We start from the raw sequence: 45,091 nt of genomic DNA on the forward strand, positions 1-45,091 counted from the left end.
GGCGGCATCTTCTCAAGCGTCGCGACCAAGGATTCTCATCCTGATTGACGCGCTCTTCTCATCAAGTTTGTCGCGCTACAGCTTCAGGTGTGCGATCTGCCATGAGCAGCTTAGCGGGAAGGCTGTGGTCCAAAAAGCAGTGAATCGATCTGCAATTGGCTACATCAGACCTGCTTCCCAGCATCACCCCTTCGCCAGCGGGTGGTGCTCCAGCACCAGTTCGCGCAGGCGGGCGTCGAGGACGTGGGTGTAGATCTCGGTCGTCGCGACATCCGCATGGCCCAGCAGGGTCTGGATGGCGCGCAGGTCGGCGCCGTTGGCCAGCAGATGCGTGGCGAAGGCGTGGCGCAGGGTGTGGGGCGTCACCTTGTCGGGGCTGACGTCGGCCGCCACGGCCAGTTCCTTGATCAGCATGTAGAACCTGTGCCGGGTCAGGTGGCCCGACGCCCCGCGGGACGGGAAGAGGTGACGCGAGGAGGCGGCCCCGCGCGTGCGGGCGTCCTCTTGCGCGGCATCGCGCACCGTCAGCCACTCGGCCAGTGCGGTGCGGGCGGGGGGCGAAAGCGGCACCATGCGCTCCTTGCCGCCCTTGCCCGCGACCAGCAGCATGCGCGGATCGCCGCGTGCGGCCGATACCGGCAGCGAGACCAGTTCGGTCACGCGCATCCCGGTGGCATAGAGCAGTTCCATCAGGCAGGTGTTGCGCAGCCGGTCATTGCCATCGCGCCCGGTGGTGCGGGCGGCGGTGAGCAGGCGGTCGACCTCGACTTCGGTCAGGGTCTTGGGCAGGCGCTTGTCGCGGCCCGGGCCGCTGATCTGGATGGCGGGGTTGTCCGTGCGCCAGCCTTCCTCAAACGCAAAGCGGTAGAGTTGCCGGATGGCCGAAAGCCGCCGTGCGCGGGTGGATTTGGCCAGCCCCTGCGCGTCGCAATGCAGCAGGTAGGATTCGACATCGGCGCGGGTGGCGCTGTCGAAGCCATGGGCGTTGGCGGTCAGCCAGTCGTGGAAATCGCGCAGGTCGCGGCCATAGGCCAGCCGGGTGTTGGTGGCGGCGCCCTGTTCGGCTGCGGCGGCTTCGAGAAAGGCCGAGATCCAGTTGTGGCCATGCATGGCGGTGCTCATCTTGCGCGGTTGCCCAGGATCAGGGTCTGCAGGGCGGCGCGGCGGGCGGTATCCTCGAGCCCGACGGCGCGGAAGGCGGCCAGCGCCTCGGCCAGCGCGCCGGTGTCGCCGGTCTGGCCGAGTTCATAGAGCGCGATGGCGGTCAGGATCGCCTCGCCCAGGCGGGCCTCTTGCAGCAGGGCGGTGATGTCGTCGGGCGGCGGCGTGGTGCCGAAGCCGCGGGCGATGGCGGTCTGGGTGGTGTCGCGGCCGGGGGTGTCGGGGCTGCCGCGCGCGATGCTGCTGGCAAAGCTGCGGGCGGGGATGTCGGGGCCCTTGGTCTTGGCGGCTTCCTCGTAGGCGGGGCCGAGCAGGGCCACGTCATAGGCCAGCGTTGCGGCCTCGTCGGTCAGGGGCAGGCGCATCAGGTCCGCGCCGTAGAGGTCGGCAAAGGGGATTTCCAGACGCGCGGCGCGCATGGCCCGCCAGGCGCCGGGCAGCGCCTGCGTCACGGCCCCCGGATCGCCCGAGCGCATGGCGGTGTCGAAGCGTTGCAGGGCGGCGACCCGGTCCCAGATGCCACCCGAGGCGGCGGGCAGGCGTTTGGAGTAGATCCCCAGCAGGCGGTTCACCGACAGCGCGCCGGTGCGGGCCAGCCGTTCGGCGGCGGTCAGCTCGGCCTTCCAGCCGACGGTGTCGCGCAGGTCGGCCATGGCAAAGGCGCGGGGCAGGGTGTTGGTGGGCAGCGGCTCGCCCACGGCCTCGTAGATGCGAAACAGCAGCGGGCTGGGCCGGACCGGGGGCAGGGGCGGCGGCTCGCCCTCATAGAGTTCGGGGTCGAGAAAGCGCGCCAGCATCTCGTCCTCGAGATCGGTGATGAACCCCAGCGCGCGGGCGGTGTCGAGCGTCAGCGCCGCCGCCGTCCAGTCGCCGCCGCGCGCGGTGCAGAAGATCCGCGCGGCATAGGACGGGCTGAGATGCGGACGCGCGCGCAAGGTGCGGCAGGCGTGATCCTCGTCGCCGGTCAGCAGGGTGGCATCGAACCAGCGTTGAAACAGCGGCGGCGTGGTTGCGCCCGCGCGCTCCAGCAGGGCCTGCGCGGGTTCCACCGCGCCCAGCCCCATCAGCGCGTCGATCCGCGCCTGCAGGAAAATCGCCTGCGGCCCGGCATCTGTCGGCGCGTCGGCCTCGGCCAGCAGCAGGGTATAGAGCAGCGACTGCATCGCGGGCAGATTGTCGACATGGCGCGCGGCCAGCAGATCGCGCAGGTCGGCGGCGCGGCTGGCCTGCCACAGGCTGCGCGGCAGGCCGGTGACGGATGAGGGCAGCAGCCCCACCGCATCGACGCGCACCTGATCCAGCGGGGTGACGTTCACGACGGGAATGGTGGCGGTTTCGGCCACCGGCGATTCGTTCAGCGGGGCCACCGGCGGCACCGGCACGGCGCGCGTGACGGGCAGGGCGGTGGGGGTGCTCAGCCAGTCGATCGCCGACAGCGGCGCGTCCTGCGCCGGCGCGGCCAGCGGCCACAGACACAGACACAGACACAGAAGCAATGCCAGACTATTCCGCATTCAGGATCACCGGCTGGCGTATCTCGTCCTGCGGGGGCGAGAAATCGGCCCCCAGGAACGGCCCGATATAGGCATAGGCAATCAAGGCCAGCCCCCCCAGCAGGACCAGATACAGTAAAAGCTTCAGTAGTCGTCCCATCGTGCCCGCCCGCCTGTGTCTTTGTTTTTGCAAGTTATAACTGGCATTTCGCCAAAGATCACGTCATTCAGGCGACAATATGAAAAAACGGCACCGACACGCCGACAAGGGGATTGATGGGCTGGCGTCTTAAGAAAACCGTGGTGATGGTGGGCATGATGGGGGCCGGCAAGACCGCCGTGGGCCGCGCGCTGGCGCAGCGACTGGGCGTGCCGTTCCTGGATTCGGATGCCGAGATCGAGACGGCGGCCAACCGTACCATCCCCGAGATTTTCGCTCGCGACGGCGAGGCGTTCTTTCGCCTGAAAGAGGCGCAGGTGATCGAGCGTCTGCTGACGGCGCAACGGGGCATCCTGTCGACCGGCGGCGGGGCCTTCATGGCCGAGAGCAACCGGAAGGTGATCGCCGACAAGGGCGTGGCGGTCTGGCTGGATGCGGGGCTGGATCTGCTGTGGCAGCGCGTGCGCCACAAGGAAAGCCGCCCGCTGCTGCGCACCGCTGATCCGCGCGCCACGCTGGCGGGGCTCTACCGCGACCGCGTGCCGGTCTATGCGCTGGCCGATCTGCGGGTCGATGTGCAGCCGGGATATTCGATCGAGGATACGGTGGGCCGGGTGGTCGATGTGCTGCTGACCCGCCCCGACGTGTTGGAGGCGAAATGAGCATCGAGACCGTGCATGTGGCCCTGCCGGGGCGCGCCTATGATGTGCATATCGGCCCCGGACTGCTGGTCCGGGCAGGCGCGCTGATTGCGCCCCTGCTGCACCGTCCGCGCGTGGCCGTGGTGACCGATGACACCGTGGGGGCGCTGCATCTCGACGCCTTGCGTGCGGGGCTTGCCGCATCAGGCATCGAGATGGTGGCGCTGTCGCTGCCGCCGGGCGAGGCCACCAAGAGCTGGCCGCATCTGCAACGCTGCACCGAGTGGCTGCTGGAGCAGAAGGTCGAGCGCCGCGATGTGGTGGTGGCGCTGGGGGGCGGGGTGATCGGCGATCTGGTGGGGTTTGCCGCCGCGATCCTGCGGCGCGGCGTGCGTTTCGTTCAGATCCCCACCTCCCTGCTGGCGCAGGTCGACAGCTCGGTCGGCGGCAAGACCGGCATCAACGCACCGCAGGGCAAGAACCTGATCGGGGCATTTCACCAGCCCGCCCTTGTGCTGGCGGATGTGTCGGTTCTGGGCACGCTGGCGCGTCGCGATTTTCTGGCGGGCTACGGCGAGGTGGTCAAATACGGCCTGCTGGGCGATGCGACATTCTTTGCCTGGCTTGAAGCCCAAGGCCCGGCCGCAGCCGATGGCGACATGGCCGCGCGCATCCATGCGGTCCGGCGCTCGGTCGAGATGAAGGCCCGCATCGTCGAGCGCGACGAGACCGAGCAGGGCGACCGCGCGCTGCTGAACCTCGGCCATACCTTCTGTCATGCGCTGGAATCGGCCACCGGCTATTCCGACCGCCTGCTGCATGGCGAGGGCGTGGCGATCGGCTGCGCGCTGGCGTTCGACCTCTCGGCCCGGCTGGGCCTGTGCAGCCAGGAAGATCCCAGCCGCGTGCGCGCCCATCTGCGTGCCATGGGGATGAAGACCGACCTGTCGGATATCGCGGGCGATCTGCCGGATGCGGATGCGCTGGTGGCGCTGATGGGGCAGGACAAGAAGGTGGTGGACGGCAAGCTGCGCTTCATACTTGCGCGCGGCATCGGCGACGCTTTCGTGACCTCCGATGTCCCGCCCGAGGCTGTCGGAACCCTGTTGCAGGGCGCGCTGGCCCAGAGAGGCTGACAAGTCGCGGCGACACCCTCTGCGTTTCCCCCTGTTCTTCCTCTCTCTGAAAGTATCCTGGGGGGTCTGGGGGGCAACGCCCCCCAGCCGGTCGGACAGGCGCAAGCCTGTCCGAAACCTTACGCGTCCGCCAGCTTGATCAGCGCATGACGCTTCTTGCCCGCCGACAGCTTGATCGGGCGCGCCAGCCGGGCGGCGTCGATCATCAGCCCGGCATCGTCCAGCGGAGCATCGTCGATCCGCGCGCCGTTCTCGGCAATCAGCCGCTTGGCGTCCTTGCCCGATTTCGCCAGCCCTGACCGCACGATCAGTTGCACGATGGACATGCCCTCGCCCAGTTCGTCCGCGCTCAGCGCCAGCGTGGGCAGGTCATCGCCCACGCCGCCGTGTTCGAACACCTGACGCGCGGTGGCCTCGGCTGCGGCGGCAGCCTCGGCCCCGTGGCAAAGGGTGGTGACGGCATTGGCCAGCACCACCTTGGCGGCGTTGATCTCGGACCCGTCCAGCGCGCCCAGGCGCTCGCATTCGTCCAGGTCGATCTCGGTATAGAGCTTGAGGAACCGGCCCACGTCGGCATCGGTGGTGTTGCGCCAGAACTGCCAGAACTCGTAGGGGCTCAGCATGTCGGCGTTCAGCCAGATCGCGCCGCCGGCGGATTTGCCCATCTTCTTGCCGTCGCTGGTGGTCAGCAGGGGCGAGGTCAGGCCATAGATCTCGTGATCCAGCACCCGGCGGGTCAGGTCGATGCCGTTGACGATATTGCCCCACTGGTCGCTGCCACCCATCTGCAGAACACAGCCGTAGCGTCGGTTGAGCTCAAGAAAATCATAGGCTTGCAGGATCATGTAGTTGAATTCGAGGAAGGACAGCGATTGCTCGCGGTCCAGCCGCGACTTCACCGATTCAAACGACAGCATCCGGTTGACGCTGAAATGCCGCCCGATGTCGCGCAGGAAATCGAGGTAGTTCAGATCGTCCAGCCATTCGGCATTGTTCAGCATCAGCGCATCGGTCGGCCCGTCGCCATAGGTCAGGTATTTCGCGAACACCTGCTTCATGCCCGCGATGTTGTCGTCGATCTGGTCGGGCGTCAGCAGCGGGCGTTCGTCCGCGCGAAAGCTGGGATCGCCCACCTTGGTCGTGCCGCCACCCATCAGGGTGATCGGCTTGTGCCCGGTCTTTTGCAGCCAGCGCAGCATCATGATGTTCAGCAGGTGGCCGACATGCAGCGATTTCGCCGTCGCATCATAGCCGATATAGGTGGTGACCACCCCCTTGCTCAGCGCCTCGTCCAGGCCCTGATAATCGGTGCAGTCGGCCAGAAAGCCGCGTGTCATCATCACGTGCATGAAGTCCGATTTGGGGTGATAGGTCATCCGTCTTGTCCCTTGTGCGGTTGCGCGGCATGTATAGGGACCGAATGGGCAAAGGAAAAGGCCATGTTGCAGGGGCAGGTGATACGGGCACTGGGGGCGATGTCGGGCACGTCGCTGGACGGGGTGGACGCGGCTGTGGTCGAGACCGACGGCGTGACCATCGCGGGCTTTGGCCCCAGCGATTACCGGCCCTACAGCGCCGAGGAACAGGCCGTGCTGCGCGCGGGCCTTGGCCGCTGGCCCGGCGAGCCGGGTGTGGACGCGGCGGCGGCGCTGGTGCAGGAGGCGCATGCGCAGGTGCTGGAGCGGTTTCAGGACGTGGACCTTGTGGGGTTTCACGGCCAGACGCTGGCGCATGACCCCGCCGGGCGCGGCACCCATCAGGCAGGAAGCGGTGCCTGGCTGGCCGACCGGCTGGGCCTGCCGGTGGTCTGGGATTTCCGCAGTTCTGATGTGCGGCTGGGCGGGCAGGGCGCGCCGCTGGCGCCGTTCTTCCACTTTGCCTGCGCGCGCTGGATCGGGGCCGACGCGCCCTTGGCGTTCCTCAACCTTGGCGGGGTGGGCAACCTGACATGGATCGACCCCGCAGCCCCCGCGCCGGAAGCGCCGGGCGCGCTGCTGGCGTTTGACACGGGGCCCGCCAATGCGCCGATCAACGACCTGATGATGCAAAGGCGCGGGCAGGCCTATGACACCGGCGGTGCGCTGGCCGCGACGGGGCAGGTGGTGGAGGGCGCGCTGGAGCTATTCCTGGACGAGGGATATTTCCTGAAGATCCCGCCTAAATCGCTGGACCGCGACGATTTCGGCCTGATGCTGGACCTTGTGCGCGAGCTGAACGATGCCGATGCGGCCGCGACGATGACGGCGATGGCGGCCACGGCGGTGATGCAGGGGATGCAGTTCTGCCCCAGCCCACCGGCAAAGCTGCTGGTGACGGGGGGCGGACGGCACAACCCGGTGATGATTGACATGCTGGCGGCAGGGCTGGATTGCGATGTCGCCCCGGTCGAGGCGGTGGGGCTGGACGGCGACATGCTGGAGGCGCAGGCCTTTGCCTATCTGGCGGTGCGCGTGGCGCGCGGCCTGCCCACATCCTGTCCCGGCACCACCGGCGTGCGCGCCGCTGTGGGCGGCGGCGAGATCAGCGGCACGTTGCCCGGCAGTCGGCGGGCGTGATCCCGGGCCAGTCGGTCAGCCCCGGTCAGGGGGGCCGATCCGCTTGCCCCAAGCGTGCTGGAGCATGGTCTGCTCCGGGGCGGTGCGCCGGTTTTTGCCGCCGGGGGAGAAGCGCCCGAGACAGCCGGCAAAGGCCCGCGTCCCATCTTGCTGCAAGACAATCCTGTTTATTTTCAGCGGCTTGCAAAGTCCTGCCAACCTGTTCTGAAGGCTTCACGGACCTGTGGCCGCTGATACAGACCCGCACCACGGGGGCCTGTGTGGCAGAGCGCGTCAGCTTTCCTGTCGGCGCAGCGCGGGTGATCCTTCGTGCTGTGTCTTGCGGTCGCGTTGCAGCAGATCGTAGAGCACCGGCGTCAGGAACAACGTCAGGACCGAGGCCAGAAAGAAGCCGCCTATGATGACGATGCCGATTGCGGTGCGACTTGCGGCACCTGCTCCGCTTGACAGGACCAGGGGCACGGCCCCGAGGACGGTCGAAAGGACCGTCATCATGATGGGGCGCAGGCGCACGGTCGCGGCCTCGATCACGGCCTCGCGGACGGGCTGGCCGTCGTCCCGCAGCTGATTGGCAAATTCCACGATCAGAATGCCGTTCTTGGCCATCAGGCCGATCAGCATGACCATGCCGACCTGCGTGTAGATATTCACCGCTTCGCCCAGAGCGAAAAGGGTCAGCAAGGCCCCAGCAACCGCAAGCGGCACAGACAGCAGGATAACGACCGGTTGCACAAAGCTCTCGAATTGCGCGGCGAGGACCAGAAAGACCACCAGCAGCGCGAGGGCAAAGGTCAGCGCGATCCCGCCCGAGGTTTCCTGAAAGCTCTTGGCCTGACCTGAATAGGAGATCTGCATTTGCGCGGGCAGATCTGCGGCGATCCGTTCCACTGTTGCAATCGCAGAGCCCAGATCGACGCCATCGGCCAACGAGGCCGATAGGTCGACCGCGGGCTGGCGGTTGAACCTGTTGAAGGCCGCGACCGAGGCGCGCCGTTCCAGCGTGACCAGCCCGTCGAGCGGCACCAACGCGCCACTCTCGGCGCGCACATTGATGCCACGCAGATCCTGTGCGGCTGCGCGGCGTTCATCGGGCGCTTGCAGGATCACCGGATACTGGCGGTCCTGCGAGATGAATTCGGTCACTTCGGCCGAGGCGAAAAAGGTGCGGATCGCATCGGATATGTCGCGGGCAGATACGCCGATCTCGCGGGCAAGCGATCTGTTCACGTTGATATCATAGCCCGGCGTGTTCACCTCGTAGGCGCGGCGCACATCGACCACATCGGAACTGTCGCGCAGGGCATCGGCCAATTGCCTGGAATATTCGGCCACCTGATCGAAGCCGGGGGCGGTCACGATGATTTCGAGCCCCGAATCGCCGCCGGCATCAAGGCCGGACGGTGCGAAGGCGCGGATATCGGCGCGCGTGATCTGCGCGAATTGCGGGCGCAGTTCCGAAAGCACGTCGCGGGGGCCCATCTCGCGCGCATCCCAAGGGGCCATGGTGGCCACGAGAAAGGCGCGCCCGCTTTCGCCGTATTGGCCGACAATGGCGATGACGTTATCGACGATGCCATCGTCGCGATAGGGCTGGATCAGATCTTCGACCTGCTGGACGGCAGTGTCGGTGAGGTCCAGCGCCGATCCTGCGGGCGCCTGCACGGAGACGAAGAAGATGCCGCGATCCTCGTCCGGTGTGAGCTGTGCCGGAAGCTGTTGGTAAAGCGTCCATGACATGCCGGTCAGACCCGCGCTGATGGCAAGGGTGATGACCGGCACACGGATCGCGCCGGTCAGCAGGCGGCGGTAACCGTTGGCAAGCTTGTCGGTGGCGGCTTTGACCATGCGGGCGAAACGGCTGGTATTCATCCCGGGCTTGAGGACACGACCCGCGATCACCGGACATAGTGACAGTGCCACGAAGGTGGAGAGCGCGACCGCGCAGGCAAGGGTGATGCCGAATTCCTGGAAAAGCTGGCCAATCTCGCCTTCGAGAAAAGAGAGCGGCACAAAGACCGCGATCAGCACGGCCGAGGTCGAGACCACGGCGAAAAAGACCTGATTGGCACCTGCGCGGGCGGCCTCGGCGGGGTGTTCACCGTTTTCGATGCGGCGTTCGATGTTTTCGAGCACGACGATCGCATCATCGACCACCAGCCCGATGGCAAGGATCAGGGCGAACAGCGTCAGGATGTTGACCGAGAACCCGGCCACGGCAATCGCGGCACAGGCCCCCAGAAGCGCGATGGGGATCGTGACCGCTGGCACGATGGTCGCCAGGATCGAGGTCAGAAAAACAAAGATGACGGCCACGACGATAGCGACCGAAATGGCCAGTGTGGTCGCCACCTGCCGGATCGAATCCTCGATGAAATCGGCATCATCCGAGGTGATCTGCAAGGTCGTGTCATCGGGCAGATCGGACTGGATGTCGGTCACCTCGTCGTTCACGGCGTCCGAAATGGTCAGCGTGTTGGAGGCCGATTGGCGCAGAACGCCCAGACCGATTGCCGTTTCGGCATTGGCGCGAAACTGGCTGTCATCGGTTTCGGTCCCGATCTCGATCCGCGCCACATCGCCCAAGGTCACGTGTCCCGTCTGCGTGCTGCGCACGACGAGACCTTCGAATTCTGCGGCGCTGGTCAGGCGGGTATCGGTGCGCAAAAGATAGTTGCGGGCGGTGTTCTCGAACTGGCCGGCGGGCAATTCGAGGTTGTTGGCGCGCAGGGCATCGGCGATTTCGGTGGCGGTCACATCGCGCGCGGCCATCGCCTCGGGGTCAAGCCAGACGCGCATCGCATAGGGACGGTCGCCATATATCTGCACGGCAGCGACACCGGCCAGCGTTTCGAGCCGGTCGGTGATGAACCTGTCGGCATAGTCGGTCAGTTCCTGCGCCGAGAGGTTCTGCGAGGTCATGGTCATCCAGATTATGGGATCGCCCTGACTGTCGTTCTTTTCGATCCGCGGCTCTTCCGCCTCTTGCGGCAGGTCTTGGGACACGGCCTGCACGGCAGCGCGCACATCCGAGGCCGCCTGATCCACATCAGCACCCTGCTGGAAGGTGATGACGGTGCGCAGGCCGCCAAGTTCGGATTCCGTCGAAAAGCGGTCGATGCCGGCGACGGTCGAGATCGCGCCGTCGACCACGGACGCGAGTTCGTTATCGACCACCCCCGGCCCTGCACCGATATAGTCCACGCTGACGGTGACCTGCGCGGTGGTCGTGTCGGGCAGTTCGCGCACGGGCATCGACGTCAGGCCCGTGATGCCGAGGATGACGATCAGGATCGACATGACCGTCGCCAGAACCGGGCGGCGCATGCAGAGGTCGGGAAGGGTCATTGAGCATCCTCCGCCGAAATCTCCTTGGCCACCTCGACCGGCGCACCATCGCTGAGCTGGTCCCACCCTGCGATGACGATCCTATCATCGGGCGAGAGCCCGTCGGTGATCTCGGTCAGATCGCCAAGCGACTGGCCGGTTTGGATACTGTTGCGTTCGGCGGTGTCGTCGACCACCGTGTAGACATAGGTGGACAGGCCCTCGCTGATGATGGCGTCGTCGGGGATGGCGAGGGCCTGGTAGGTGTCAAGGACCAGGCGGGTGCTGGCGAACATGCCGCCGATCAGCTGCTGGTCGGGGTTGTCGATCTGTGCGCGGATTTCAAAGCTGCGCGTGCCCAGGTCGATCTCGGTGCCGCGCAGGGTGACCTCGCCGGCGAAAACCTCGTCGGGATAGGCAGGGGTGGTGAGCTCGAGGCTTTGTCCCGGGGCGACGCGGTCGTAATATTGTTCGGGCAGCGCAACGATCACCTCGACCGCGGTCAGATCCGAAAGGCGGGTGACGGGTGCGCCTGCTTCGAGAAGTCCGCCCACCTCGGCCTCGATCACGCCGAGTGTGCCTGCGAAGGGCGCTGTGATCGCGCGGTCGTCCGTGGCAGTGGCAGCCGTCATGACAGCGGCTTCGGCGCGGCGCAGGGTGGCGCGGGCCTCTTCGAGTTGGGCTTGGGCGGCGGCATTGCTCTCGGCCAGTTGCGTGACCCTTTGCAGTTCCTGCTCGGCCTCGTCGAACGTGGCTTGGGCGTCGGCGAGGTGGGCGCGTTCGGTGCGGTCGTCGAGCTGGATCAGAAGATCGCCCTCTGCGACCTCTTGCAGGGACGAGACCGGCAGTTCGGCGATCCGGCCCGCCGCATTGGGCACGATATCTACGCGGCGGACGGGGCGCAACGAGCCGATGCCGGTGACCTGTTCGTCAATGTCGCGCATCTGCGGGGTGGTGACATCGACCCTGATCGCCTGCCGGTTTCGCGCATCGCCATCGCCTTCGCCGTCCGGGTCGGACAGCAGCAGTTGCGTGCCGAATGCGCCTGCGGCGACGCAGGCCAGAACAAGGCAAAAGCCGATGAAGATTTTGCCGGTGCGGATCACGGGGTTTGTGTCAGACATACCGGTCACGTAGGTCATCAGCCAGTTTATCAACTTTGCGCAGGTATGTGCGCGGATCGGGGCCGATCAGCCAGATCCCGGCGGCAAAGACGAAAAAAACGACAGTGTGGATATCTGCCCAGACAGGCACAGGACCCAGCGTGACGGTGCGGCAGACGAAGCCGAAGACCCATGCCCTGGACGGTCGAGCCGTGATCTTGCGGGCAGTGGGCGTGGGTGATTTACTCTCGCATGAGAACCCGCCGACACGGAAAGGGCGGGCGTGGCGAGAGAGGTCGATGAATGTATCGCAAGGGTGAAGTCAGCTATGAACCACTGCCTCTGCCGGACAAGGTCCAGATGGCGGAGGCCGATGCCATCAAGGCCGCCGAAGCGTTTCGTGGCTACATGCGAAAGCGCCACTCGGTGCGCCATTACGACACACGCCCCGTTCCGGAGGCTGTGATCACCGAGTGCATTGAAGCGGCAGCCACGGCACCCTCGGGCGCGAACCATCAACCTTGGCATTTTGTCGCCATCTCGGATCCGGAGATGAAGGCCCGGATCCGCGCCGCTGCCGAGGAAGAGGAGAAGGATTTCTATGCCGGGGGCGGCGGTGACGAATGGCTGTCTGCTCTCGAGCCGATCGGCACAGGGGCCAGCAAGCCGCACCTGACCGACGCGCCTTGGCTGATCGTCGTATTCGCGCAGCGTTATGGAGTGACCCAGGACGGCATTCGCTACAAGAACTACTATGTTCCCGAAAGCGTCGGCATCGCCACCAGCTTTCTGATCGCGGCGCTGCATCATGCCGGGCTTGTCTGTCTGGAGCACACGCCGAACCCGATGAAATTCCTGCCCGAGCTGTGTCGCAGACCGGCCCACGAAAAGGCGGTCATGATTCTCCCGGTCGGCTATCCGGCTTCTGACGCAACCGTGCCGGCCGTTGCCAAGCGAAAGAAACCTCAAAGCGAGATCCTGACGGTTATGCGTTCGTCCGAAGAACCGGCATGAGGGTCTTGCGGATCTGCGTATCAAACCGCGACCGGTCCACGGCGCGGCCGCTCGAGATCAGGCCGACCGGCATGGTGGCCGAGCATGAAGCGCATCACGTAGGAGGTTGACGGCGGATGCGGCCGTTCTGCTTCGTGCGGATCCATGCCCTGAAGCACGGCGCGCCCTTCCGGTCGGGCCGTTCCATGATTGTTCCCATCGAGCTTTCCTTTCCGGTTTGTTTTCCGATGTTCAGGAGATCGATCCGGCATCCGGCATCCGGGCGGATCCGTGATCAGGGTTCGATATCTCGAGCGTGAGGTCGGGTGGCGATCGTGCGGACGCGTGAAGTCGTGGCCTTTCCCATGGGTGAGAAAAGCCTCGAAAAACGCGTCGTTTGCGGTGCAACAAATCGGGTTCGGTGCAACATTGTGTTGCACCACCCCCTGAAAACGGGGCAAACAGCCCCCTAATCAAGGAAAACGGAAACGATGTCCGATCGAGGAACGCCAACAAAACAAGGGAAATCGGACGTCCAGCGGGCGGCCCGCCTATCCGTGGCACCCATGATGGACTGGACCGACCGTCACTGCCGGTACTTCCATCGGCGCATCAGCGGGCAGGCCCTGTTGTATACCGAGATGGTGACCGCACCGGCGCTGGTGCGGGGCAACGCGCTGCATCTTGTGGCGTTCGCAAACGAGGAGCATCCCGTCGCGCTGCAACTTGGTGGCTCGGACCCGGGCGAGTTGGCGCAGGCTGCGCGGATCGGGGCGGCGGTGGGGTATGACGAGATCAACCTCAACTGCGGCTGCCCCAGCGACCGGGTGCAGTCGGGCACGTTTGGTGCGGTTTTGATGAAACATCCCGCACTCGTGGCCCGTTGTGTGCGCGCGATGCAGGACGCTGTTGACGTCCCCGTCACCGTGAAATGCCGCGTCGGGGTCGATGATCAGAACCCCGAGGAGGTGCTGCCCGAGTTTCTGGCCCAGATCGTGGCGGCGGGGTGCGAACGGGTCACCATCCACGCCCGCAAGGCCTGGCTCCAAGGCCTGTCACCCAAGGAAAACCGCGACATTCCCCCGCTGGATTACGATCTGGTCTTTCGCATGAAGCAGTTGTTTCCGCATCTGCAAATTTCCATCAACGGCGGGGTCGAGAGCATCGCGGCGGCGGCCGACCTGCTGGACGGCGGGGTGGACGGGGTGATGATCGGGCGCGCGGCCTATCACCGGCCGTGGGATATCCTTGGCGATGCCGACCGGGTCGTGTTCGGTCAGCAGCCCCCGGCAGGGCGGCGCGAGGATGTCGCCCGTGCCATGTATCCCTATATCGCGGCCCATCTGGCCGATGGCGGGCGGCTGAACCAGGTGACGCGGCACATGCTGGGCCTGTTTCACGGCCAGCCCGGCGCGCGGCAGTGGCGGCGGATCCTGTCCGAGAAATCCGTGGTCAAAGGCGCCGGGCTTGAGGTGATGGACGAGGCGCTGGCCGCGGTGACAGCCGAATCCCTGCGCGCGGCGGAATAGGGCAGTCGCGCCGCAGGTCATCAAGGCTCTGCTGCGCGCGGATCAGGAAATGGTCGGCGCAGGCATGACGTTTGCCACCAGGCCAGAGCGGTGGTGACGATTGCATTTTTGTGGGTAATCAGGAACCGCGCGGCGGCGGCAGTGCGGCGGGGCCTTTCCTGCGTGCTGCGGGCATGCAGGGCCCCGCGCTGTTCCAGCAGATCGACATCCGGGTGCTCGATGGCGGTGCCGGGCGCCATGCGCAGCACCCCGGCAAGCGCGGCGGCGCAACCGGGGTCCAGCCGCTCGCCTTCAGTGCGCGCGGCGTGATCGTGGTGCAGGTCGGGCAGCGCGGTATTCCCCAGATGGATCAACAGGATACCGGCCTGTGTGAAATCCACCGCCGTCAGGTCGAGAAAGAATGGGGCTTTAAGCGGGCAGGTGCACAGCCGCTGGCATCCGCGCGTGGCAGCGTGTAAGCGGTGCGGGCGGACAAATTGGGGGGAACCATGCCCGACACGATGCTTTTGATTCAGATGGTGATTTTGCTGATCGTGATCGGCGGGCTTGCGGGCGTGCTGGCGGGCCTGTTGGGGGTCGGCGGTGGCATCGTGCTGGTGCCGGCGTTCTTTTATGCCTTCCAGACGCTGGGCTATGACGGGCCACAACTGATGCAGGTTTGTCTTGCGACCTCGCTGGCGACGATCATCGTCACCTCGCTACGATCGGTCCTGAGCCATAACAAGAAGGGCGCGGTCGACTGGACCATCCTGCGCGGCTGGGGGCTTGGCATTGCCATCGGGTCGATCATCGGCGTTCTGGTGGCGGCCAACCTGCGTTCGGTCGTGCTGCAGGGGATCTTTGGCGGGCTGGGCCTGGTGATCGGGGCCTATCTGGGACTGGGCCGGTCGCATTGGCGGCTGGGCGAGGCGATGCCCAAGGGCATCACCCGGGCGATCGTGTCGCCCATGGTGGGCTTTTTGTCGGTGCTGATGGGGATCGGCGGCGGCAGCTTTGGCGTGCCGTTGATTAGCCTCTATGGCACCCCCATTCACAGGGCCGTGGCGACCGCCGCAGGCTTTGGCGTGATCATCGCCGTGCCTTCGGTGATCGGGTTCCTGTTCCTTGACGTGCAGGATGCGCCGCCGCTGACTCTGGGGGCTGTGAACGGACCGTCATTCCTGCTGGTGATCGCGATGACACTGATGACCGCGCCGCTAGGCGTGCGTCTGGCCCATGCTACCGATGCGGCCCGGCTGCGCCGGATCTTTGCCGTTTTCCTGACACTGGTGGCGCTGAACATGCTGCGCAAGGCCGTGGGGTGGTGAACCGCGCCGCCCTTGCAGGTCAGTCCTGACGATTCAGGCGGCCCGCACGACCGCCGCGCCGCTTTTGCAGCAGCGGCGCGCGGTCGGGCAGGGCGGCCATGATGTCGCGCCGCTCGGCCGGGGTCATCCTTCCCCAGAGCGTGATCTCGTCGATCGAGCGCAGGCAGCCGGTGCACAGGCGCGTCTCGGGGTGGATGACGCAGACCTTGATGCAAGGGCTTTCGATCTCGTCGCGTTTCCATATCTGGTCGGTCATTGCGTCGCCCTCAGATGTGCCAGACGGTCCAGCGTTCCTTGCAGGATATAGGACGCGGCGACGTGGTCGATCACCTCGGCGCGACGTTTTCGTGTCGTATCCGCCTCGAGCAGGGCGCGTTCGGCGGCGACGGTGGACAGCCGTTCGTCCCAGAACCCGATCGGCAGGTCGGTCAGCCGCGACAGGTTGCGCGCAAAGGCGCGGGTGGACTGGCAGCGTGGGCCTTCGCTGCCGTCCATGTTGCGCGGCAGGCCAAGGACCAGCCCGCCGATGTTGCGCGCGGTGCAGATCTCCAGCAGGCGGGCGGCGTCGAGCCCGAATTTCTTGCGCCGGATGGTTTCCAGCGGGGTCGCCACCGACAGCACGGTGTCGGAGACGGCCACGCCGATGGTGCGATCGCCCAGATCCAGCCCCGCCAGCCCGCGCATCGGCGGCAGGACGGTGGCGAAATCGGTGATCTCTTCGTGGATCATTCCGGCACGCCCGCGGTGCGCGCGGCATCCGTGACGGTCTGCAATGCTTCGCTATCCTCGGCAAAAGCTGCGCGGGCGGCCTCATAGGCGATCTGCGCGCCTTCGGTGTCGCCAAGCGCGGCGTAGGAGGAGATCAGCCGCGCCCATTCCTGCGCGCTGCCGCCCTCGGCATTCAGCCGCTCGGACAACCCGGTGACCATGCCGCGGATCATCTGCTGACGATCCTCGGGCGACATCTGCGCGGCGCTCTCCATCTCTGCGGCGCTGGGGCCGGGCAGGGCGGGCGCGTCGCCGGTCAGGCCCGCCGCCTCTGCCGCCTCGCGCACGGTGGCCAGCATGTCGGGTTCCGATGCAAAGACCTGCTGCGCCTCGGCCCAGATGGCGCGGGCGCGGGTGGTGTCGCCCAACTGCCCCAAGGCGTTGATCAGCTGCGCCCATTCCTGCGCCGACCCGCCCTGACTGGCCAGGCGGCTCATCAGCCGGTCGACCATGCCGCCGATCATCTGCTGACGCTCTTCGGGGGTCATGTCGGCGGCGTCGTCGATGTCCTGCGCGCTGGGGCCGGGAATCGCCGACAGGGTGGGTGCGGTATAGTTCACACCGGCGCGGGCGGCGATTTCGTCGATCTGGCTGAGGATCGGCGCGATCCAGGGCGCATCCGACGGCCCTTCGCTCAGCAGCGCATCCCATACGCGGAAGGCCTGATCGGGACGGTCCACCTGTGCGGCCAGCAGACCCATGTAATAGCGCGCCGTGCCGTTCGAGGGATCGCGCGCCAGCGCCGCGCGCAGGGCGTCTTCGGCTTCGGGGCTGACATAGCCGCCGGCGGCCAGGATCATCATGTCGGCGTAATCGGCGAAATCCTGACCCGCAGCCTCGACGCCGCGGATTGACAGAACACCTGCCTGCGCCTCATAGGCGGCGCGGAAATTGCCCAGGGCCGCTTCGTTCCGGGCGAGCAGCATCCGTCCCTGCAGGTCGGCAGGGCGCGCCGCCACGGCCTCCCGCAGGCGTTTGACCAGTTCAAGGTATTCATCGGGCGGCGTCTGCGGCAGGTCGGGCAGGGCGACACGCGCCTCGGCCTCTTCCTGCGAGGGGCGGTTTTCGCGGATCTCGCTGGACTGCGCGATGCGCATCTGAAGCCCCAGATCGCCATAGCCCGGCGCGCCCATCTGCCAATACAGCCCCAAGGCGCCTGCCACCAGCAGCACGCCCGTGCCCGCGGCCACGGCGCGCGACACGCCAGTCGGCTGATCGCCCGAGGCGGCAACATCGTTCAACTGCGCATCGGCGGCCAGAATGCGACGTGACACTTCCGAGCGGATCCGCTCGGCATCATCGGCACCGATCACGCCGCGCGCCATGTCGCGGTCGACCTCCTTCAACTGGTCGCGATAGACCTGCAGATCATAGGCGGCAGGATGCTCGGCATCGCGCCGCCCGCGCAGAACGGCCAGTGCCAGCAGGGCCGCCACGGCCAGCGCCATCGCGCAGATGATGATCCAGAATGTCATGTTGCCTCCCATAAGATTGACGCTGATTTAACCATCCGGGGCCTGACACAAAAGGGGTAATCTGACGCAGGTGCGCCCGCGCGACGGGCCATGTCGCAACCGCGCGACATTGTGACGTTTCGAAACGGCGCGGGATGGCGGTAAAGGTCCAGATAGCAAGGCAGCCGGGGCGCGACGGATTCGTCCGTCGCACCGGCCTGCCGCAACCACCTGACGCACCGATGGAGCGCCCCCGAATGACACGATACTCGGTCTTTGCCGTCGCGCGCGAGGCGATGCGCCATCACACCGGCTGGCAGCGGGCATGGGCCAACCCGGCTCCGAAAAAGCGGTATGACGTGATCATCGTGGGGGCAGGCGGGCACGGTCTGGCCACCGCCTATTATCTCGGGCGCAATTTCGGCATAACCAATGTGGCGATCCTTGAAAAGGGCTGGCTGGGCGGCGGCAACACCGGGCGCAACACCACGATCATCCGCTCGAACTACCTTCAGGATCCGTCCGCCGCGATCTACGAGAAATCCCGCAGCCTGTACGAGGATCTGAGCCAGGACCTGAACTACAACATCATGTTCAGCCCCCGTGGCGTGATGATGCTGGCCCAGACCGAGCACGAGGTGCGCGGCTACCTGCGCACCGCCCATGCCAATGCCCTGCAAGGGGTGGACACGCGGTTCATCACGCCCGCCGAGGTGAAAAAGCGCGTGCCGATCATAAACCTTGACGGCCCGCGCTATCCTGTTCTGGGCGCGCTGTGGCAGGCCCGCGGCGGCACCGCGCGTCATGATGCGGTGGCCTGGGGCTATGCCCGCGCGTGTTCCGACATGGGCATGGACGTGATCCAGCAATGCGAGGTCACCGCCGTGCGCCGCGACGGGGGCCGCGTAGTGGGCGTGGACACCACCAAGGGCGCCATCGATTGCGACAAGCTGGGCATCGTGGTGGCCGGGCACTCGGGCGTTCTGGCCGAGATGGCGGGGTTCCGCCTGCCCATCGAATCCGTAGCCCTTCAGGCGCTGGTCTCTGAGCCGATCAAGCCATGCATGGATGTCGTGGTGATGGCCAACACAGTGCATGGCTACATGTCGCAGTCCGACAAGGGCGAGATGGTGATCGGCGGCGGCGCGGACGGCTACAACAACTACACCCAGCGCGGCAGCTTCCATCATATCGAGGAAACCGTGCGCGCCCTGATCGAGACCTTTCCGATGATCAGCCGCCTGAAAATGCTGCGCCAATGGGGCGGCATCGTGGACATGACCGGCGACCGCTCGCCCATCCTCAGCAAGACCCCGGTCGAGGGCGTGTTCATCAACTGCGGCTGGGGCACCGGCGGGTTCAAGGCCATCCCCGGCAGCGGCTGGGGCATGGCCGAGCTGATCGCCAAGGGTCAGTCACCTCTGACCGACGAGTTCTCCATGTACCGCTTCCGCGAGGGGAAATTCATCGATGAAAGCGTGGCGGCGGGGGTGGCGCATTGATGGGCATGCCTATTGCAAAATTCTCGGAAGAATTTTGCCAAGAGTTTTCAAAAACTCTTGGCATTGACCTAAAGAGGTTCCGTTCATGCTAACCCTCCAATGCCCCTGTTGCGGCCTCAATGCCGATGAAACCGAACTCCACCCCGGCGGCGAGGCGCATCTGACGCGCCATGGCCCCGGCAGCACCGATGACGATTTCGAGCAATACCTGTTCCTGCGCGAAAACCCACGCGGGGTGCATTTCGAACGTTGGCGCCACGCCAATGGCTGCGGCAAGTGGTTCCATGCTGCGCGTTGCACGCAGACGCTTGAAGTGTTCGGCACCTACACCGCCCAGACCGCCGAGCCGCCGCAACCCATCCGCGACGCCATCAGCGCGAAACGCCCCGGCTGGTCCTGGCGGGGGCTGTCGTGATGCGCGCCTGCTGTCTTCCTCTCTCTGAAAATATCCCGGGGTCCGGGGCAGCGCCCCGGGGCCAGCCACGCACGAAAGGCTCAAGATCATGAGCACGAGACTAGCCAAGGGCGGCCGCCTGCTGGATCGCGCCACGCAACTGCGGTTCAGCTTCAATGGCCAGCGCCTGACCGGGCATGCGGGCGATACGCTGGCCTCGGCCCTGCTGGCCAACGACCGGATGCTCGTCGGGCGCAGCTTCAAATACCACCGCCCGCGCGGGATCGTCGCCTCGGGCGCCGAGGAACCCAACGCGCTGGTCAACCTTGGCCGGGGCAACCAGCTGGAGCCCAACCAGCGCGCCACCACGACCGAGCTTTTCGCAGGGCTCAGCGCGACCAGCCAGAACCACTGGCCCAGCCTGGAATTCGACGTGGGCGCCATCAACGCGCATCTGTCGCGCTTTCTGCCCGCCGGGTTCTACTACAAGATGTTCATGTATCCGCGCGCCTTCTGGAAGCATGTCTATGAACCCTTCATCCGCCAGTCGGCGGGCCTTGGCCGCGCGCCGGATGCCGCCGCGCGCGATCAGGACACGTATGAGCATTTTCACGCCTTCACCGACCTGCTGGTGATCGGCGGCGGTGTTGCGGGCCTTCAGTCCGCGCTGACCGCAGGTCGCGCGGGCGCGCAGGTCCTGCTGATCGAACAGACCGCCCATTGGGGCGGGCGCGCGCCGGTCGATGGTGGCACGATCGACGGCCAACCGCCCGAGGTGTTCATCGACGCCGCCGTGGCCGAACTGGCCGCCATGCCCAACGTGCGGATGCGCCTGCGCACCATGGGAGCTGGGGTTTATGACCACGGCTATGTGCTGGCCTATGAACGGGTCAGCGACCACGCCCCCGGCACCCCCGGCCCGCGTCACCGGCTGTGGCGGCTGCGCTGCCGTCAGGTGATCACCGCCACTGGCGCCATCGAACGACCGCTGTCTTTCGCGGGCAACGACATTCCCGGCGTGATGCTGGCCAGCGCCGTGCGCGACTATGCCGTGAACTATGGCGTCTCGATCGGCGACCGGACCGTGATCGTCACCAACAACGACGATGCCTATCGCACCGCCATCACCCTGCGAGAACTGGGGCTGGAGGTGCCCGCCATCATCGACGCGCGCCCGCAGCCGGGCGGCGCACTGGCCGCACAGGCCCGCGAGATGGGCATCCGCATCGAACAAGGCCGCGCCATCGCCAAGGTCACCGGCGGCAAGCGTGTCGAGGGCGTCAGCATATGCCCGCAGGCCGGACAGGGTGCTGCGGTGCAGGACATCGCCTGCGACGCGGTGGCGATGTCGGGTGGCTGGTCGCCGGTGGTGCACCTGTGGTCGCATTGCGGCGGCAAGCTGCTGTGGGATGCCGGTCACGCCATGTTCCGCCCCAACCCCGACGCAGTCCCCACCGGGGCGGCGGGCGAGGCCGTGGTGATCGCCGCAGGCAGCGCCAATGGGCATCTGGGTCTGGGCGATGCACTGGACGACGCCACGCAGGCCGGGTTGGCTGCGGCGACGGCCCTGGGCCTCAAGCCGAAACAGGCCAAGGGCGCACCGCAGGCGCAGACCACCGACGAGGCCCCGATGACGCCCGTCTGGCTGATGCCGCAGGGCGCGGGCTATGACCTGCGTTCAAAAACCTGGCTGGACTTCCAGAACGATGTAAAAGTGTCCGACGTGCAACTGGCCGCGCAAGAGGGCTTTGAATCGGTCGAGCACGCCAAGCGCTATACCACGCTGGGCATGGCCACGGATCAGGGCAAGCTGAGCAATATCAACGGTCTGGCGATCCTGTCTGATGCCTTGGGTCAACCGATCCCGCAGACCGGCACCACCACCTTTCGCCCACCCTATACGCCGATCAGCATGGGGGCCATCGCGGGCGAGGCGCGCGGCGCGGTGTTCCAGCCCATCCGCCGCACGCCCCTGCAGGACTGGCACGAGGCGCAGGGCGCGTATTTCGAACCGGTGGGCCATTGGCGCAGGCCCTATTGCTATCCGCGCCGTGGCGAAACCCATGCACAAGCCGTCGCGCGCGAGATCAGCCAGACGCGCGGCGCGCTGGGGCTGCTGGATGCCTCGACCCTTGGCAAGCTTGTGGTTAAGGGCCCCGATGCGGGGCGGTTCCTCGACATGCTATACACCAACATGATGAGCACGCTGCCGGTCGGCAAATGCCGTTACGGGCTGATGTGTTCGGAAAACGGTTTTCTGATGGATGACGGCGTCGTCGCCCGCATCGACGACGACACATGGCTGTGCCACACCACGACCGGCGGGGCCGAGCGCATCCATGCCCATATGGAGGAATGGCTACAGACCGAGTGGTGGGACTGGCAGGTCTATGTCGCCAACGTGACCGAGCAATATGGCCAGATCGCCGTGGTAGGCCCCAAGGCGCGCACGGTGCTTGAGGCGCTGGGTGGCATGGACGTGTCGCGCGAGGCGCTGCCCTTCATGGGCTGGGCGGATGGCGTATTGGCGGGTATCCCGGCCCGCGTCCATCGCATCTCGTTCTCGGGCGAGCTGTCGTATGAGATCGCCGTCGATGCGGGCCAAGCCCGCGCGCTGTGGGACAAGCTGCTGGCAGCCGGGGCCGCGCACGATGTCATGCCCTATGGCACCGAGGCGCTGCATGTGATGCGCGCCGAAAAGGGGTTCATCATGATCGGGGACGAAACCGATGGCACGGTGATCCCGCAGGACCTGGGCCTTGGCTGGGCGATCTCGAAGAAAAAGACCGACTACATCGGCAAGCGCGCGCAGGAACGTCGGCACATGACCGACCCCGCGCGCTGGCAGCTGGTGGGGCTGGAAACCGTGGACGGCAGCGTGCTGCCCGATGGGGCCTATGCCGTGGCCGAGGGCCGCAATGCCAATGGCCAGCGCAATACCCAAGGGCGCGTGACGTCCACCTATCACTCGCCCACGCTGGGGCGCGGCATCGCCATGGGGCTGGTCCTGAACGGGCCGGACCGCTTGGGCGACCTGCTGGAGTTTCCCGGCACCGATGGCAAGACCACCAGGGCCCGGATCGTGAAGCCGGTGTTCTTTGACAAGGACGGGGAGAAGCAGAATGTCTGAGGCGGTCAGCGCGCTGGCAGGTGCTACGTTCGACGGGTTGGTGCAGGTGCACGAGGCCGGGGTGGAGGGCATGATCACCCTGCGGACGCAGGCGGATAACCCGCAACTGGCCGTGGCTTTGCGCGATGTGGCGGCGGTGGATATGCCGCCACAGCGCGGGATCGTCGCGGCGGGTGAGACCGCCGTGGCGTGGATGTCGCCCGATGAATGGCTGGTGATGCTGCCCTATGGGCAGGCGCAGGACGGCGTGGCGCGGTTGCGCAGCGCGCTGGCAGGCACGCATCACCTGGTCGAGAACGTGTCAGACGCGCGAGCGCTGTTCGTGCTGTCGGGCGAGGACGCCCGGCTGCGCGAGGTGCTGGCCAAGCTGGCCCCGGTCGACCTGCACCCCGACCGCTTTGGCCCGGGCGAGATGCGCCGCACCCGTCTGGCGCAAGTGCCCGGAGCGATATGGATGCCGCAGGCGGGGCAGGCGCGGGTGGTCTGTTTCCGTTCGGTCGCGCGATACGTGTTCGACCTGTTGTCGGTGGCCGCCAGCCCCGGCAGTTCGGTGGATCATTTCGGCTGAGGCTCAGCGGGCCAGGAACCCCTGCAACGCGGCAAGGGTTTCGTCCGGGTTGGTGTCTACCATGAAATGCCCGCCCGGGATCGCCTGTGCGCGCATGTCGGCCAACCGCCCCGCCCATGTGCCGGGCACGTCATAGGCCCGCGCCATCGGCCCGTCGGCACCATACAGCACCAGCGCCGGGCATGTCACCTGCCGGTGCAGATCGGCCCGGTCCAGCGCCAGATCGTGATCGATCGCCGCGCGATAATCGCTGCACATGCCGCGAATGGTGTCGGGGTCGCGCCACGCCGCGCGATAGGCGTCAAGCTGCACATGGTCGAACCCGGCCAGCCCGGAATCGCCCCAACCACCCAGACAGGACTGGAAATACTGATCCGGATCATGCCCGATCAGGGTTTCGGGCAGCGGCGCGGGCTGGGCCAGAAAGAACCAGTGATAATAGGCGCGCGCCACCTTTGTTGTCAGTTCGTCCAGCAGCATCTGCGTCGGGATGATGTCCATCAGCGTCACAGATGATATGGCATCTGCATGATCCAACGCCATGCGATGCGCCGTGCGCGCGCCCCGGTCATGGCCCACCAGATCGAAACGGTCATGCCCCAGATGCGCCATCAGCGCCGCCATGTCGCGGCCCATCTCGCGAAAGCTGTAATGCTCGGTGCCCACCGGCTTGCCCGAGGCGCCATAGCCGCGCAGATCGGCGCAGACCACGGTGCAGGTCTGTGCCAGCGCAGGCGCCACATGGGCCCACATGGCATGGGTCTGCGGAAACCCGTGCAGCAGCAGCACCGGCGGGCCATCGCCGCCGGTGACATAGGCGATATCGGTGCCGTTCACATGGGCGGTATCGGCGGTGAATGTGTCGAACATCGGTGGCTCCTCTTCCCTGTGCGCCGCAGCTTAGCCGCGTTGGGGCAGGGTGCAAGCCATCGGATCACGGATCAGAATTCGGGTATGTCACCCTCGGGCACGTGCAGCGCGGCCCCTGTGGCCGCCTGCACCTGCGCCACGGTCACGCCCTGCGCCAGTTCGCGCAGGGCAAAGCCACCGGGAGTGACGTCGATCACCGCCATGTCGGTAAAGATGCGGGTGACGCAGGCCGATGCGGTCAAAGGCAGGGTGCAGCGCGTCAGCAGCTTGGGATTGCCCGCCCGGTCGGTATGGGTGGTCAGCACGGCCACGCGCCGCGCCTTTTGCGCCATTTCCATCCCCCCGCCGACCCCGGGCGAGAATTTGCCGGGGATCTTCCAGTTCGCCAGGTCGCCGTTTTCCGCCACCTCGAACGCGCCCAGCATGGTCAGGTCCAGCCGCCCCGACCGCACCAGCGCAAAGCTGGTGGCGCTGTCAAAGAACGCCGAACCCGGCAGGGTCGAGACATAGGCCCCGCCCGCGTCGATCAGGTTACGGTCGGCCTTCTCGGGGGGCAGGGCGGGGCCGATGCCCGTCAGCCCGTTTTCGGTATGCAGGCAGACCGGAAAATCCGCCGCCAGATGGCCCACGACCTGCGTTGGCAGGCCGATGCCAAGGTTCACCACCATGCCGGTCGCGATGTCACGCGCGGCGCGGGCGATCATGCGGGTCTTAGCGTCGGACAACGGCGTATTCCTGTGTCAGTTCGGGGATGTGCACGACGTGATCGACGAAGGGGCCGGGGGTGTGGATGTCATCGGGGGCCAGCGCGCCGGGGGCGACGATCTGCTCGGCCTCGACGATCACGGTGTCAGCGGCCATCGCCATCAGCGGGTTGAAATTGCGCGCCGTGGCAGCATAGCGCAGATTGCCGAATGTATCGGCAGCAGCGGCATGCAACAACGCCACGTCGGCACGCAACGCGGTTTCGACCATCCACGCCTGCCCATCCAGCGTGACACGGGGCTTGCCCGCGCCCAGTTCGGTGTCCATCCCGATGTCGGTCAGGATGCCGCGCAGGCCCGCACCGCCTGCGCGGATACGCTCGGCCAGAATCCCTTGCGCGCAGAACTCGACCGCAATCGTTGCGTCGTTCATCTGCTTGATCGCATTGGCATTCAGCCCCAGATGCGTGGTGATCAGGCGGCTTACGCACCCGGCCACCAACAGGTGATCAACCCCCATGCCGGTTTCATTCGCGTCGTTCTTGATGACTGTCAGATCGCGTTTGCCTTGACGCACAAGCTCTTGAATCAAAAGGAAAGGCGTGCCCGGCACACCGAACCCGCCCAGCATCACCGCCGCCCCGTCCGGAATGGCGGCAACGGCCTGTTCCATCTTGGTGGTCTTGTCGGGCAGCCTCATGCGGCGGCCCGGTCCAGACCGGCCTCGGCCGCGAAATCGTCCAGCGCGGCGGTCAGCATCTCCATGACCTCGTCCACCTGCGCCTCGGTCGTGATCATCGGCGGGCAGACAAGGAAATGATCACCCGACAGCCCCCCGCGCGTGCGGCGCGAATAGATGATCAGCCCCTTGTCATAGGCGATATCGACCAGCCGGGAATGCGCGTTCAGGCCGGGCGGCAGTGGCTCCATCGTCACGCGATCCGCCACCAGTTCAAATGCCAGAAGCAAGCCCTTGCCGCGCACATCGCCAATGAACGGATAGCGGTTCATCAACGCATTCAGGCGCGATTTCAGATAGATACCGACCGCTTCTGCATTGCCGATCAAACCGGCGCGTTCGATCTCGTCGATCACGGCGGCCCCTGCGGCGCAGGCCAACGGGTTGCCCGCATAGGTGTGGCCATGGGCAAACCCGCCTGCATCCAGCACGGCATCCACAATGTCGTCGCGCGCGATCATCGCGCCCAGCGGCACATAGCCGCCGCCAAACCCCTTGGAGATCGAGATCAGGTCAGGCGCCGTGCCCCAGTGATCTGCACCCCAGAACTTGCCCGTGCGCCCGCCGCCTGACATCACCTCGTCATGGATCAACAACACCCCGTAAGTATCGCAAATTTCTCGTATTCTTTGCATGTAGCCCGCAGGTGGCACCAGCGCGCCGGTGGACGCGCCACCGACAGGTTCGACGATAAAGGCCAGCACGGTATCGGGCTCTTCGTCCAGGATCTTGCGCTCCAGCATGTCGGCGTAATGGTGCCCCGTGGCCGGATCATCCGCGTCCAGCCCATCCAGATAGGCCCGCGGCGCGGGGATCTTGGGCATTCGCTGCAACATCGGATCGAAAGGCGCGGACAGCGGCGCATAGCCCGTCACCGCCAGCGCGCCCAGCGTGGAGCCGTGATAGGACGGCATGCGCGAGATCACCTTGAACCTTTGCGCCTGACCGATCGCCAGCGCATATTGCCGCGCCAGTTTCAGCGTGCTTTCCACCGCCTCGGACCCGCCCGACACGAAAAACACCCGGCTCAACCCCTCGGGGCACAGAACGGCTGTCTTTTCTGCAAGGATTTCCGATGCTTCCGTCTGGAAGTGCAACCGATACCCAAAGGTCGATTTCTCCATCTGCGCGCGCATGGCGCCCAGAACGGCGGGGTTGGAATGGCCGATGTTGCTGACCATCGCCCCGCTGGAGCCGTCTATGTAACGCTTGCCGCTCTTGTCCCACATGTAGATGCCTTCGGCGCGATCCAGTTCGGGGCGCGGCAGGCGGGATTGGTAGAAAAGTTTGCTGGCCATTGGCACGTTCCTTGAAAGTCTGCGGCTATCTTGCACGGCAGGGCCGACCGTTCAAACCCATAACGGTCGTCCCGCCTGCGTTCTACGCCAGCTTGCCCAGCATCCGCGCCCAGCTTCGGATGCCCTTGTGGAAACAGGCGACATCGTATTTCTCGTTCGGGGAATGGATATTGTCATCGTCGCGGGCGAACCCGGTCAGCAGGGCATCCATGCACAGGATCGTCTTGAAATGCCCCGCGATCGGGATCGAGCCGCCACAGCCCACATAGGCCGCCTCGTCGCCCCATTCCTCGGTCAGGGCGGCGCGGGTCTGTTCGAACAGCGGATGATCGGTGGCCATGCGCGACCCGCCGGCCCCGCCCGACAGCTTGAACTCGGCCCGGCAGTCGGCGGGCAGTTGCGCGGTGATCCAGTCGCGGAACGCGGCGCGGATCGCCACAGGATCCTGATCGCCCACAAGGCGGAAACTGATCTTGGCATGGGCCTGCGCGGGCAGAACGGTCTTGAACCCCGCGCCGGTGTAGCCGCCCCAGATGCCGTTGATTTCCGCCGTGGGCCGCGACCAGATCATTTCCAGCGGCGTGCGGTCCTGCTCGCCCGCGGGTATGCCCAGCCCGACATCGCCCAGAAACCGCTTGTGATCAAAACCCAGCGCGTCCCATTGCGCGGCCAGCTCCGCATCCAGATCGGGGACACCGTCATAGAACCCGGGGATCGTGACGCGCCCCTGATCGTCATGCAGGCCACCCAGAACGCGGGTCAGAACGCGGATCGGGTTCATTGCCACCCCGCCATACATGCCCGAATGCAGATCGCGCGCGGGGCCGTGGATCGTGACCTCTTCGGCCACCAGGCCGCGCAGCATGGTCATGATCGCGGGCGTCTGCGACTGGAACAGCCCGGTGTCGCAGATCAGCGCCAGATCGGCGCGCAGCTCGTCGGCATTTTCGGTCAGGAACGGCACCAGCGAGGGCGAGGATGATTCCTCTTCGCCCTCGAACAGGATCGTCAGCCGACAGGGCAGGCTGCCATGCACCGCTTTCCAGGCGCGACACGCCTCGACAAAGGTCATCAACTGACCCTTGTCATCCGATGATCCGCGCGCCCGGATCGTCTGACCATGGGGGCCGTCAACGACCGCCGGGTCGAACGGGTCGCTGTCCCACAACTCAACCGGATCAACGGGTTGCACGTCATAGTGACCGTAAAACAGGATATGCGGCGCCTCTACCGGTCCGTCCATGTGACCCACCACCATCGGGTGACCGGGCGTCGGGCGCACCGTTGCGTCAATGCCGATGGATTGCAGATCCTCCACCAGCCACTCGGCCGCGCGCTGACACTCGTCCGCAAACTCCGGATCGGTCGAGATCGACCGGATGCGCAGCAGATCCTGCAGGCGGGCAATCGCATTGGGCAGGTCGGCATCGATGTGGTCAAGAACGGGATCGGTGGTCATGGCGGCTCCTTTTCATTTTGGCGCAGCCTAGCGTCTGTTACGGAAGGTGCAATCGGGCGCCGGCGTTTGATGTAAATCAAGGCAGGCGGACCGTGGCATTTTGTAACCTGTTGCACACATGTGGGCAGGATTATATCCAGTCTAATTCCTAGAACGGCGATGCATTGCATCGCCATCCAGACCGAAAGGACAAGCCCGGTGGATTACAACGCCCAGCTGGATCAAGCGATCAACCGTCTGCACGAAGAAGGCCGCTATCGCACCTTCATCGATATCGAGCGTGAAAAGGGCAATTTTCCCCATGCCACATGGCATCGCCCGGACGGTGAGAAGCAGCCCGTAACCATCTGGTGCGGTAATGATTACCTGGGAATGGGGCAGAATTCGGTTGTCCTGACCGCGATGGCCGAGGCGCTGGAAGCGACGGGCGCCGGATCGGGCGGCACGCGCAACATCTCGGGCACCACGGTCTATCACAAGCGGCTTGAGGCGGAACTGGCCGATCTGCACGGCAAGGAGGCGGCGTTGCTGTTCACCTCGGCCTACATCGCCAATGATGCCACGCTCAGCACGCTGCCGAAACTCTTTCCCGGTCTGATCATCTATTCCGACGAACTGAACCACGCCAGCATGATCGAAGGTGTGCGTCGCAACGGCGGGGCCAAGCGGATTTTCCGTCACAACGACGTGGCCCATCTGCGCGAGTTGCTGGCCGCCGACGATCCCGCCACGCCCAAGCTGATCGCGTTCGAATCCGTCTATTCGATGGACGGCGATTTCGGCCCGATCGAGGCGATCTGCGACCTGGCTGACGAATTCGGCGCGCTGACCTATATCGACGAGGTCCATGCCGTGGGCATGTATGGCCCGCGCGGGGCCGGCGTGGCCGAGCGTGACCGGCTGATGCACCGTCTGGACATCATCAACGGCACCCTCGCCAAGGCCTATGGCGTGATGGGCGGCTATATCGCCGCATCGGAAAAAATGTGCGATGCCATAAGGTCTTATGCGCCCGGCTTCATCTTCACCACATCGCTGCCGCCCAGCATCGCGGCTGGGGCTGCAGCCTCGGTCGCGTGGCTCAAGACCTCGCAAGGGCAGCGGCTGCGCGACGCGCATCAGCAGCAGGCCAAGGTGCTGAAGCTGCGGCTCAAGGGCATGGGCCTGCCCATCATCGACCACGGCAGCCATATCGTGCCGGTCATCGTCGGCGATCCGGTGCATACCAAGAAACTGTCGGACATGTTGCTGGACCAGTTCGGGATCTATGTGCAGCCGATCAACTATCCCACCGTGCCACGCGGGACCGAGCGGCTGCGGTTTACCCCGTCGCCGGTGCACGGCGCGAGCGAGACGGACAAGCTGGTGCGCGCGATGGATAATCTGTGGTCGCACTGTGCGCTAAATCGTGCCGAATTGAGTGCCTGACCCCACCGCAGGTGTTATCCGCCTTGTTTCGTGGTAGCCTGCCGTTAAGAAATGGCGCGACTCGAATCGGGGATGACTTCGGGTGGCGACTGCAAAACGGGGCAGGGTGGCATGATCGGGCGCAGATCTCAGCGCGAAGGCGGGGTGAAAGCCGACGAACCCAAAGGGTTCGATGATTTTGATCTGCGTCTTGGCGACATGATGCGCGGCGAACGCGCCACCTTGGGCAAGTCCCTGCTGGATGTGCAGCGCGAGCTGCGCATCAAGGCCAACTACATTGCCGCCATCGAAAACTGCGATCCTTCGGCCTTTGACACGCCCGGCTTCATTGCCGGCTACGTTCGGTCCTACGCGCGCTATCTGAACATGGATCCCGACCATGCCTTTGCGCAGTTCTGCGCCGAAAGCGGCTTTTCGACCGCGCATGGCATGTCGGCCGAGGCCAGTTCGATCAAGAAGCCCGATCTGCCCCGGCAGGCCCCCGTGGCGCGTGATCCGTTCTCGCAGCCCACAACCCCCTTTGCCCCTGCCCGCGACGCGCTGTTCAGCCAGGTGGAACCGGGCGCTGTCGGGTCGGTGCTGGTGTTGCTGGCGCTGATCGGGTCCATCGGGTTTGGCGGCTGGACGGTGTTCACCAAGGTGCAGCAGGTGCAGGTCACGCCGGTCGAAAACGCGCCCGATGTGCTGTCGGACCTTGATCCGCTGATGACGGCGCAATCCAATGGCGCGTTCGCGCCCGCGCCCGAGGCACTGGACCGCCTGTATCGGCCCGAGGCGCTGGATGTGCCCGTGCTGGTATCGCGGGATGCGCCGATTTCCACCCTTGATCCTGACACGGTCGGCGTGTTTGCCGCGCCCGAAGGTCCGTCGATGCCGCAGGGCGTGTTCCCGCTTCAGGGGCCGTCGCTGCCCCAGATCGACCGCACGGATGCCATCGCGCTGGCCCTGGCCGAGGCGCAGGGCGTGGCGGGTCAGGACGGTGCGGGCCAAGGGGACAGCACCCTGCCGCAAGTGGTTGAAAGGCTGGGCCCGGGTGTCACGATCGTGGCCGCGCGCCCGTCATGGGTCCGGGTGCGCTCGGCCGACGGGACCACCGTATTCGAAGGCATCATGGAAGGCGGCGACACCTATGCCGTGGCCCAGACACAGGACCCGCACACGATCCGTGTTGGCGAAAGCGGCGCGATCTATTTCGCCGTCGATGGTCAGACCTACGGCCCCGCCGGTGCGCGCGGCTCGGTCACGTCCAACCTGGTGCTGGCCGCAGACAGCCTGACCGGCACCTATCAGATGGCCGATATCGACGCCGATGGCGATCTCGCCCGGGTTGTGGCTGAATTGCGTGGGCAGCCATCCGACACCCTCGCGGCAGACTGACCCGGATAAGACGTTGCGCGCGGGCCTGTCACGGCCTAAGTCCATGGTGACACCCCTGCGCAGGAGGCTTTCAATGTCGCTCAACCACATCCGCCCGTGGCGCAACATCCACCGCCGCAAAAGCCGCCAGATCATGGTGGGCAACGTGCCGGTCGGGGGGGATGCGCCGATCACGGTGCAGACCATGACCAACACGCCGACCACCGACATCGCCGCCACAATCGCGCAGGTGCAGGCCGCCGCCGAGGCCGGGGCCGATATCGTGCGCATTTCGGTGCCCGATCAGGACAGCAGCCGCGCGTTGAAGGAGATCGTGCGCGAAAGCCCGGTGCCCATCGTGGCCGACATCCACTTTCATTACAAACGCGGGATCGAGGCCGCCGAGGCCGGGGCCGCCTGCCTGCGCATCAACCCCGGCAACATCGGCAGCCAGGACCGTGTGCGCGAAGTGATCCGCGCCGCGCGCGATCACAACTGCTCGATCCGCATCGGGGTGAACGCCGGCAGTCTGGAAAAGCACCTGCTCGACAAATACGGCGAGCCGACGCCCGACGCCATGGTCGAATCCGGTCTGGACCACATCAAGATCCTGCAGGACAACGACTTTCACGAGTTCAAGATCAGCTGCAAGGCGTCGGACGTGTTCATGGCCGCCACCGCGTATCAGATGCTGGCCGATCAGACCGACGCGCCGATCCATCTGGGCATCACCGAGGCTGGCGGGTTGACATCCGGCACGATCAAATCGGCGATCGGGCTGGGCAACCTGCTGTGGATGGGCATCGGCGACACGATCCGCGTGTCGCTTTCGGCTGACCCCGTGCAAGAGGTCAAGGTCGGGTTCGAGATCCTGAAATCGCTGGGCCTGCGTCATCGCGGGGTCAACATCATCTCGTGCCCCTCCTGCGCGCGGCAGGGTTTTGACGTGATCAAGACGGTCGAGGCGCTGGAGACGCGGCTGGAACACATCAAGACGCCCATGAGCCTGAGCATCATCGGCTGCGTGGTCAACGGCCCCGGCGAGGCGCTGATGACCGATGTGGGCTTTACCGGCGGCGGCAACGGCTCTGGCATGGTCTATCTGGCGGGCAAGCAAAGCCACAAGATGAGCAACGACCAGATGATCGAGCATATCGTCGAAGAGGTCGAGAAAAAGGCCGCCGAGATCGAGGCAAGCCAGTCGGCACAGGCCGCCGAATAGGCGCTACTCCAGATACCGACGCAGCACCACGGGCGGCACGTGGCCGCGCACCATCATGCGCGGAAACACGTAAGAGGGGGCCATGTCCAGCTCCAGCGCGGCGGCCAGATCGCCGTGGTCGACCATGTCGAGTATGGTGAAACTCACGCCCAACTCCTGCGCCAGCGCGGCCAGTTCCTCCAGCGCACGATCGCAATCGGTGCAGTCAGGTGAAGTGAAAACGGCCAGCGCCGCGCCATCCGGAAACAGCGTATCGGCGTGACGGTCGATCGCCGACAGGTCGCTGTCCACCGCATCGGCAAAGGGCGACGGCCCTGCCAGCGCCCGGTCCACGAGATTCGGGTCTGCCAACAGGACCGCGCGGATTTCGGCATGAAACGCCGCGCGTTCCGCTGCGGTCAGGGCGGTGAAGTCGGTCTGCGCCACCAGCGGCGTGCCTGCACCAAGCAAGGCGCAGGCGGCAAGGCCCAGCGCGCGCATTTACTCGGCGCGGACCTGCTCGACGAGCTGCTGCATCCCGTCGATGGGCACATAGCCGCGCACCATCTGCTCGCCAAAGACAAAGCTGGGCGTGCCCTGAATCTGCAACCGCCCGGCCAGCGCGCGATTTTCTGCGATGATCCGGTCGACGCCCGGCGCATCCATCCCGGCCAGAATCGCCTCGGCATCCAGCCCCAGCCCTTCGGCCAGACGGGTCAGCGATCCGGTGCCGATGCTGCCGGTATAGCTCATCAGCGCGTCATGCACCTGCTTGTAGGCCTCATCGCCCGCGACGGCCTTTGTGGCCAGCGCAAAGCGCGATGCCATCACCGATTGCTCACCCAGAATGGGAAATTCCTTGAGGACAAGGCGGATGTTGTCGTCGAACTCCAGCAACTGCTCGACCTCGGCAAAGGCCTGACGGCAATAGCCGCAACGGTAGTCCATGAACTCCACGATGGTCACGTCGCCGTCGGGGTTGCCGCCGACCCAGTCGTCGCTGTTGTTGAACAGGGCCTCGGCATTGACCCGCACAAGATCGACATCGGCCTGCGCCTGCTGTTCGGTCTGTTGCTGTTCCAGAACCGCGACCGCCTCCATGATCACCTGCGGGTTTTCCAGCAGATAGTCGCGGATTTCGGCACGGAACGCCGTGCGCTCGTCCTCGGTCATCTGGGTCAGGTCAAAAGCCCCGGCAGGGGCCGCAAGGGCGGCCAGCGACAGGGTGGCGGCGGCAAGTGTGCGGTTCATCTTGGTCAACTCCGTTATGCACGCGGTTTGGGCGGCAGAGATCACATCCTGCGTGTGAATGCCAGCGTGACTGCGATCATCCTCGCAAGGGCAGATTGCCGGATACAAGACATTGACCCTCGCGCGCTTTGCCTGTGAACTGACCGCTTGTGCAAACCATAGGAAGAACATGATGCGGAACTCAACCCGTGGCGATGTCGATCCCTTCATTGTGATGGACGTGATGGAGGCCGCCCGCACCGCAGAAGAGGCAGGCCGCCACATCATCCACATGGAGGTGGGCCAGCCCGGCACGCCCGCACCGGCGGTTGCGCGCGACGCGCTGGCCCATGCCATGCAGGACCAGCCGCTGGGCTATACCGTGGCGCTGGGGCTGCCCGCGTTGCGCGCGCGCATCGCGCGCCTGTACGGCGAGTGGTACGGTGTCGATCTCGACCCGGCCCGCGTGGTCGTGACGCCCGGCAGCTCGGGGGCCTTCATCCTCGCCTTCACCACGCTGTTTGATGCCGGCGACCGGGTGGGCATCGGCGCGCCCGGCTATCCCAGCTATCGCCAGATTCTCAAGGCGCTGGACCTGTCCCCGGTGATGATCGAAACCGCCGTCGAAAACCGGTTCCAGCCGGTGCCGGGCGATCTGGCGGGGCTGGATCTGGCCGGGCTGATGGTGGCCAGCCCCGCCAATCCCAGCGGCACGATGCTGGGCCGAGCGGAAATGGCCGCGCTGATGGATGCAGCGGCGGATCAGGGCGCGGCCTTCATCAGCGACGAGATCTATCACGGCATCGAATACGAGGCCAAGGCCGTCTCCGCGCTGGAAATCAACGACGCGTGCTACGTCATCAACTCGTTTTCCAAGTATTTCAGCATGACCGGCTGGCGCATCGGCTGGATGGTGGTGCCGCCCGATCATGTGCGGCGGGTCGAACGACTGGCGCAGAACCTGTTCATCTGCCCGTCCCATGCCAGCCAGATCGCGGCGCTGGCGGCGATGGATGGTGGCGACGAGTTGCGCGACAACATGGCCGTCTATACAAAAAACCGCCAGTTGATGTTGGACGGCCTGCCCAAGGCCGGGTTCGACCGCATCGCGCCCCCTGACGGTGCGTTCTACGTCTATGCCGATGTCAGCCACATGACCGATGACAGCCGCGCCTTCTGCGCCGAGATACTGGACCAGGCGGGCGTCGCCGTCACGCCGGGGCTGGATTTCGACGCGGCGCGCGGGGCGGGGACGATCCGGTTTTCCTATGCCCGCGCCACCGCCGACATCACCGAAGGTCTGGCGCGGCTGGAACGGTTCATGCGGCAGACCGGACGCCTGTAGCGCCATGAAGCGCGCGCTGGCCTTCGTGGTTCTGGCCCTCGCCGCGCTGGTGCTGGCGCTGATCTGGCGCGCGCAATCCCCGGCCCCCGGTATCGCGTCCGAGTTTGACGCAGGCCCCGGACGCGCGCCGGTCGTGGTGCTGCTGGGCGGCTCCGAGGGCGGGCGGTTCCGTCCTGATCATCCGCTGGTCGCAGAGCTGGGGCTGGCCGGGTTTCATGTGGCGCGCGTGGCCTATTTCGGCGCGCCGGGAACGCCCGCGCATCTGGATCGCATCGCACTGGACCCGCTGGAAAGCCATCTGGCCACGCTGGCGCAGGAGGAACGCGTCGATGCGCGCTGCATCTACCTGGCCGGGGCCTCGAAGGGGGCGGAACTGGCGCTGCTGTTGGCCTCGGGTACCCCGTCGGTGGGTGCCGTTGCGGCGGTGGCCCCGTCGCATGTGGTGTTTCAGTCGTCGCGCATCACGCCTTTTCGCTGGTCAAGCTGGCGGCGCGGCGATCAGCGGCTGGCCTTTGTGCCCTATCCCCGCGATCTGTCGGCGCTGCGCGGCATCCTTGCTGGCGATGGCTATCTGGAAATGCACCGCCGCGCGCTGGAAAACCCCACCGCCACGGACCGCGCCGCCATCCCGGTCGAGCGTATCGCGGGCCCGGTCCTGCTGCTGGGCGCCGCGCAGGATCAGGTCTGGCCCTCGGCCGAGATGGCGCGCGCCGCCGCCGAACGCCTGACTGCCTCAGAGTTCGCCCATCCGGTTACCCTGCGCATCCTGGATACCGATCACTACCTGCTCGATCACGCCTCTGCCCGGGCCGAGGTTGTCACCTTTCTGACCGCCACCGCGCAGAACGCGGGCTGCCTGCCGCCTGTGATGCGCTAAGGCTTTTCCTGCCCGGGCGATTTCTGCTAGTTTGCGCGCAAGCCGGGCGGAACCGGCAGGGGGCATGGCATGGGCAGGGTTCTGGCATTTCTGATATGTGTGGTCTGGGGCACGGGTGCCGCGGCGCAAGAGTTCAGCGCGCTGGCGCGGGTCGATCCCGCGGCCAGTTCGCTGACCGACACCCATGGCGGCGCGGCCCTGACGCTGGCGCTGTCGCAGGGCGTGCCCTGGCGCGCCTATACGCTGGCAGAGCCGCCACGCCTTGTGCTGGATTTCCGCGAGGTCGTATGGGACGGGCTGACCACGCAGGGCTTTGACCGTTCCGAGGCCGCAACCGAGGTGCGCTTTGGCGGGTTCCGCCCGGGCTGGTCGCGCATGGTGATCGATCTTGATGGCCCGCTGGCCGTGGCAAAGGCGGGCATGCACGTGAAGCCGGACTCCGGCACCGCCGTGCTGGAGGTGCAGTTGCGCCGCGCCGATGCCGATGATTTCGCCGCCCGCTCGGGCGCGCCGCGCGATCCGCGCTGGGATCTGCCCGTGCCCAGCACGGTCGATATCGCCCCGGCCGTTCCCATGGGGCAGGGGCCGATCGTGGTGGTGCTGGACCCTGGCCATGGCGGCATCGATCCGGGGGCCGAATACGAAGACATCACCGAAAAAGAGCTGATGCTGACCTTCGCCCGCGAATTGCGTGATGTGCTGCGCCGGGCAGGCGGGTTTCAGGTGGTGCTGACCCGCGACGATGACATCTTTGTCTCGCTCGAACGCCGGGTCGCCATGGCGCACGAGGCAGGCGCCCATGTCTTCATGTCGCTGCATGCCGATGCGCTGGCGCAGGGGCAGGCCCACGGGGCCACCGTGCATGTGCTGGATGACGAGGCCAGCGATGCCGCCACCCGCCTGCTGGCCGAACGGCACGACCGCGATGATCTGCTCTCGGGCGTCGATCTGGACGGGCAGGATGACGTCGTGGCAGGCATCCTGATGGATCTGGCCCGGCGCGACACCCAGCCGCGCACCGAGCGGCTGGCCAATGCGCTGGTCGTGGGCATGCAGGATGCGGGCGGCCCGGTCAACAACAGGCCCCTGCGCCGCGGCGCGTTCTCGGTGCTCAAGGCCGCCGATATCCCTTCGGTGCTGATCGAGGTGGGGTTTTTGTCCAGCCCGCGCGACGCGGCCAACCTGAAAGACCCTGACTGGCGCAGGGGCATGGCCCAAGGCATCGCCGCCGGGTTGCAGGCCTGGGCACAGGATGACATCGCCCGCGCCGGGCTGCGCCGCCAGTAGCGTCCGGCAACCCGGCGGGCAAGGTTTCGCCCATCCGGCACGCCAAGTTGTTTTGACCGCGCACGCCGCCCCATGTAAACAGAACGCCACACGGCAAAGGGAATACAGGTGCTACGGTTCATTCTATCTTTTCTGGGCGGGATATTCACGCTGGTCACTCTTGGCCTGCTGATGGTCGCATTGACGGTCGGCGCGGTGTTCTGGATGTATGGCCGCGACCTTCCCAGCCACGAAAGCCTGGCGCAATACACGCCCCCCACGATCAGCCGGATCTATTCGGCCGAGGGGCGCATCATCGACGAATTCGCGCAGGAACGTCGCCTGTTCACCCCGGCCGAGGAAATTCCCGATCTGGTCAAGCAGGCTTTCATCAGCGCCGAGGACAAGAATTTCTATTCCCACCAGGGCTTTGACGCCCGCAGCATCGCCGTTGCCGCCTACGAGGCCGTAGCATCGCGCGGGCAGGATGTGCGCGGGGCCTCGACCATCACGCAACAGGTGATGAAGAACTTTCTGCTGGGCGGCGAACGGCAGGCCGAACGCAAGATCAAGGAGATCATCCTTGCCACCAGGCTTGAGCAGACGCTGACCAAGGACAAGATCCTCGAGTTGTACCTGAACGAGATCTTCCTGGGCCAGAACTCATACGGGGTGACGGCGGCGGCCCAGACCTATTTCAACAAGACCCTCAGCGAACTTGAACCGCACGAGGCGGCCGCGCTGGCCTCGATGCCCAAGGCACCGTCCGATTATCACCCGGTCCGTCAAAAGGATCGGCTGCTGGCGCGCCGGGCCTTTGTGCTGCGGGAAATGCATGAAAACGGCTACCTGACCCAGGCCGAGTACCAGCTTGAACAGGCAATGCCGCTGCGATCGGTCCAGAACGGTGATTTCGAAAGCTACAGAACCGCCCTTCCGCCGCGCGACTACTTCACCGATGAAATCCGTCGCCAGTTGTCTGAAACCTTCGGCGAGGACGAGTTCTTTTCCGGCGGCATGGTGGTGCGCGCCACCATCGACCCCGAAATGCAGGAAATCGCGGCAAACTCGCTGCGCCGGCAACTCGAAGAGTATGACCGTGGGCTTGGCGAATGGCGCGGCACTGGCGAAACACTCCCCGCCGACAGCCTTGACAGCGAGCAGGGCTGGCGCGACGCGCTGGCTGCGGTCAGTGTCGCGCGCGACATCACGCTGGACGGCACATGGTATCCCGCCGTGGTTCTCGGGGTCGAGGATCAGACCCTGCGCGTCGGCATCGAAGGCGTGCAGGAAACCGAGGCTGAACCCTTCGTGGTCCCGCGCAACGATATCCAGTGGATGCGCGGCAGCTTTTTCGACAATTTCGAACCCGGCGATGTGGTGCATGTCCGCCGGATGACCACAGGCGATGACGGCACGGGCGATTTCATCCGCTGGACCCTGCGTCAGGTGCCCGAGGTACAGGGCGGGTTCATGGCGATGGACGTCAACACCGGCCGCGTGATCGCCATGCAGGGCGGGTTCTCGTACCAGCACTCGGTCTTCAACCGCGCCACACAGGCACAGCGGCAGCCCGGCTCCAGTTTCAAGCCCTTTGTCTATGCCTCGGCGCTCGACAGCGGCTACACCCCGGCAACCATCGTCATCGACGCCCCGATCGAGATCAACACGCCGCAGGGCCTGTGGCGGCCGCGCAATGCGACGAACACCTTTTACGGGCCGACGCCCCTGCGCACCGGGATCGAACAGTCGCGCAACCTGATGACCATCCGCCTTGCCGAAGAGGTCGGGATGGATGTGGTCGCCGACTATGCCGAGCGCTTTGGCGTCTACGACCGGATGAGCCGGTTTCTGGCCAACTCGCTGGGGTCCGAGGAAACCACCCTTTACAAGATGGTGGCGGCCTACGCGATGTTCGCCAATGGCGGCGAGCGCGTCGAACCCACGCTGGTCGACCGCATCCAGGACCGGTTTGGCACCACGGTCTATCGCCATGACAAGCGCGACTGCATCGAATGCGAGGATCCCGCGATCCCCGGCACCGAAAGCCCCCGCATCGTCACCAACCGCGAGCGCGTGATGAACGCCGTCACAGCCTATCAGCTCACCTCGATGATGAACGGCGTGGTCGAGCGGGGCACCGCTGCCCGCACCGTCAACCTGCCGGTGCCCGTCGCAGGCAAGACCGGCACCACCAACGACTCCAAGGACGTTTGGTTCGTCGGCTTCACCAACTCGGTCGTCGCGGGCTGCTACATCGGCTATGACACCCCGCGCAACCTGGGCCGCGGGGCCTCGGGCGGCGGCTTTTGCGGCCCGGTGTTCCAGCGTTTCATGAGCGAGGCGATCGAGAAATACGGCGGCGGCCGCTTTGCCATCCCCGACGAATGCATGTTCCTCAAGATCGACCGCTTCACCGGCGCGCGCCTCTCCGACGATGCCACCGGCGATCACGTCGTGGCCGAATGCTTCCGCGAGGGCGAAGAGCCGATGTTCGGCATCACCTTCGACGGCGGCTTTGCCATGGGCGCCAACCTGCCGCTGGTCGAAGAGGTCGGCCGCCGCCAGGGCAGCGAGGTCACCACCTCGAGCGGGCGCACCGGCGTTGTCGGCCCCAAGGCCGACTTCGGCACAATGTCCTCGGGCGGCCTCTACTGACCGCAGGCATGGGGGGCGCAGGGCATACCCTTGCCCCGCCCCCTGTGCTGGTCTATCACCCCGGTCTGACACCCAGATTCAGGTCTGACACTTCAATTCAGGACACCCCCATGCGCGCCGAGGCCCAGAACACCGTTGCCGAGATCGAAAAATCGCTGGACCTGCTGCGCCAGCGCATGAACTGGGACACCGTCCGGCACCGGCTTGAGGAGTTCAACGCACGGGTCGAGGATCCGACCCTCTGGGATGATCCCGCCGCCGCGCAGAAGCTTATGCGCGACCGGCAGGCGCTGGTCGATGCCATAGCCACCCATGACAGCATCCAGCAGGAAATGACCGACCATGTCGGCATGATCGAACTGGGCGAGATGGAGGACGACACCGAGGTCGTGGCCGAGGCCGAAACCGCGCTCAAGGCGCTGGCAACCCGCGCTGCCGCCAAGGAGCTTGAGGCGCTGTTGAACGGCGAGGCCGATGGCAACGACGCCTTTCTGGAAATCAACGCAGGTGCCGGCGGCACAGAGGCCTGCGACTGGGCGCAGATGCTGGCGCGCATGTATGTCCGCTGGGCCGAGCGGCGCGGCTTTCAGGTCGATCAGCAGGACATGAGCCCCGGCACCGAGGCCGGGATCAAATCCGTGGTCTACCAGATCAAGGGCCAGAACGCCTATGGCTGGCTGAAATCCGAATCCGGCGTGCACCGTCTCGTTCGCATCTCGCCCTTCGGCAAGGGCACGCGCGAGACGTCCTTTGCATCCGTCTGGGTCTACCCCGTGGTCGATGACAACATCGAGATCGAGGTGAACCCCTCCGAGATCCGCGTCGACACCTACCGCTCTTCCGGGGCCGGGGGCCAGCACGTCAACACCACCGACTCGGCCGTGCGCATCACCCACATCCCCACGGGCATCGTGGTGACAAGTTCCGAGAAATCCCAGCACCAGAACCGCGACATCGCCATGAAGGCGCTGAAATCGCGGCTCTACCAGATGGAGCTGGAAAAGCGCACCGCGAGTATACAAGAGGCCCACGACGCCAAGGGCGACGCCGGCTGGGGCAACCAGATCCGATCCTACGTGCTGCAACCCTACCAGATGGTCAAGGACCTGCGCACCAGCTACGAGACCAGCGACACCCAAGGCGTCCTCGACGGCGCCCTCGACGGCTTCATGGCCGCGACACTGGCGATGAACGTGTCGGGGAAGAGCAGGGCCGAGGCGCAGGAGGAGTAGGGGGGCTTTACGTCTTTGCAGTCCGAAGCGGAACCGTCGCTCCCGGTGCTAGGCCGCGATAGCTGACCTTCGCCGGATGAGCAGTGAACTGGCAAACTGCGGGTCGGAACCCGTCGTTCGCGAGAGCCGAGGCGATGTCGGCAGGTAGCCCTAGGCGGCAATTCACAACTTGCGCTGATGCCGCGACGCTACTTCACCGGACCGGTCGTTCATCAAGGGATGCGTCAGGACTGATTGCCGTCGGCCATGCGAAAGAGCTGCCGTTGCCATACCCCCATCAATCTGAGAACCTCAAACCAAACCATAGTCATTGAGGACGGGACAAATGCGGCGTGTACTACTGGCACTTACCGTAATGGCGGCACCGGTTGGCGCTCAGCAATACCCAACAGAATGGCGATATCTTGATGTGGCGGCGGACGCGAATGGCTGGCGCTCAGTCTTTCGTGAGATTGCGACCATCAATGCCTGTCGCTCGATGATTGGAGAAGTTGTCGAAACTTACCTTGGTGGACCAGAGATCGCCAGAGAAATGGGCATGGCTTCATCGCAGATCGGGCCAGACGCATCAGGCATGTTCCATATCAGGATTGAAGAAAAACTTGCCGGTGTTGTTGGCTGCACGATGAGCAGTGATCCTGCACTGCAAGCACTATCTGGCCCCGAGGACATGATCGCGATGTTCATGGATAAAGTGAATTAGGGTCCCTGCCGTTGATCGCCGCGCATTGCGCTAAGGTCTGCTGTCGGGAAACCGCCCAGTGTTTGCAAAGCCCGCTCCCTGCGCATAGCCACCGTTCAGCAGACCCAAGCCCATACACCTACCTTGTGCCTACCTTGTGCATGCCTCGTGCATCCCCATTTCCGCCCCATAACCTCACCGTGGCATCAGCCGCGTGATCCCCACGGCGGCGGCGCGGGCGAGGTCGAGATCCAGGGACATCGGAATGTACTCCCCGCGCCGCCACAGCTCTCCCATGTCGTCGTAGAACCGCGACAACGGGTGCCCCGATTGCCCCGTGGCCAGGATGAAAACGCTGCTGTCGGGGTCGGTGAAATCATACACCCCGCGATAGCCGGCGGCGTGGACATTCTCGAACGGGGCCGGGCCTTGGCCTGAAATCTTCCCTCGCATCAATGTGTTATCCCCGCCCGAGGTCGACTGACGGATGTTCACCACCCAGCGCAGCAGCGGCACGTCCCCCAACGTCGGATGGTCATGCGTCGCCTGATGCGCGTCGCCCCAGCGAAGGGATTCCAGCGTGCCGCCATAGGTCTCGGACAGCCAGATCACCGCCTCGTCCAGCGCCTGCCGCGCGATGTCGGTGCAGGTCTCGACGGGCGCGCTCTGGATCACGTCGCACCACGCCCCGGCGCCATCGACGTTGCGGTAGACACGCTCGATAAACAACGGTTCTATATGGGTAAAATCCCGCGCCAAGGGTCCGAGTTCATCGCGGATCAGCCGGTCCTGCAAGGCCCGCAGCCAGGCCGAATAGATCAGCGGCTCGGGCAGGTGTTCGTTCATCTCGCCGTTCCAGTCGGCCAGCAAGGTCAGCGCATCCTGCCGCCGCCGCTCGGCCGTCCCCTCGGGGGCCGGCGCGCCGGTGAACCACAGATCGGCGGCGATCAGCGGCAGCAAAGTGCGCGCGGTCGGTGACACCGTATCAAGCTGCGTTTCGATGAAACTGTCGCGCGTGTGCACCTGCCGCGACTGCATCAACCGCGTCCAGCGCTGCACCCGCTGGGTATCGCCCCAGTCAAACGAGACGTGCAGCGGAAAGGGCCGGTCGACGATCTTGTTGTTGGTGCTGCCCAGTATGCCACCCGGGGGTTGGATGAACTCGGGGTTCGAGCCATAGGGGCTGAGCCCTTTCCAGCGGTTGCGGTCCTGCCATCCGGGGGCGGGCATGCGCCCCTGGCTCTGGTGCTCGGCATCCCGGCGCGGGGCGTGGCCGATGGTCTTCATCGCGATCTGCACCCCGTCCACCAGCACCAGGTTGAACGACGGCGCGACATGCGGCTCGATCGCGGCGATGGCGTCCTGCACCGTGCGCGCCTGCATCAGCCGCAGCCAGCCCGCCAGGCTGCGATCCTCGCGGTTCAGCCCGGTCCATCCCAGCGCCATCACGTGGTTCTGGGGCGTGACGGTGCCAAGCTGGAAGTCGCTGCCCGACAGGACCGGGCCATTTTGCGTGTGGCGCAGGGTCATGGTGACGGGGGCCGCATCCTTGATGCGCAGGATCTCGCGCCGGGTGTCAAAGGCGCGGAAACCGTCGGGGGTTTCGTATTGCTGCGGGTCGTCCGGGTTCAGGCGTTCGACGAACAGATCCTGATCGTCCATATGCGAGGCCGCGATGCCCCAGCCCAGATCCTGGCTGCGGCCCGACAGGATCACCGGCAGGCCCGGGATCGTGGCGCCGATGACGCCCCCGGTCGAAAGCTCCAACCGGGCGAGATACCACAGCGCCGGGGCCGAGAGGGCGAAATGCGGGTCATTGGCCATGATAGTGCCCCCGGCAGCAGATCGTTTGGGCGCGGCGGCCCAGGCGTTCGACGCCCCTTGCAACCCGGGCCGGGCGACGGGCCAGAGGGCAGGAGGGGCGGCGTCCGGCTGCGCCTGAGCCAGGCGGGGCAGAGGGGTGTCGAACAGCGAGGCATAATCGGGCAGGGCGGCCACGCCGCTGCCGGGCGCGGCGGGCAGGATATCGGCCAGCCGGGCGGCATCCGGCAGCACCAGCGACACGCGAGCGCGCCGCACCTCGGTTTCCAGATGGCCCGTAACCTGCAACGCCAGCAATTTCATCATGGCGATGGAATCCGAGGGCTGCCAGGGGGAAATCGACGGGTTGAACAGGAACATCTCGGGCGCACCACGGCCCAGCGCGCGCTCGTTTATCTCGGCCAGGCGGGCGTTGATACCGGCGGAATAGGCGCGCAGCACCTCCAATGTCTCGGCATCCAGCGCGTCCACCGAGGCCCGTGCGGCCCCGGTGATATCCAATCGGCGCATCAGCTTGTCGGTTTCGACCGTGCGGGTGCCGAATACCTCGGACAGCCGGCCCTGCGCCGTGCGCCGTGCCACCACCATTTGCCACAGCCTGTCCTGAGCGTGCGAATAGCCCAGCCCGAAATACACGTCCGCGTCGGACTGACCCAGGATATGCGGCACATTGGCGTTGTCGCGCACGATCTCGACCGGGGCGGTCAGGCCGGTGACCGAATGGCGGGCGTCGTAATCGGGCAGGGAGCGTGCGGCCAGAAGGTAGACGGCGAACAGCGCCAGCAGCGCCAGCACGATCAGCCCGCCCGTGATCCGCAGCAGCCAATGAAAGACCTGCGCCATTGCCGCTTTCCAGTTCGTTCTTGCCTTTGACCCGATCCCTAGACACAAACCGGAGCGAACACAAACATTACAAGGAGGTGGAGAATGGCGAAACTGGCGTTTCTGGGGCTGGGTGTGATGGGCTATCCGATGGCCGGGCACCTGGCGGGCGCGGGCCACGAGGTCTGCGTCTACAATCGCACCACCACCAAGGCCGATGCCTGGGTCGAACAGCATGGCGGTCGGCACGCCGCGACCCCGCGCGAGGCAGCGACGGGGGCGGATTTCGTGATGGCCTGCGTCGGCAATGACGACGACCTGCGCAGCGTGGTGCTGGGCGAGGATGGCGCGCTGGCGGGGATGTCCGCGGGGGCGGTGTTTGTCGATCACACCACCGTGTCGGCCAGGGTCACGGCGGAGCTGTATCAGGCTGCGCGTGACAAGGATGTGGGGTTCGTCGACGCCCCGGTGTCAGGCGGGCAGGCCGGGGCAGAGAACGGCGTGCTGTCGATCATGTGCGGTGGCGATCAGGGCGATTTCGACCGGGCCGCGCCTGTGATGGCGGCCTATGGCCGGTCGATCAGCCGACTGGGCGAGAGTGGTGCCGGACAACTGACCAAGATGGTCAACCAGATCTGCATCGCGGGGCTGGTGCAGGGGCTGGCCGAGGGGCTGGCGTTTGCGCAAAAGGCGGGGCTGGATGGCCGTGCGGTGGTCGATGTGATCAAGGGCGGCGCAGCAGGAAGCTGGCAGATGGAGAACCGCCACGCCACCATGCTGGAGGATCATTTCGAGCATGGTTTTGGGTCCCTTCGCGATTTGTGTGGGTTAAGGCGCACTGGCCTGTTCAGGGTCGCACCAGATGTTGTTGTCACGACGTGAGGC

General features: G+C 65.7%; 37 protein-coding genes and 1 pseudogene. 20 read left to right on the forward strand and 18 right to left on the reverse strand.

Annotation, left to right across the window (positions count from 1 at the left end; all coding sequences use genetic code 11):
- Positions 1–183: 183 nt before the first annotated feature.
- The 3 genes from ACFTOW_RS05090 to ACFTOW_RS05100 are packed head-to-tail and all read right to left on the reverse strand — an operon-like array spanning position 184 to position 2,814.
- On the reverse strand, positions 184–1,122 hold the full coding sequence (locus tag ACFTOW_RS05090; RefSeq protein WP_379913722.1) for a tyrosine recombinase: 939 nt from the start codon (positions 1,120–1,122) through the stop codon (positions 184–186).
- Positions 1,119–2,675, reverse strand: a complete 1,557-nt coding sequence (locus ACFTOW_RS05095) for a hypothetical protein (RefSeq protein WP_379913724.1) — start codon at positions 2,673–2,675, stop codon at positions 1,119–1,121. The genes ACFTOW_RS05090 and ACFTOW_RS05095 overlap by 4 nt, the downstream gene beginning before the upstream one ends.
- A complete protein-coding gene (locus ACFTOW_RS05100) occupies positions 2,665–2,814 on the reverse strand; it encodes a hypothetical protein (protein WP_379913726.1) in 150 nt (49 codons plus the stop codon). The genes ACFTOW_RS05095 and ACFTOW_RS05100 overlap by 11 nt, the downstream gene beginning before the upstream one ends.
- Before the next feature lie 116 nt (positions 2,815–2,930).
- Here ACFTOW_RS05100 and ACFTOW_RS05105 point away from each other — a divergent pair, with 116 nt between their 5' ends.
- Positions 2,931–3,476, forward strand: coding sequence for a shikimate kinase (locus tag ACFTOW_RS05105; RefSeq protein WP_379913728.1), 546 nt, complete (start codon positions 2,931–2,933; stop codon positions 3,474–3,476).
- A complete protein-coding gene (gene aroB / locus ACFTOW_RS05110; protein ID WP_379913730.1) occupies positions 3,473–4,591 on the forward strand; it encodes a 3-dehydroquinate synthase in 1,119 nt (372 codons plus the stop codon). Before ACFTOW_RS05105 ends, aroB begins: the two co-directional genes overlap by 4 nt.
- A 119-nt stretch (positions 4,592–4,710) precedes the next feature.
- Here aroB and tyrS read toward each other — a convergent pair whose 3' ends face one another.
- Positions 4,711–5,967 (reverse strand): tyrosine--tRNA ligase, encoded by a 1,257-nt coding sequence (gene tyrS / locus ACFTOW_RS05115; RefSeq protein ID WP_379913732.1) that lies wholly within the window; start codon positions 5,965–5,967, stop codon positions 4,711–4,713.
- Positions 5,968–6,030: 63 nt separating this feature from the next.
- On the opposite strand from tyrS, the gene ACFTOW_RS05120 reads away from it, so the two are divergent.
- Complete coding sequence (locus ACFTOW_RS05120; RefSeq protein WP_379913734.1) at positions 6,031–7,146, forward strand: anhydro-N-acetylmuramic acid kinase; 1,116 nt, start codon at positions 6,031–6,033, stop codon at positions 7,144–7,146.
- 273 nt (positions 7,147–7,419) lie between these two features.
- Here ACFTOW_RS05120 and ACFTOW_RS05125 read toward each other — a convergent pair whose 3' ends face one another.
- Positions 7,420–10,491: an efflux RND transporter permease subunit gene (locus ACFTOW_RS05125; RefSeq protein WP_379913736.1), complete on the reverse strand. Its 3,072-nt coding sequence runs from the start codon at positions 10,489–10,491 to the stop codon at positions 7,420–7,422.
- Positions 10,488–11,594, reverse strand: a complete 1,107-nt coding sequence (locus ACFTOW_RS05130) for an efflux RND transporter periplasmic adaptor subunit (protein WP_379913739.1) — start codon at positions 11,592–11,594, stop codon at positions 10,488–10,490. The genes ACFTOW_RS05125 and ACFTOW_RS05130 overlap by 4 nt, the downstream gene beginning before the upstream one ends.
- Before the next feature lie 282 nt (positions 11,595–11,876).
- Between ACFTOW_RS05130 and ACFTOW_RS05135 the strand changes: the two genes are divergently transcribed.
- Both ACFTOW_RS05135 and dusA read left to right on the forward strand, forming a co-directional pair.
- Positions 11,877–12,587, forward strand: a complete 711-nt coding sequence (locus ACFTOW_RS05135) for a nitroreductase family protein (RefSeq protein ID WP_379913741.1) — start codon at positions 11,877–11,879, stop codon at positions 12,585–12,587.
- A 470-nt stretch (positions 12,588–13,057) separates the two neighbouring features.
- The gene (dusA, locus tag ACFTOW_RS05140) at positions 13,058–14,095 is read left to right on the forward strand and encodes a tRNA dihydrouridine(20/20a) synthase DusA (protein WP_379913743.1); all 1,038 of its coding nucleotides are present in this window, start codon (positions 13,058–13,060) and stop codon (positions 14,093–14,095) included.
- Between the two features lie 20 nt (positions 14,096–14,115).
- On the opposite strand, the gene ACFTOW_RS05145 is transcribed toward dusA, so the two are convergent.
- The gene (locus tag ACFTOW_RS05145) at positions 14,116–14,475 is read right to left on the reverse strand and encodes a hypothetical protein (RefSeq protein WP_379913745.1); all 360 of its coding nucleotides are present in this window, start codon (positions 14,473–14,475) and stop codon (positions 14,116–14,118) included.
- Between the two features lie 108 nt (positions 14,476–14,583).
- On the opposite strand from ACFTOW_RS05145, the gene ACFTOW_RS05150 reads away from it, so the two are divergent.
- Complete coding sequence (locus tag ACFTOW_RS05150) at positions 14,584–15,402, forward strand: sulfite exporter TauE/SafE family protein (protein WP_379913747.1); 819 nt, start codon at positions 14,584–14,586, stop codon at positions 15,400–15,402.
- 19 nt (positions 15,403–15,421) lie between these two features.
- Here the strand turns inward: ACFTOW_RS05150 and ACFTOW_RS05155 are convergent, their stop codons facing one another.
- From ACFTOW_RS05155 to ccmI, 3 genes and pseudogenes are all read right to left on the reverse strand, one after another.
- Positions 15,422–15,658 carry a DUF1289 domain-containing protein gene (locus ACFTOW_RS05155; RefSeq protein WP_379913749.1) on the reverse strand — a complete coding sequence of 79 codons (237 nt, stop codon included), beginning with the start codon at positions 15,656–15,658 and terminating at the stop codon, positions 15,422–15,424.
- Positions 15,655–16,131: a Holliday junction resolvase RuvX gene (gene ruvX / locus ACFTOW_RS05160; protein ID WP_379913751.1), complete on the reverse strand. Its 477-nt coding sequence runs from the start codon at positions 16,129–16,131 to the stop codon at positions 15,655–15,657. Before ruvX ends, ACFTOW_RS05155 begins: the two co-directional genes overlap by 4 nt.
- A 296-nt stretch (positions 16,132–16,427) precedes the next feature.
- Positions 16,428–17,645 (reverse strand): annotated as a pseudogene (gene ccmI / locus ACFTOW_RS05165) (c-type cytochrome biogenesis protein CcmI); the annotation flags it as partial.
- 236 nt (positions 17,646–17,881) lie between these two features.
- Here ccmI and ACFTOW_RS05170 point away from each other — a divergent pair.
- The 4 genes from ACFTOW_RS05170 to ACFTOW_RS05185 all read left to right on the forward strand — a co-directional run bounded on the left by ACFTOW_RS05170 (position 17,882) and on the right by ACFTOW_RS05185 (position 23,218).
- Positions 17,882–19,126, forward strand: coding sequence for a sarcosine oxidase subunit beta family protein (locus ACFTOW_RS05170; RefSeq protein ID WP_379913755.1), 1,245 nt, complete (start codon positions 17,882–17,884; stop codon positions 19,124–19,126).
- An 85-nt stretch (positions 19,127–19,211) separates the two neighbouring features.
- Positions 19,212–19,541 (forward strand): sarcosine oxidase subunit delta, encoded by a 330-nt coding sequence (locus ACFTOW_RS05175; protein WP_379913757.1) that lies wholly within the window; start codon positions 19,212–19,214, stop codon positions 19,539–19,541.
- A gap of 88 nt (positions 19,542–19,629) precedes the next feature.
- The gene (locus ACFTOW_RS05180; protein ID WP_379913759.1) at positions 19,630–22,650 is read left to right on the forward strand and encodes a sarcosine oxidase subunit alpha family protein; all 3,021 of its coding nucleotides are present in this window, start codon (positions 19,630–19,632) and stop codon (positions 22,648–22,650) included.
- Complete coding sequence (locus tag ACFTOW_RS05185) at positions 22,643–23,218, forward strand: sarcosine oxidase subunit gamma (RefSeq protein WP_379913761.1); 576 nt, start codon at positions 22,643–22,645, stop codon at positions 23,216–23,218. Before ACFTOW_RS05180 ends, ACFTOW_RS05185 begins: the two co-directional genes overlap by 8 nt.
- Before the next feature lie 3 nt (positions 23,219–23,221).
- On the opposite strand, the gene ACFTOW_RS05190 is transcribed toward ACFTOW_RS05185, so the two are convergent.
- From ACFTOW_RS05190 to ACFTOW_RS05210, 5 genes are all read right to left on the reverse strand, one after another.
- Positions 23,222–24,088 (reverse strand): alpha/beta fold hydrolase, encoded by an 867-nt coding sequence (locus tag ACFTOW_RS05190; RefSeq protein ID WP_379913763.1) that lies wholly within the window; start codon positions 24,086–24,088, stop codon positions 23,222–23,224.
- Between the two features lie 71 nt (positions 24,089–24,159).
- Positions 24,160–24,813, reverse strand: a complete 654-nt coding sequence (locus tag ACFTOW_RS05195) for a 3-oxoacid CoA-transferase subunit B (protein ID WP_379913765.1) — start codon at positions 24,811–24,813, stop codon at positions 24,160–24,162.
- A complete protein-coding gene (locus ACFTOW_RS05200; RefSeq protein WP_379913767.1) occupies positions 24,800–25,492 on the reverse strand; it encodes a CoA transferase subunit A in 693 nt (230 codons plus the stop codon). The genes ACFTOW_RS05195 and ACFTOW_RS05200 overlap by 14 nt, the downstream gene beginning before the upstream one ends.
- On the reverse strand, positions 25,489–26,829 hold the full coding sequence (locus ACFTOW_RS05205) for an aminotransferase family protein (protein WP_379913769.1): 1,341 nt from the start codon (positions 26,827–26,829) through the stop codon (positions 25,489–25,491). The genes ACFTOW_RS05200 and ACFTOW_RS05205 overlap by 4 nt, the downstream gene beginning before the upstream one ends.
- Before the next feature lie 82 nt (positions 26,830–26,911).
- Positions 26,912–28,288: a M20/M25/M40 family metallo-hydrolase gene (locus ACFTOW_RS05210; RefSeq protein ID WP_379913771.1), complete on the reverse strand. Its 1,377-nt coding sequence runs from the start codon at positions 28,286–28,288 to the stop codon at positions 26,912–26,914.
- 198 nt (positions 28,289–28,486) lie between these two features.
- Here ACFTOW_RS05210 and hemA point away from each other — a divergent pair, with 198 nt between their 5' ends.
- From hemA to ispG, 3 genes are all read left to right on the forward strand, one after another.
- Positions 28,487–29,716 (forward strand): 5-aminolevulinate synthase, encoded by a 1,230-nt coding sequence (hemA, locus tag ACFTOW_RS05215; RefSeq protein ID WP_379913773.1) that lies wholly within the window; start codon positions 28,487–28,489, stop codon positions 29,714–29,716.
- Between the two features lie 111 nt (positions 29,717–29,827).
- On the forward strand, positions 29,828–31,093 hold the full coding sequence (locus ACFTOW_RS05220; RefSeq protein ID WP_379913775.1) for a helix-turn-helix domain-containing protein: 1,266 nt from the start codon (positions 29,828–29,830) through the stop codon (positions 31,091–31,093).
- Positions 31,094–31,166: 73 nt separating this feature from the next.
- Positions 31,167–32,294 carry a flavodoxin-dependent (E)-4-hydroxy-3-methylbut-2-enyl-diphosphate synthase gene (gene ispG / locus ACFTOW_RS05225; protein ID WP_379913777.1) on the forward strand — a complete coding sequence of 376 codons (1,128 nt, stop codon included), beginning with the start codon at positions 31,167–31,169 and terminating at the stop codon, positions 32,292–32,294.
- Positions 32,295–32,297: 3 nt separating this feature from the next.
- Here the strand turns inward: ispG and ACFTOW_RS05230 are convergent, their stop codons facing one another.
- Together ACFTOW_RS05230 and ACFTOW_RS05235 are read right to left on the reverse strand one after the other, a co-directional pair.
- Positions 32,298–32,774, reverse strand: coding sequence for a thioredoxin domain-containing protein (locus ACFTOW_RS05230; protein WP_379913779.1), 477 nt, complete (start codon positions 32,772–32,774; stop codon positions 32,298–32,300).
- A complete protein-coding gene (locus tag ACFTOW_RS05235) occupies positions 32,775–33,524 on the reverse strand; it encodes a DsbA family protein (protein ID WP_379913781.1) in 750 nt (249 codons plus the stop codon).
- Between the two features lie 172 nt (positions 33,525–33,696).
- Here ACFTOW_RS05235 and ACFTOW_RS05240 point away from each other — a divergent pair, with 172 nt between their 5' ends.
- The 6 genes from ACFTOW_RS05240 (at position 33,697) to ACFTOW_RS05265 (ending at position 41,584) form a co-directional block, all read left to right on the forward strand.
- Positions 33,697–34,848: a pyridoxal phosphate-dependent aminotransferase gene (locus tag ACFTOW_RS05240; protein WP_379913783.1), complete on the forward strand. Its 1,152-nt coding sequence runs from the start codon at positions 33,697–33,699 to the stop codon at positions 34,846–34,848.
- Positions 34,849–34,852: 4 nt separating this feature from the next.
- Positions 34,853–35,725 (forward strand): acyl-CoA thioester hydrolase/BAAT C-terminal domain-containing protein, encoded by an 873-nt coding sequence (locus tag ACFTOW_RS05245; RefSeq protein WP_379913785.1) that lies wholly within the window; start codon positions 34,853–34,855, stop codon positions 35,723–35,725.
- 69 nt (positions 35,726–35,794) lie between these two features.
- On the forward strand, positions 35,795–37,012 hold the full coding sequence (locus ACFTOW_RS05250) for an N-acetylmuramoyl-L-alanine amidase (protein WP_379913787.1): 1,218 nt from the start codon (positions 35,795–35,797) through the stop codon (positions 37,010–37,012).
- A gap of 108 nt (positions 37,013–37,120) precedes the next feature.
- Positions 37,121–39,649 (forward strand): penicillin-binding protein 1A, encoded by a 2,529-nt coding sequence (locus ACFTOW_RS05255; RefSeq protein ID WP_379913789.1) that lies wholly within the window; start codon positions 37,121–37,123, stop codon positions 39,647–39,649.
- Positions 39,650–39,759: 110 nt separating this feature from the next.
- Complete coding sequence (gene prfB, locus ACFTOW_RS05260; protein WP_379913791.1) at positions 39,760–40,881, forward strand: peptide chain release factor 2; 1,122 nt, start codon at positions 39,760–39,762, stop codon at positions 40,879–40,881.
- A 325-nt stretch (positions 40,882–41,206) separates the two neighbouring features.
- Positions 41,207–41,584 carry a hypothetical protein gene (locus tag ACFTOW_RS05265; RefSeq protein WP_379913793.1) on the forward strand — a complete coding sequence of 126 codons (378 nt, stop codon included), beginning with the start codon at positions 41,207–41,209 and terminating at the stop codon, positions 41,582–41,584.
- A gap of 174 nt (positions 41,585–41,758) precedes the next feature.
- Here the strand turns inward: ACFTOW_RS05265 and ACFTOW_RS05270 are convergent, their stop codons facing one another.
- Positions 41,759–44,227 carry a penicillin acylase family protein gene (locus ACFTOW_RS05270; protein WP_379913795.1) on the reverse strand — a complete coding sequence of 823 codons (2,469 nt, stop codon included), beginning with the start codon at positions 44,225–44,227 and terminating at the stop codon, positions 41,759–41,761.
- Positions 44,228–44,311: 84 nt separating this feature from the next.
- On the opposite strand from ACFTOW_RS05270, the gene ACFTOW_RS05275 reads away from it, so the two are divergent.
- Positions 44,312–45,088: an NAD(P)-dependent oxidoreductase gene (locus ACFTOW_RS05275; RefSeq protein ID WP_379913797.1), complete on the forward strand. Its 777-nt coding sequence runs from the start codon at positions 44,312–44,314 to the stop codon at positions 45,086–45,088.
- The last annotated feature ends 3 nt before the right edge of the window (positions 45,089–45,091 follow it).

Origin of the sequence: Lacimonas salitolerans (genome assembly GCF_042677865.1) — a bacterium.
Taxonomy (GTDB): Bacteria; Pseudomonadota; Alphaproteobacteria; order Rhodobacterales; family Rhodobacteraceae; genus Lutimaribacter; species Lutimaribacter salitolerans.

Excerpts from the sequence above, each read along its gene's own strand:
- ACFTOW_RS05275 (WP_379913797.1), top strand. The coding sequence starts at position 44,312 with ATGGCGAAACTGGCGTTTCTGGGGCTGGGTGTGATGGGCTATCCGATG.
- dusA (WP_379913743.1), top strand. The coding sequence starts at position 13,058 with ATGTCCGATCGAGGAACGCCAACAAAACAAGGGAAATCGGACGTCCAG.
- ACFTOW_RS05125 (WP_379913736.1), bottom strand. The coding sequence starts at position 10,491 with ATGACCCTTCCCGACCTCTGCATGCGCCGCCCGGTTCTGGCGACGGTC.
- ACFTOW_RS05190 (WP_379913763.1), bottom strand. The coding sequence starts at position 24,088 with ATGTTCGACACATTCACCGCCGATACCGCCCATGTGAACGGCACCGAT.
- aroB (WP_379913730.1), top strand. The coding sequence starts at position 3,473 with ATGAGCATCGAGACCGTGCATGTGGCCCTGCCGGGGCGCGCCTATGAT.
- ACFTOW_RS05250 (WP_379913787.1), top strand. The coding sequence starts at position 35,795 with ATGGGCAGGGTTCTGGCATTTCTGATATGTGTGGTCTGGGGCACGGGT.
- ACFTOW_RS05175 (WP_379913757.1), top strand. The coding sequence starts at position 19,212 with ATGCTAACCCTCCAATGCCCCTGTTGCGGCCTCAATGCCGATGAAACC.
- ACFTOW_RS05095 (WP_379913724.1), bottom strand. The coding sequence starts at position 2,675 with ATGCGGAATAGTCTGGCATTGCTTCTGTGTCTGTGTCTGTGTCTGTGG.
- ACFTOW_RS05240 (WP_379913783.1), top strand. The coding sequence starts at position 33,697 with ATGCGGAACTCAACCCGTGGCGATGTCGATCCCTTCATTGTGATGGAC.
- ACFTOW_RS05205 (WP_379913769.1), bottom strand. The coding sequence starts at position 26,829 with ATGGCCAGCAAACTTTTCTACCAATCCCGCCTGCCGCGCCCCGAACTG.
- ACFTOW_RS05150 (WP_379913747.1), top strand. The coding sequence starts at position 14,584 with ATGCCCGACACGATGCTTTTGATTCAGATGGTGATTTTGCTGATCGTG.
- ACFTOW_RS05105 (WP_379913728.1), top strand. The coding sequence starts at position 2,931 with ATGGGCTGGCGTCTTAAGAAAACCGTGGTGATGGTGGGCATGATGGGG.
- ACFTOW_RS05130 (WP_379913739.1), bottom strand. The coding sequence starts at position 11,594 with ATGTCTGACACAAACCCCGTGATCCGCACCGGCAAAATCTTCATCGGC.
- ACFTOW_RS05155 (WP_379913749.1), bottom strand. The coding sequence starts at position 15,658 with ATGACCGACCAGATATGGAAACGCGACGAGATCGAAAGCCCTTGCATC.
- ACFTOW_RS05200 (WP_379913767.1), bottom strand. The coding sequence starts at position 25,492 with ATGAGGCTGCCCGACAAGACCACCAAGATGGAACAGGCCGTTGCCGCC.
- ACFTOW_RS05220 (WP_379913775.1), top strand. The coding sequence starts at position 29,828 with ATGATCGGGCGCAGATCTCAGCGCGAAGGCGGGGTGAAAGCCGACGAA.
- ACFTOW_RS05170 (WP_379913755.1), top strand. The coding sequence starts at position 17,882 with ATGACACGATACTCGGTCTTTGCCGTCGCGCGCGAGGCGATGCGCCAT.
- ACFTOW_RS05230 (WP_379913779.1), bottom strand. The coding sequence starts at position 32,774 with ATGCGCGCGCTGGGCCTTGCCGCCTGCGCCTTGCTTGGTGCAGGCACG.
- ACFTOW_RS05265 (WP_379913793.1), top strand. The coding sequence starts at position 41,207 with ATGCGGCGTGTACTACTGGCACTTACCGTAATGGCGGCACCGGTTGGC.
- ACFTOW_RS05120 (WP_379913734.1), top strand. The coding sequence starts at position 6,031 with ATGTTGCAGGGGCAGGTGATACGGGCACTGGGGGCGATGTCGGGCACG.
- tyrS (WP_379913732.1), bottom strand. The coding sequence starts at position 5,967 with ATGACCTATCACCCCAAATCGGACTTCATGCACGTGATGATGACACGC.
- ACFTOW_RS05270 (WP_379913795.1), bottom strand. The coding sequence starts at position 44,227 with ATGGCGCAGGTCTTTCATTGGCTGCTGCGGATCACGGGCGGGCTGATC.
- prfB (WP_379913791.1), top strand. The coding sequence starts at position 39,760 with ATGCGCGCCGAGGCCCAGAACACCGTTGCCGAGATCGAAAAATCGCTG.
- ACFTOW_RS05135 (WP_379913741.1), top strand. The coding sequence starts at position 11,877 with ATGTATCGCAAGGGTGAAGTCAGCTATGAACCACTGCCTCTGCCGGAC.
- ACFTOW_RS05245 (WP_379913785.1), top strand. The coding sequence starts at position 34,853 with ATGAAGCGCGCGCTGGCCTTCGTGGTTCTGGCCCTCGCCGCGCTGGTG.
- ispG (WP_379913777.1), top strand. The coding sequence starts at position 31,167 with ATGTCGCTCAACCACATCCGCCCGTGGCGCAACATCCACCGCCGCAAA.
- ACFTOW_RS05180 (WP_379913759.1), top strand. The coding sequence starts at position 19,630 with ATGAGCACGAGACTAGCCAAGGGCGGCCGCCTGCTGGATCGCGCCACG.
- ruvX (WP_379913751.1), bottom strand. The coding sequence starts at position 16,131 with ATGATCCACGAAGAGATCACCGATTTCGCCACCGTCCTGCCGCCGATG.
- ACFTOW_RS05090 (WP_379913722.1), bottom strand. The coding sequence starts at position 1,122 with ATGAGCACCGCCATGCATGGCCACAACTGGATCTCGGCCTTTCTCGAA.
- ACFTOW_RS05100 (WP_379913726.1), bottom strand. The coding sequence starts at position 2,814 with ATGGGACGACTACTGAAGCTTTTACTGTATCTGGTCCTGCTGGGGGGG.
- ACFTOW_RS05210 (WP_379913771.1), bottom strand. The coding sequence starts at position 28,288 with ATGACCACCGATCCCGTTCTTGACCACATCGATGCCGACCTGCCCAAT.
- ACFTOW_RS05185 (WP_379913761.1), top strand. The coding sequence starts at position 22,643 with ATGTCTGAGGCGGTCAGCGCGCTGGCAGGTGCTACGTTCGACGGGTTG.
- ACFTOW_RS05235 (WP_379913781.1), bottom strand. The coding sequence starts at position 33,524 with ATGAACCGCACACTTGCCGCCGCCACCCTGTCGCTGGCCGCCCTTGCG.